The 57,671-nt window shown below is 71.1% G+C and carries 47 protein-coding genes and 2 pseudogenes (1 of these 49 running past the window's edge); 13 read left to right on the plus strand and 36 right to left on the minus strand.

Translation table 11 applies throughout. The features are described from left to right. Together MMA15_RS01515 and MMA15_RS01520 are read right to left on the minus strand one after the other, a co-directional pair. Nucleotides 1–796 carry the 5' portion of an SLC13 family permease gene (locus tag MMA15_RS01515; protein WP_241057129.1) on the minus strand. 659 nt of this gene lie to the left of the window's left edge, so the window shows 796 of its 1,455 coding nt (coding positions 1–796); its start codon is at nt 794–796; its stop codon lies beyond the left edge, outside the window. 221 nt (nt 797–1,017) lie between these two features. Next, complete coding sequence (locus MMA15_RS01520; protein WP_241057130.1) at nt 1,018–1,782, minus strand: IclR family transcriptional regulator; 765 nt, start codon at nt 1,780–1,782, stop codon at nt 1,018–1,020. 97 nt (nt 1,783–1,879) lie between these two features. On the opposite strand from MMA15_RS01520, the gene MMA15_RS01525 reads away from it, so the two are divergent. The 4 genes from MMA15_RS01525 to MMA15_RS01540 all read left to right on the plus strand — a co-directional run bounded on the left by MMA15_RS01525 (nt 1,880) and on the right by MMA15_RS01540 (nt 8,265). Beyond that, nucleotides 1,880–3,052, plus strand: a complete 1,173-nt coding sequence (locus tag MMA15_RS01525; RefSeq protein WP_241057131.1) for a pyridoxal-phosphate-dependent aminotransferase family protein — start codon at nt 1,880–1,882, stop codon at nt 3,050–3,052. A gap of 121 nt (nt 3,053–3,173) precedes the next feature. Next, nucleotides 3,174–6,206: an FAD-binding and (Fe-S)-binding domain-containing protein gene (locus MMA15_RS01530; protein ID WP_241057132.1), complete on the plus strand. Its 3,033-nt coding sequence runs from the start codon at nt 3,174–3,176 to the stop codon at nt 6,204–6,206. After that, nucleotides 6,203–7,369 carry a CaiB/BaiF CoA transferase family protein gene (locus MMA15_RS01535; protein ID WP_241057133.1) on the plus strand — a complete coding sequence of 389 codons (1,167 nt, stop codon included), beginning with the start codon at nt 6,203–6,205 and terminating at the stop codon, nt 7,367–7,369. Before MMA15_RS01530 ends, MMA15_RS01535 begins: the two co-directional genes overlap by 4 nt. Beyond that, a complete protein-coding gene (locus MMA15_RS01540; RefSeq protein WP_241057134.1) occupies nt 7,366–8,265 on the plus strand; it encodes an enoyl-CoA hydratase-related protein in 900 nt (299 codons plus the stop codon). The genes MMA15_RS01535 and MMA15_RS01540 overlap by 4 nt, the downstream gene beginning before the upstream one ends. Nucleotides 8,266–8,328: 63 nt before the next feature. Here MMA15_RS01540 and MMA15_RS01545 read toward each other — a convergent pair whose 3' ends face one another. After that, nucleotides 8,329–9,753 carry an RsmB/NOP family class I SAM-dependent RNA methyltransferase gene (locus MMA15_RS01545; protein ID WP_241057135.1) on the minus strand — a complete coding sequence of 475 codons (1,425 nt, stop codon included), beginning with the start codon at nt 9,751–9,753 and terminating at the stop codon, nt 8,329–8,331. 171 nt (nt 9,754–9,924) lie between these two features. Further along, nucleotides 9,925–10,886 (minus strand): annotated as a pseudogene (gene fmt, locus MMA15_RS01550) (methionyl-tRNA formyltransferase). Between the two features lie 268 nt (nt 10,887–11,154). Here fmt and MMA15_RS01555 point away from each other — a divergent pair. Then, nucleotides 11,155–11,796 (plus strand): hypothetical protein, encoded by a 642-nt coding sequence (locus MMA15_RS01555; protein ID WP_241057136.1) that lies wholly within the window; start codon nt 11,155–11,157, stop codon nt 11,794–11,796. A 68-nt stretch (nt 11,797–11,864) separates the two neighbouring features. Further along, nucleotides 11,865–11,996, plus strand: a complete 132-nt coding sequence (locus MMA15_RS27730; protein ID WP_277399986.1) for a hypothetical protein — start codon at nt 11,865–11,867, stop codon at nt 11,994–11,996. A 2-nt stretch (nt 11,997–11,998) separates the two neighbouring features. Here MMA15_RS27730 and MMA15_RS01560 read toward each other — a convergent pair whose 3' ends face one another. Further along, the gene (locus MMA15_RS01560) at nt 11,999–14,275 is read right to left on the minus strand and encodes a primosomal protein N' (RefSeq protein ID WP_241057137.1); all 2,277 of its coding nucleotides are present in this window, start codon (nt 14,273–14,275) and stop codon (nt 11,999–12,001) included. A 211-nt stretch (nt 14,276–14,486) separates the two neighbouring features. On the opposite strand from MMA15_RS01560, the gene MMA15_RS01565 reads away from it, so the two are divergent. The 4 genes from MMA15_RS01565 to MMA15_RS01580 are packed head-to-tail and all read left to right on the plus strand — an operon-like array spanning nt 14,487 to nt 19,792. Continuing rightward, nucleotides 14,487–15,806 (plus strand): helix-turn-helix domain-containing protein, encoded by a 1,320-nt coding sequence (locus tag MMA15_RS01565; RefSeq protein WP_308290489.1) that lies wholly within the window; start codon nt 14,487–14,489, stop codon nt 15,804–15,806. Nucleotides 15,807–15,817: 11 nt separating this feature from the next. Further along, a complete protein-coding gene (locus tag MMA15_RS01570; protein ID WP_241057139.1) occupies nt 15,818–16,591 on the plus strand; it encodes a TIR domain-containing protein in 774 nt (257 codons plus the stop codon). Further along, on the plus strand, nt 16,588–18,540 hold the full coding sequence (locus MMA15_RS01575; RefSeq protein WP_241057140.1) for a hypothetical protein: 1,953 nt from the start codon (nt 16,588–16,590) through the stop codon (nt 18,538–18,540). The genes MMA15_RS01570 and MMA15_RS01575 overlap by 4 nt, the downstream gene beginning before the upstream one ends. Before the next feature lie 40 nt (nt 18,541–18,580). Continuing rightward, nucleotides 18,581–19,792, plus strand: coding sequence for a hypothetical protein (locus tag MMA15_RS01580; protein WP_241057141.1), 1,212 nt, complete (start codon nt 18,581–18,583; stop codon nt 19,790–19,792). 107 nt (nt 19,793–19,899) lie between these two features. Here MMA15_RS01580 and metK read toward each other — a convergent pair whose 3' ends face one another. From metK to pyrR, 13 genes are all read right to left on the minus strand, one after another. Further along, nucleotides 19,900–21,111, minus strand: a complete 1,212-nt coding sequence (gene metK, locus MMA15_RS01585; RefSeq protein WP_241057142.1) for a methionine adenosyltransferase — start codon at nt 21,109–21,111, stop codon at nt 19,900–19,902. 334 nt (nt 21,112–21,445) lie between these two features. Then, nucleotides 21,446–22,669 (minus strand): bifunctional phosphopantothenoylcysteine decarboxylase/phosphopantothenate--cysteine ligase CoaBC, encoded by a 1,224-nt coding sequence (gene coaBC / locus MMA15_RS01590; protein ID WP_241057143.1) that lies wholly within the window; start codon nt 22,667–22,669, stop codon nt 21,446–21,448. A gap of 127 nt (nt 22,670–22,796) precedes the next feature. After that, complete coding sequence (rpoZ, locus tag MMA15_RS01595) at nt 22,797–23,072, minus strand: DNA-directed RNA polymerase subunit omega (protein WP_028431631.1); 276 nt, start codon at nt 23,070–23,072, stop codon at nt 22,797–22,799. Nucleotides 23,073–23,118: 46 nt separating this feature from the next. Further along, nucleotides 23,119–23,715 carry a guanylate kinase gene (gene gmk / locus MMA15_RS01600; protein ID WP_241057144.1) on the minus strand — a complete coding sequence of 199 codons (597 nt, stop codon included), beginning with the start codon at nt 23,713–23,715 and terminating at the stop codon, nt 23,119–23,121. Between the two features lie 81 nt (nt 23,716–23,796). Beyond that, nucleotides 23,797–24,120 (minus strand): integration host factor, actinobacterial type, encoded by a 324-nt coding sequence (gene mihF / locus MMA15_RS01605; protein WP_028431629.1) that lies wholly within the window; start codon nt 24,118–24,120, stop codon nt 23,797–23,799. 505 nt (nt 24,121–24,625) lie between these two features. Next, complete coding sequence (gene pyrF / locus MMA15_RS01610) at nt 24,626–25,552, minus strand: orotidine-5'-phosphate decarboxylase (protein ID WP_241057145.1); 927 nt, start codon at nt 25,550–25,552, stop codon at nt 24,626–24,628. Further along, nucleotides 25,549–26,676 (minus strand): quinone-dependent dihydroorotate dehydrogenase, encoded by a 1,128-nt coding sequence (locus tag MMA15_RS01615; RefSeq protein ID WP_241057146.1) that lies wholly within the window; start codon nt 26,674–26,676, stop codon nt 25,549–25,551. The genes pyrF and MMA15_RS01615 overlap by 4 nt, the downstream gene beginning before the upstream one ends. 170 nt (nt 26,677–26,846) lie before the next feature. Continuing rightward, a complete protein-coding gene (gene carB / locus MMA15_RS01620) occupies nt 26,847–30,176 on the minus strand; it encodes a carbamoyl-phosphate synthase large subunit (RefSeq protein WP_241057147.1) in 3,330 nt (1,109 codons plus the stop codon). Continuing rightward, on the minus strand, nt 30,169–31,425 hold the full coding sequence (carA, locus tag MMA15_RS01625) for a glutamine-hydrolyzing carbamoyl-phosphate synthase small subunit (protein ID WP_241057148.1): 1,257 nt from the start codon (nt 31,423–31,425) through the stop codon (nt 30,169–30,171). The genes carB and carA overlap by 8 nt, the downstream gene beginning before the upstream one ends. After that, a complete protein-coding gene (locus MMA15_RS01630) occupies nt 31,425–32,060 on the minus strand; it encodes a PH-like domain-containing protein (RefSeq protein ID WP_372498161.1) in 636 nt (211 codons plus the stop codon). The genes carA and MMA15_RS01630 overlap by 1 nt, the downstream gene beginning before the upstream one ends. Continuing rightward, nucleotides 32,057–33,364, minus strand: a complete 1,308-nt coding sequence (locus MMA15_RS01635; protein ID WP_241057149.1) for a dihydroorotase — start codon at nt 33,362–33,364, stop codon at nt 32,057–32,059. The genes MMA15_RS01630 and MMA15_RS01635 overlap by 4 nt, the downstream gene beginning before the upstream one ends. 2 nt (nt 33,365–33,366) lie before the next feature. Further along, entirely contained in the window at nt 33,367–34,383 is a 1,017-nt protein-coding gene (locus MMA15_RS01640; protein WP_241057150.1) for an aspartate carbamoyltransferase catalytic subunit, read from the minus strand. A gap of 282 nt (nt 34,384–34,665) precedes the next feature. Further along, on the minus strand, nt 34,666–35,295 hold the full coding sequence (gene pyrR, locus MMA15_RS01645) for a bifunctional pyr operon transcriptional regulator/uracil phosphoribosyltransferase PyrR (RefSeq protein WP_277399987.1): 630 nt from the start codon (nt 35,293–35,295) through the stop codon (nt 34,666–34,668). 249 nt (nt 35,296–35,544) lie between these two features. On the opposite strand from pyrR, the gene bldD reads away from it, so the two are divergent. Beyond that, nucleotides 35,545–36,045, plus strand: coding sequence for a transcriptional regulator BldD (gene bldD / locus MMA15_RS01650; protein ID WP_028431622.1), 501 nt, complete (start codon nt 35,545–35,547; stop codon nt 36,043–36,045). A 415-nt stretch (nt 36,046–36,460) separates the two neighbouring features. On the opposite strand, the gene nusB is transcribed toward bldD, so the two are convergent. From nusB to rpsD, 14 genes are all read right to left on the minus strand, one after another. Continuing rightward, nucleotides 36,461–36,886 carry a transcription antitermination factor NusB gene (gene nusB, locus MMA15_RS01655; protein ID WP_241057151.1) on the minus strand — a complete coding sequence of 142 codons (426 nt, stop codon included), beginning with the start codon at nt 36,884–36,886 and terminating at the stop codon, nt 36,461–36,463. Nucleotides 36,887–36,888: 2 nt separating this feature from the next. Then, complete coding sequence (gene efp, locus MMA15_RS01660) at nt 36,889–37,455, minus strand: elongation factor P (RefSeq protein WP_241057152.1); 567 nt, start codon at nt 37,453–37,455, stop codon at nt 36,889–36,891. A gap of 72 nt (nt 37,456–37,527) precedes the next feature. Further along, nucleotides 37,528–38,655 (minus strand): aminopeptidase P family protein, encoded by a 1,128-nt coding sequence (locus MMA15_RS01665; protein WP_241057153.1) that lies wholly within the window; start codon nt 38,653–38,655, stop codon nt 37,528–37,530. A 162-nt stretch (nt 38,656–38,817) separates the two neighbouring features. Next, on the minus strand, nt 38,818–39,900 hold the full coding sequence (locus MMA15_RS01670; RefSeq protein WP_241057154.1) for an AAA family ATPase: 1,083 nt from the start codon (nt 39,898–39,900) through the stop codon (nt 38,818–38,820). 405 nt (nt 39,901–40,305) lie between these two features. Further along, nucleotides 40,306–41,412, minus strand: coding sequence for a 3-dehydroquinate synthase (aroB, locus tag MMA15_RS01675; protein WP_241057155.1), 1,107 nt, complete (start codon nt 41,410–41,412; stop codon nt 40,306–40,308). Beyond that, the gene (locus MMA15_RS01680; protein WP_241057156.1) at nt 41,409–41,924 is read right to left on the minus strand and encodes a shikimate kinase; all 516 of its coding nucleotides are present in this window, start codon (nt 41,922–41,924) and stop codon (nt 41,409–41,411) included. The genes aroB and MMA15_RS01680 overlap by 4 nt, the downstream gene beginning before the upstream one ends. After that, nucleotides 41,921–43,105, minus strand: a complete 1,185-nt coding sequence (gene aroC, locus MMA15_RS01685) for a chorismate synthase (RefSeq protein WP_241057157.1) — start codon at nt 43,103–43,105, stop codon at nt 41,921–41,923. The genes MMA15_RS01680 and aroC overlap by 4 nt, the downstream gene beginning before the upstream one ends. A gap of 256 nt (nt 43,106–43,361) precedes the next feature. After that, the gene (locus tag MMA15_RS01690) at nt 43,362–44,231 is read right to left on the minus strand and encodes a shikimate dehydrogenase (RefSeq protein ID WP_241057158.1); all 870 of its coding nucleotides are present in this window, start codon (nt 44,229–44,231) and stop codon (nt 43,362–43,364) included. Next, entirely contained in the window at nt 44,231–45,742 is a 1,512-nt protein-coding gene (gene mltG, locus MMA15_RS01695; RefSeq protein ID WP_308290490.1) for an endolytic transglycosylase MltG, read from the minus strand. The genes MMA15_RS01690 and mltG overlap by 1 nt, the downstream gene beginning before the upstream one ends. Nucleotides 45,743–46,032: 290 nt before the next feature. Then, entirely contained in the window at nt 46,033–46,497 is a 465-nt protein-coding gene (gene ruvX / locus MMA15_RS01700) for a Holliday junction resolvase RuvX (RefSeq protein WP_241057160.1), read from the minus strand. Beyond that, nucleotides 46,497–49,169 (minus strand): alanine--tRNA ligase, encoded by a 2,673-nt coding sequence (gene alaS, locus MMA15_RS01705; RefSeq protein WP_241057161.1) that lies wholly within the window; start codon nt 49,167–49,169, stop codon nt 46,497–46,499. The genes ruvX and alaS overlap by 1 nt, the downstream gene beginning before the upstream one ends. After that, complete coding sequence (locus tag MMA15_RS01710) at nt 49,169–49,534, minus strand: DUF6167 family protein (protein ID WP_241057162.1); 366 nt, start codon at nt 49,532–49,534, stop codon at nt 49,169–49,171. The genes alaS and MMA15_RS01710 overlap by 1 nt, the downstream gene beginning before the upstream one ends. 7 nt (nt 49,535–49,541) lie before the next feature. Further along, nucleotides 49,542–49,988, minus strand: a complete 447-nt coding sequence (locus MMA15_RS01715; protein ID WP_241057163.1) for a DUF948 domain-containing protein — start codon at nt 49,986–49,988, stop codon at nt 49,542–49,544. Nucleotides 49,989–50,587: 599 nt separating this feature from the next. Next, entirely contained in the window at nt 50,588–51,199 is a 612-nt protein-coding gene (gene rpsD, locus MMA15_RS01720; RefSeq protein WP_443732543.1) for a 30S ribosomal protein S4, read from the minus strand. A 185-nt stretch (nt 51,200–51,384) separates the two neighbouring features. On the opposite strand from rpsD, the gene MMA15_RS01725 reads away from it, so the two are divergent. Next, nucleotides 51,385–52,104, plus strand: a complete 720-nt coding sequence (locus MMA15_RS01725; RefSeq protein ID WP_372498310.1) for a DUF2470 domain-containing protein — start codon at nt 51,385–51,387, stop codon at nt 52,102–52,104. 76 nt (nt 52,105–52,180) lie between these two features. Here MMA15_RS01725 and MMA15_RS01730 read toward each other — a convergent pair whose 3' ends face one another. The 4 genes and pseudogenes from MMA15_RS01730 to MMA15_RS01745 form a co-directional block, all read right to left on the minus strand. Next, nucleotides 52,181–53,617, minus strand: a complete 1,437-nt coding sequence (locus tag MMA15_RS01730) for a replication-associated recombination protein A (RefSeq protein ID WP_241057166.1) — start codon at nt 53,615–53,617, stop codon at nt 52,181–52,183. Nucleotides 53,618–53,722: 105 nt separating this feature from the next. Further along, entirely contained in the window at nt 53,723–54,358 is a 636-nt protein-coding gene (locus MMA15_RS01735; RefSeq protein WP_241057167.1) for a vitamin K epoxide reductase family protein, read from the minus strand. A gap of 69 nt (nt 54,359–54,427) precedes the next feature. After that, nucleotides 54,428–55,690, minus strand: coding sequence for a histidine--tRNA ligase (gene hisS / locus MMA15_RS01740; RefSeq protein ID WP_241057168.1), 1,263 nt, complete (start codon nt 55,688–55,690; stop codon nt 54,428–54,430). Between the two features lie 11 nt (nt 55,691–55,701). Next, nucleotides 55,702–56,472 (minus strand): annotated as a pseudogene (locus MMA15_RS01745) (MBL fold metallo-hydrolase). 227 nt (nt 56,473–56,699) lie between these two features. Here MMA15_RS01745 and MMA15_RS01750 point away from each other — a divergent pair. After that, nucleotides 56,700–57,551, plus strand: coding sequence for a peptidylprolyl isomerase (locus tag MMA15_RS01750; protein ID WP_241057169.1), 852 nt, complete (start codon nt 56,700–56,702; stop codon nt 57,549–57,551). Nucleotides 57,552–57,671 lie beyond the last annotated feature (120 nt).

Below are 57,671 nucleotides of genomic sequence, written 5' to 3' on the forward strand. Positions count from 1 at the left end.
AGGGAGCGGTCGCGGGTGCGGAGGTTCCGCCGCCCTTGGCCGCCGTCGCCGCCCTCCCCGCCGTACCGCCGTCCGTTTCCGGCGCCCCCTCGCCGCCCGTCCCGGCGGGTGCGCCCGCCGTCACCAGCGAGCCGCCACCGCCGTTCCCGGATTCCGCGGTCTCCTCGGGCGAACCGTCCTCAGCGCGGCGCCCGATCAGGCTGCGCCCGCCGAACAGGAAGAAGACGACGAGGCTGAGGAGCACATTGAAGAGGAACGAGCTGAGGAACAGCAGAGTGGGATTTCCGTCGAGATCGTTGCGGGATACGACGCCGTTCGTGATGCTGCCGAAGATGCTGATGGGTGAGAATCCGCCTGCGCTGGCGCCGTTGATGATGAGCAGGCCCATCAGCACCGGATTGATCCGGTAGCGCACGCAGAATCCCATGCCGATCGGGGCGATGATTCCCACGGCAGCGGGCACGACCGCGCCGGACGCCGTCAGCACCGCCGTGACCAGGAACATCACCCAGGGGATGAGCGCGATCCTGCCGCCCACCGCCTGGGTCGCGGAATGGACGAGCCAGTTCACCGTTCCGTTGTTCTTGGCGATGGCGAAGAGGAATGTGACACCGACGAGCACGACGAACAGATCGCCTGGGAAGCCGCCGAATATGTCGTCCGCGGACTGGCCCACGAATCCGCTTCCGATGACAAAAGCGGCCACGATGGCGAGCGCGCCCATGTGCACCGACGTGAATGTGGCGATGGCGAATACCAGCACCAACCCGATGATGGCTATGACGTGATCTGACACGAGGCTTCCTCGCCTTCGGTCGAACGGTCACTGAAAGGCGTGCCGGCACATGCCCGAACGGATATCAGAAGCCTTACGTGGCCTGTGACTCCGCCCTTGCGAGCGCTGCTGGGGATCACCCGCAAAACGCCAAAACTATTCCGCGATATGGAATCCGGTTTTCGCCTTGGGCGAGTATGGGAGGGGGGTCGGGGCCCGTCAAGGGTTTGCGTGAGGATCCGTCAACCTGCGCCGCCCTCCTCGTGCGCGCGTCCCAGAGCTGCGCCGATCCGCTTCGCCGCCTCGTTGACGAGCGCGCCGTAGACCGGCTGCGCGTCCTCCGTCATACGGCTCGTGGGCACGTTGACGCTGATGCTCGCGACGGGCAGTCCGGCCTCGCCGACGACGGCCGCCGCCACCGCGGAGACATCCGGGCGCCACTCGCCGCTGTTGACGGCCCAGCCGCGCTCCCGGGTACGGGCCAGCTCGGCACGCAGCGCCACCGGGTCCGTGATCGTCGTGCCGGTGTACTGCCGCAGCCCGCGGGCGATGTAGCGCTCGACGGCCTCCGGGGGATCGGCCGCCAGCACGGCCTTGCCGTTGGAGGACGCGTGCAGCGAGAGGTTCTGGCCCAGCGGCAGGATGATTCGTACCGGCTGCGACGTCTCCAGACGCTCCACCAGCACCACGTTGCCGCCCTCGCGGACGGCCAGGTGCACCGTCTCGTCGGTGCGGCGGCGCAGCTCCTCCATTACCGGCAACGCGATGTCGCGCAGGCCCAGTTCACCGGTGGCGTGCCTCCCGACGTGCAGCGCCTTGGTGGTGACGACCCAGCGGGTGGGGGTCGTGCCCGTGGGCCGGATCCAGCCCGCCTCCTTCAGCGTCATCAGCGTCCGCTGCACCGAGGACTTGGGCAGCTCCATCGCCCGCGCCAGGTCGGCCACGCCGATCGGCTGCCGTACGGCCAGCTCTTCGAGGGCCCGTAGAGCGTTGAGGACGTTCTGCATCCATTGACTCGTTCCGTCGGGGAACCTTAGGCTCCAGCGTGCCGCCTGACGATACAGCGTGCCGTAATACGGCACAACCCCTTGTGAGGAGCCGGCCATGACGCCGCGTACCGGTCGACACTTCCTTCAGATCCCCGGCCCGACCAACGTCCCCGACCAGGTACTTCGCGCGATCTCGGCGCCCGTCATCGACCATCGCGGCCCGGAGTTCCGTCAGTTGACGCTGCGTCTGCTGGAGGCGCTGGGGCCGGTCTTCGGCACCTCCGGGCCCGTCGTGATCTATCCGGCCTCCGGGACGGGCGCCTGGGAGGCCGCCCTGGTCAACACCCTCAGCCCCGGCGACCGCGTACTCAGCTTCGAGACCGGGCACTTCTCCACGCTCTGGCGGAGCATGGCGGACTCGCTGGGCGTAGAGACCGCCACTGACTTCGTCCCCGGCGACTGGCGCCACGGCGCTGACCCCGAGGCGCTCGCCGAACGGCTCGCCGCCGACACACAGCACGCGATCAAGGCCGTCTGCGTGGTGCACAACGAGACGTCGACCGGCGTCACCAGCCGCGTCCCGGAGATCCGCCGCGCCATGGACGAGGCGGGCCATCCGGCGCTGCTGCTCGTCGACACCGTCTCCTCGCTCGGCTCCATCGACTACCGGCACGACGAGTGGGGCGTCGACGTCACCGTGGCCGGATCGCAGAAGGGCCTGATGCTGCCGCCGGGTCTGAGCTTCAACGCCGTCAGCGACAAGGCTCTCGCCGCACGCCGCAAGGCGCGGCTGCCGAAGGTCTTCTGGGACTGGGAGCCGGTCATCGAGGCCAACCGGCAGGGCTCGTTCCCGTACACCCCGGCGACGAACCTGCTCTACGGGCTGGAGGAAGCGCTGCGCCTGCTGCGCGAGGAGGGCCTGCCGAACGTCTTCGCGCGGCACGCACGGCATGCCGCCGCCACCCGCGCCGCCGTGCGCGGCTGGGGGCTGGAGGTGCTCAGCCTGGACGAACGTGAGCACTCCGGAGCGCTCACGGCCGTGGTGATGCCGGAGGGACACGACGCGGACAAGCTGCGCGAGATCATCCTGGAGCGGTTCGACATGTCACTCGGAGCGGGACTCGGGCGGCTGGCGGGCCGGGTGTTCCGCATCGGGCATCTGGGCCGGCTCAACGACCTGACCCTTGCGGGGACGCTCGCCGGGGTGCAGATGGGACTCGAACTCGCAGGTGTGCCGGTCGACTCGGGCGGTCTCGGTGCCGCTCTGGACCGGCTGCGGGCCGAGTGATCCGCAGGGGGCGCGGCGCCTGCGCAGGCTCCTTCGCCCCGGTCCAGCCCCTCGGCCCTGCCTCTTTCGGCCCTGGCGCGGCTGCCTCAACTTCCCCCCGAGTACCTGGAGTTCGCACCACATGACAGCGATCAGCGGCGACGCCCCGTCCGCAGCCGCCGACGGCACGGCCCGCGGGGTCGAGGCCCGGCTGCGCGCCGAAGTCGAAGGCAAGGTCCTCTTCGACGACTACACCCGGCACCTCTTCTCCCGCGACGCGAGCATGTACGCGATCAAGCCGCTGGGTGTCGTCTTCCCCCGGCACGCCGGCGACGTACAGGCCGCGGTACGCGCCGCCGCCGAGGCCGGTGTCCCGGTGGTCCCCCGTGGCGCCGGTACGTCCCTCGCGGGCCAGACCATAGGGCCGGGCCTCGTGCTCGACATGTCCCGCCACATGAACCGCATCGTCGAGATCGACACGGACCGGCGTACGGCACTGGTCGAGCCGGGCGTCGTGCAGGACCAGCTCAACCGTGCCGCCGCACCGCACGGCCTGATGTTCGGCCCCGACACCTCCACCAGCAACCGCGCCACAGTCGGCGGGATGATCGGCAACAATTCCGCGGGCAGCGGCTCCATCCGCTACGGCATGACCATCGACCACGTCCGCGAACTCGACGTCGTACTCTCCGACGCCACGCCCGCCCGCTTCGCCCCCGTCGACGAGGCGGTGCGCGAGCAGCGCGCGGCCCTGCCGACGCTGGAGGGCCGCCTGTACCGCGAGCTCCCGCACATCGTCCGGGAGAACGCCGCCGCGATCGCCGCGGGAATGCCCCGGTTCTGGCGCCGGGCCTGCGGCTACCGGCTGGACAGACTGGCCGGCGAGGACGCCGGGTTCGACCTCGCGAAGTTCGTCGTCGGCTCCGAGGGCACGCTCGTACTCGCCACCCGGGCACTCGTCGACCTGGTGCCCAAGCCCGCCCGTACGGTCATCGCCGTCGGTCACTTCACCTCCGTCGCGGGGGCGATCGCCGCCACCGAGGACGCGCTGGCCTGCGATCCGGCGGCCGTGGAGATGATGGACCGTACGATCCTCGACCTGTCACGGCAGAAGATCGAGTACGCGTCGCTGGGCAGCATCCTCGAAGGCGACCCGGAGGCCCTGCTCTTCGTCAGCTTCACCGGCGACGACGAGCGGGAACTGGTCGGCAGGCTTGAGCGGCTCACCGCCCTGTGGCAGCGCCACGGCCACGGCTACCACACCCTTCAGGCCGTCACCCCGCAGCAGCAGGGCTCGCTGCTGAAGGTGCGCAAGTCCAGCCTCGGGCTGCTGATGGCCGCCAGCGAGGGCACCCGCCGCCCGCTGGCCTTCATCGAGGACACCGCCGTCGACCCGGCCCGGCTGGGCGAGTACACGAGGCGGTTCAAGCAGGTCCTTGACCGCCACGGCCTCAACGCGGGCTTCTACGGCCACTGTTCGGTGGGCTGCCTGCACATCCGCCCCTTCGTCGACACCGCCGACCCGTCGCAGGTCGCGACCATGCGGTCCGTCGCGGAGGAGATCAAGGACCTGGTGAGGGAGTACGGCGGCGTCAACTCCAGCGAGCACGGCGACGGGCTGGCCCGCAGCGAGTTCAACCGAGAGATCTTCGGCGACGAGCTGTACGAGGCGATGCGGCGCGTGAAGGGCCTCTTCGACCCGGACGACCGGCTCAACCCCGGCAAGATCGTCGACGCTCCCTCGATGACGGACAACCTCCGCGACCCCGCGCTGCCGCCCGCCGGTCCGCTCCGTACCCGCCTGGACTTCGAGGTCGTCGGCGGCATGCGCGGCGCCGCCGACCGCTGCATGAACATCGGGCTGTGCCGCAAGGACGGCTCCGGCACTATGTGCCCCTCGTACATGGCGACACTCAAGGAGGAGGACTCCACCCGCGGCCGGGCCAACGCCCTGGTCAAGGCCCTCTCCGACCCCGATCCCCACCGGGCGCTGGGCGACGGACGCCTCCACGAGGTCCTCGACCTGTGCCTGATGTGCAAGGCGTGCAAGAGCGAGTGCCCCCTCGGCGTCGACATGGCCACGCTCAAGGCCGAGACGCTCGCCCACCACCACGACGAGCACGGAGTCCCGCGCAGATCACGGCTGTTCGCCTCGATCCGCGTCCTGAACAGGCTGGGGTCCGCCACGGCTCCGCTGTCCAACCTCCCGGGGCGCCTGCCGCTGCTGCGGCGGCTGCTGGACCGCCTGCTGGGCATCACCCCGTTCCGGCCGCTGCCTGTGTACGTACGGGGGGACCTGGTGAGCTGGTTCCGGCGGCGGGGGCGGAAGCAGCCGCCGGGGGCGGCCCCTGGGACGCGGTCCCCCGGGCCCCGGTCTGCGGCGGCCCCGCAGGGCACCGTCACCTTCCTCGCCGACTCCTTCACCACCTACACCGAGCCGGGAATCGGCCGCGCCGCCGTCGAACTGCTCGAACTGGCAGGCTGGCAGGTCGCGTTGGAGAGCCGCGGCTGCTGCGGCCGGTCCGCCTTCTCCAAGGGCCTGCTCGACAAGGCGAAGGACCAGGCACGCGGGCTGGCCCGGCTGCTCGCCGAGACCACACCGCCCGGCTCCCCCGTCGTCGGCTGCGAGCCCTCCTGCCTGATGACGCTGCGCGACGAGCACCGGTCGCTGCTCCCGGACGATCCGGCCGTGGCGGACGTCTCCGGCCGTGTACGGCAGGTCGAGGAACTGCTCGCCGAAGCACTCGACGACGGGCGCCTACGGCTCGACCCGGACGCCTGGCCCGCCGGGAGACGCATCCTGTACCACGGCCACTGCCATCAGAAGGCCGAGGTCGGCACCGCGGCGACCGTGGCGCTGCTGAAGCGGATCCCCGGCGCGGAAGTCGTCGAACTGGACGCGGGCTGCTGCGGGATGGCCGGTTCCTTCGGCTTCGAGTCCGAGCACTACGAGACGTCCATGACCGTCGGCAACGACCGCCTCTTCCCGGCGATCGGCGCCGAGGGCGAGCAGACCGTCGTCGCGGCGAGCGGTGTCTCCTGCCGGCAGCAGATCTTCCACGGCACCCGCCGCAGCGCCTGGCACCCCGTGGAGCTGGTGCGCGCCGCGCTGCCCGGTGAAGGCGTGGGCGCCGAAGACCCCGCGGCCGTCCCCGAAGGAGGCGCCTCCCGGTGACCGTCCAGCCCTCCCCCTGCGCCCTCGACGGCGTACGCGTCATCGACCTGACCCAGGTGATGGCCGGGCCGTACTGCACGATGCTCCTCGCCGACCTCGGCGCGGACGTGATCAAGGTCGAACCGCCGGGAACCGGCGACCAGGTCCGAAGCTCCTGGGACTCGCCGCAACCCGGCCACGACAGCCCCTCCTTCCACGCCCTGAACCGCAACAAGCGCTCCGTCACGCTCGATCTGCGTTCCGAGGAGGGCAGTCGCGGCTTCCGCTCGCTCGTCGCCGACGCCGACATCGTGGTCGAGAACTTCCGCCCCGGGGTGGCCGACCGGCTCGGCGTCGGCTACGAGGCGGTGCGCGAGATGCGGCCCGGCATCGTCTACGCCTCGATCTCCGGCTTCGGCCAGTACGGCCCGTACGCCGGGCGTCCCGGCTACGACCTCATCGCCCAGAGCATGGCCGGTGCCCTCTCCGTCACCGGCGAGGACGGCGGGCCGCCCGTCAAGTGCGGCCTGCCCGTGGGTGATCTGGGTGCCGGGATGCTGTGCGCGGTCGGCATCCTCGGCGCGTATGTCCACCGCACCCGCACCGGTGAGGGCCAGTACCTGGAGACTTCGCTGTACGAGGCGGTGCTGGCGATGTCCGTATGGGAGTCGACGGAGTTCTTCTCCACCGGGAAGGCACCGCGGCCGCTCGGCTCGGCGCACCGGATGTCCGCGCCGTACCAGGCGGTGCGTACCGCGGACGGTCACGTCACGATCGCCGCCAACAACCAGCGCCTGTGGGAGCGGCTGTGTACCGCGCTGGGGCTTCGACACCTCGCGGACGACGAGCGGTTCGCCGACAACACGGCCCGCATGGCCCACCGCGAGGAGCTGATCGCCCTGCTGGAGGGGCGGCTGGCGGCGGAGCGCACCGACGACGTCGTCGCCGCGCTGCTCGACGCCGGTGTCCCCGCCGGGCCGATCCTCGACTACGCGTCGATACTCGGCGGCGACCGCGATCCGCACGCCCAGGCCCGCGGCATGGTCGAGGAGTACGACCATCCCGTCGCCGGACGGAAGCAGGTCCTCGGCTTCCCCGTGAAGCTCGGGCGCACTCCGGCACGGCTGCGCCGTCATCCTCCGCTCCTCGGCGAGCACAACGACGAACTCCTGGGGGACGCATGAGCGTCGACGAGCACGCCCGTGTCGAAGGACGCACCGAGGACCCGCCGTCGGTGACTTGGAGCGAGGAGAAGGTGCCCGGCACCGGAGGGTCGGCGGCCCGTGTCGTCCTCTCCAACCCCGGCCGCCGCAACGCCCTCACCCTCGACATGTACGACCGGCTGCACCAGGCGTGCGAGGAGATCGACGCGTCGCCGGACGTCAGGGTGACGGTGCTGCGGGGCGCCGGGGGACGCGCGTTCGCGGCGGGCACCGACATCCGGGAGTTCCGTGACTTCACCGGTGCCGACGGCATCGCATACGAGCGGCGCGTGGGCCGGGCCGTCGAGCGCCTGGCGGCGCTGCGCATGCCGGTGATCGCGGCCGTCGAAGGACCTGCGGTGGGCGGCGGGTTCGCGCTGGCCGCCTGCTGCGACATCGTGGTGTGCACGCCGGACTCCGTCTTCGGCGCACCGGTGGCCCGTACGCTCGGCAACTGTCTCGCACCGGCGGTCGTGGCCCGTATGTACGCGTGCCTGGGCCGGGCCCGTACGCTGCGCGCACTGCTGACGGCCGAACTGGTCGGCGCGCGGGAGGCGTTGGAGGCGGGCTTCGTGTCGGCGATCGCGGGCGCGGACGGCGCCGGGGGCGGTGCTTCGGCGGACGGTGATTCGGCGGACGGTGATTCGGCGGACCCCGGCGGCGAACTCGACCGGCACATCGCACGGCTCGTCGCCCGCATCGCGGGCTGTGCGCCGCTGACCCTCGCCGCGCTGAAGGAGGCCGACCGCCGCGTACTGGCCGCCTCGGCGCCCGGCTCGGCGGAGGACCTCTACGAACTGTGCTACGGCAGCCGGGACTTCCGCGAAGGAGTCTCCGCCTTCCTCGCCAAGCGCCCGCCCCGATGGCAGGGCCGCTGACGCCGGTTCACGGCTTCGCAGACCGGGCCGTCGAGTCGTCGCGTACGGCTCAGCGGGTGCCAGTCAGTGCGTACGGCGCAGCAGCGCCAGATACATCGCGTCCGTGCCGTGCAGATGCGGCCAGAGCTGTACGTCGGGACCGTCGCCGAGGGCGGGCATGCCGGGCAGCAGCGGCCGGGCGTCGACGAGTCGGGCTCCCGTCTCCTTGACGAGGTCGTCGACGATGGCGCGGGTCTCGGCGGGATGCGGTGAGCAGGTCGCGTAGCCGACGACGCCGCCGGTGCGCACCGCGTTCAGCGCCTGCCGCAGCAGATCCCGCTGGAGTGGCGCGAATCCCGGCACGTCCTCGGGGCGGCGCCGCCAGCGTGCCTCGGGTCGGCGCCGCAACGCACCGAGCCCCGTACAGGGCACGTCCACGAGGACCCGGTCGAAGACGCCGGGGCGCCAGGCGGGCCGGGTGGCGTCCGCCGCGACCACCGCGTACGGGCCGGGGTTGCCCTCGACGGCGCCGCGCACGAGCCCCGCACGGTGCGGCTGCTTCTCCGCGGCGAGCAGCACGGCGCCGCGCCGGGCGGCGAGGGCCGCGAGCAGTGCGGCCTTTCCGCCGGGCCCGGCGCAGGCGTCCAGCCAGCGTTCGTCGCGGGGCGGCTCCTCGCCGTCCACGGGTTCCAGCGGGGCGTCGGCCAGTGCGAGCGCGACGAGTTGGCTGCCCTCGTCCTGCACTCCCGCACGCCCCTCCCGCACGGCCTCCACCTCGCCCGGGTCGCCGCCCTCGGCGAGCCGCACGGCGTAGGGGGACCAGCGTCCGGGAACGGCGTCGCCGTTCAGCAGCTCCTCGGTGGTGGCGCGCCCGGGGCGGGCGACGAGAGTGACCTCGGGCCGCTCGTTGTCCGCCGCGAGCAGCTCCTCCATGCCGGCGCTGCCGCCGCCGAGCGCGTCCCACAGCGCGGAGACGATCCACCGCGGATGGGCGTGCCGGATGCCCAGGTTCTCCTCGGGGTCGTCGTCGTAGGGCGGTGCGACCTTCTCCAGCCAGCCGTCCAGGTCCTCTGCGGCGATCTTGCGAAGGACTGCGTTGACGAACTTGGCGCGCCCGTCGCCCAGTACGACCCGGGCGAGTTCGACGGTGGCGCTCACTCCGGCATGGCTGGGGATGCGGGTCCCCAGGAGCTGGTGGGCGCCGAGGGAGAGCACGTCCAGCACGGGCGGGTCGACGTCGCGCAGCGGACGGTCCACGCACTCGGCGATGATCGCGTCGTAGGTGCCCTGGCGGCGCAGCGTCCCGTAGACGAGTTCGGTGGCGAGCGCCGCGTCCCTGGCGTCGAACCGCCCCTCCTCGCGCGCCTTCCGCAGCATCGGGGGCAGTACGAGGTTGGCGTACGCGTCGCGCTCGTCGACGGCGCGCAGCGCCTCGAAGGCGAGGATGCGTACGGGGTCCTTGCGGGGGCGGCGATAGGGCTTGGCCGGGCGGCGCTGCCGATTGCTCACGGGAAAAGTGCTCCGGGCTGCTGCGATGACGAAATGCGGCGGGGGGTGAGGCGATGCACCCTGCACCGGGCGGCGACCGCCGGGCGCCCTGCCAGCGTACGCCCGCGGGCGGGCCCCGGCGGATGCGGGCGGCCGGGCCGCAGCGCAGGTGCCGCTTCCGCCCGGCGCCCGCTACCCGTCCGTCTTCGGCTCCCCCAGCTTCTCGCCCTCTTCGACCCGCACGCCGCGCGCCCAGTCCGGGGCGCTCATCGGCTTCTTGCCCTGCGGCTGCACCCACAGCAGCTCGACGGGATGCGAACCGGTGCCCGCCCACACGGAGTTCTTGGTCGCGAGCAGCTCGCCGGGACCCAGCCGTACGTCCTCGGGCACCGGGTGCTGCGGACGCTGGGTCAGCGAACGGATCTTCAGCCGCTCCCCCCGGAAGAGGGTCCACGCCCCCGGCGCCGGAGTGCAGCCCCGTACGAGACGGTCCACCCTGAGCGCCGGTGCCGCCCAGTCGACGCGGGCGTCCTCGACCTCCAGTTTCGGCGCGAGCGAGACGCCCTCCTCGGACTGCGGTACGGCGTGCAGCGTGCCGTCCTCGATGCCGTCCATGGTGGCGGCGAGCAGTCCGGCACCCGCGAAGGCGAGACGCGTCAGGAGGTCGCCGCTGGTGTCGGTCTCACGCACCTTCTCCGTGACGACTCCGTAGACCGGGCCCGAGTCCAGGCCCTCCTCGATGAGGAAGGTGCTGGCGCCGGTGATCTCGTCACCGGCGAGCAGCGCATGCTGCACGGGCGCCGCCCCGCGCCAGGCGGGAAGCAGGGAGAAGTGCAGATTGACCCAGCCGCGTGCGGGCACGTCCAGGGCGACGCGCGGCAGCAGCGCACCGTAGGCGACGACGGGACAGCAGTCCGGGCCGATCTTCCGTAGCCGGTCGAGGAATTCCTCGTCCCGGGGCCGGGGGGCTTGAGCACTTCGATGCCCGCCTCCTCCGCACGCTGCGCCACGGGGCTGGGGACCAGGCGGCGCCCGCGCCCGGCACGTGCGTCGGGCCGTGTCACCACGGCCGCCACCTCGTGCCGCTCCGAGGCGATCAGTGCGTCGAGGGCGGGCACGGCCACCTCGGGAGTGCCGGCGAAGACGAGCCTCATCGGTGGTGAACACCTCTCACTGAACGTGCTGTCCACGGAGCGCACCCCGCGGTCGCTTACGACGACGCGCAAGTCTACGGGCCTCACATTCCGTCATATTGCGCCGCCTGAGGGGGCGTACGGACTGCCGCGCACCCCTGCCGTCCCAACCACGTCATCTACGGGCGTGACCCGGGCCGCAGTTGCCGCGTTGGTCAAGTCATATTGACCCGAAACGAGCCGTTTCCGCGGCTCCTGTTCCCTGCAAGACGGTTCGAGAGGCTTGTTCATGGCCGACCACGCAACCCACGACGCACAGGCGAGGGCCAGCCTGCACCTGCTGGTACGGGACATCGAGCGGGTCCGCCGGCAGGTGGACGCGCTGCGCACCCTCACCGCCCAACTCGGCAATGTCTACCGCCCGCGACGGTCCGCACCGTCCGCGGGTTTCGTCGTCTACGGACGGGCTCCCGCCCCGACGGTGCGCCTCGCGCAGGAGCTGCGGGATAGCGTGGAGACGCTGGTGACCGCCGCGGTGGACTTCGACAGGTCGCTGGGATTCTCCTGGGACGCGGTGGGGTCCGCGCTCGGCGTCACCAAGCAGGCGGTGCACCGCCGTTACGGATCGCGCCGCAACAACTCGCGTGAACTGACCGACGGCAGCGGGCAGTCGGGCGAGACACCGGCCTCCCCGGCCGCGCTTCCCACGCCGGCCGGGCGGACGCCGGGCCCGTCGTCCGGCGCTCCGGGTTCCGCGTCGCCGGACGGCGGCGCTCAACTTCCCGCGCCCGCCGCCTCGTCGCCCAACTCGGCGCCCAGGACCGCCGGTTCGCCCGGGGGCGCGCTGCCCGCTGCGCGGCCGGTGCCCGGTCAGCCGGGCCGCGACCGCGGCCACAGGCCGGGGGCCCTGCCCGGCCCCCGCAACGGCTGACTCCTCCACGGCCGTTGCTCCACCGCCCGGTGTGCGCTGTCCGCGCCGCCGGGCGGTGCCATGTCCAAGTGACCCGCGCCGACGTCCACTTGCGTGCGCCCATGCCCGACTGTGCCGCGGCGCAGCGGACTTCGGACGCGCTGCGTAAGAGATCCGTACGAGCGGGCACCCGCCGCGAACCGGCATCGACGGGAGCCTGACGTCAGCCGATGTCCGGGGGATCCACCCGGATCTGCACCGGCGCCTCCCGCCGCGTGAGCCGTGCGACGTGCGCCGTCTTCAGCGCCGACGCCAGCGCCGCTCCCGAGCCCTGCGGCACCCGCACCAGCGCACGCACCCACTGCTCCCCCACCGGCGGATCGCCCGTGCGGCGCGGCCGTCCGGGCTCCATCACGGGAAGCGGCACCGGGCCCAACACCTCGGCGTCGTCGGGCAGTCGGGCCTGCGCGAGCAGCCCGGCCACGGCCTCTTCCGATCCGCTGACGGCCGCCATCCTCGCCACCGGCGGGAAGCCCAGCTCCGCACGGTCCGCCAGCTCCCGTACCGCGAAGCCTGCCGGGTCCCAGCGCACCAGCGCCTGTACGGGCCGCAGCGTGGGCTCGGCGACGATCAGCACCGTGCCCCCCGCGTCCGTCGGCACCTCGGCTTCCCCGGGCGCGGAACCATCGCCGCTGCGCTCGCCGTGAGCGGCTCCGTCGCCACCTTCGGCCTCGGGCTCCGGCTCCGGTCCGGGCTCCGGCTCGGGGGCCGACCCGCCCAGTTCCGCGCCCCCCGCAGGCCGTACCAGCGCCGCCGCCGAGAGCCACCGCCGCAGCGCCTCCTCACCGGCGCGCAGATCGGGGCGCCCCAGCAGCGCCCAGCCGTCCAGCAGCAGCGCCGCCGCATAGCCGGGCCCCTCCGCCACGGGCTCCGCGCCCGGCGTGGAGACGACGATCGCCGGAGTGCCCGGCACGCTGTCCAGCACCTGCTCCCGTCCCGACGTACGCACCGGCACCGAAGGGAAGGCCCGCCCCAACTCCTCGGCCGTACGCCGCGCTCCGAAGACCCTGCCGCGCAGCCTGGTGCCGCCGCACTGCCCGCAGTGCCAGCCCGGAACGTCGCGGGCGCACCAGCCGCAGCGCAGCGTGCCGCCCTCCTCCAGCGCCTCCAGCGGCCCCGAGCAGTGCGGACACCTGGCAGGCGCACGGCACTGCTCACACGCCAGCCTCGGTACGTAGCCCCTACGCGGCACCTGCACCAGCACGGGCCCGTGCCGCAGGGCGTCCCGCGCCGTGGACCAGGCGAGGCTGGGCAGCCGCGCCGTGCGGGCCGCCGCGTCCCGTGCCTCGTCCAGTTCGCCGACCGTACGGATACGGGGCGCCGTCCTGCGCAGCGTCTCCCGCCCCGCCTCCAGCGGCCGCGCCCAGCCCGAGTCGACGAGCTGCGCGCCCTCGACGGTGCAGCCGTGCCCGCCGAGCAGGAAGCCCGCCCGCTCGGTGACGGCCCGCTGGAGCAGCACCTCCCGTGCGTGCGGCTGCGGGGCGTGGTCGTCGCTGAGGGCGGCGTCCCCGTCGTCCCACAGCACGGCCAGACCGAGATCGCGTACGGGCGCGAACATCGCCGCCCTCGTACCCACCACGGCACGCACCGAGCCGCGCTTCACCGCAAGCCAGCGTGCGTAGCGCTCCTCGGGGCCCGACTCGGCGGTCAGCAGCACATGGTGTCCCTCGCCCAGCAGCGAGGTGAGCGCGGCGTCTACGCGCTGCGCCGCGCGCCCGTCGGGCAGCACCGCCAGCGCCCCCCTTCCCGAGGCGAGCGCGGCGGCCAGCGCACGGGCCGACTCCTCCGGCCAGTGCGGTCCGGGCAGCGCAGTCCACACGGCACGCGGGGTGGCACCGCCGGCCAGGGCGTCCAGATAACCGGGCCCCTCCGGATAGCGCTCCCAGGTCCCCGGCTCGGGCGGCCCCGGCGCCGGACGGGGTTCCGGGGAGGGACGCTTCTCGGCACGAGCCATCCGCGGCGGCACCGCGAGCTGCACCACGTCCGCGAGCGAACCGGCGTACCGGTCGGCGACCGCTCTGCACAGCCTGATCAGCTCGGGCGTGAGAACCCGCTCCGGCGAGAGCACCTGCGCGATGGGCGCCAGCGCACCGGGATAGTCGCTCTGCGCGACCCGCTCCACGATGAAACCGTTGATCAGACGCCCGCCCTCGCGCCGCCCCTCCTTCTCCCCCGCCCCGAAGCGCACCCTCACCCGCACCCCGGGCTGGGCCTCCTCGTCCATCGCGGCGGGCACCGCATAGTCGAAGTAGCGGTCGAGGTGGACCAGCCCCTTGTCCACCAGCACCCGCGCCACGGGCAGCTCCCCGGCGAGCGCCGCCCCGCGCCACGTCCTCGGCTTCGCCTTCGGCGGCTTGCGCTTCCGTACGGTCTCCCGCAGCAGAGCAAGCTGCTCCGGCGCCTCCCCGGAGATCTCCCGCTGCCCGTCGTCGCTGCTCACAGCGTTCAGTCATAGCAGACGACGCCGACAGCGAGGCGCGCCGCCGGGCTGTCCGAATGCCGTCCGTCCCGTCTCGACAACGCCTGGCCCGTTGCTCTTGTCTTCGTACGGGAAACGGGAAACACCCCATTCGTCTTGTTCGCCCGGGACGCCTTCGACACGCTGGCTCATCGTGACGCCGGACCCTGGGCGGACGGTCACGGAGGAACACGTGCCTGAGCAACAACTCCCATTCGGACCGGCACTGCGTCGCATGCGCCTCGAAGCCGGGCTGTCGCTCGGCCAGTTGTCGCAGCACGTCCACTACAGCAAGGCACAACTCAGCAAGGTCGAACGCGGGTTGAAGACCCCGAGCGCCGAACTCGCCCGGTTGTGCGACGCCAGGCTCCGGGCGGGCGGGGAGCTGCTGTCGCTCTTACCGGAGCAGCCGCCGGCGAAACTGCCGGCCGCCGACGAGGAACGGGGGAAGGAGGAGGTGTGGCTGATGCATCTGTCAGCAGACGGGCCGAGCTGGTTCCAGCCGATGGGCCGACGGCAGGTGATGGCTGCTGGAGCTGCCGGGGCGGCAGCGGCCGTCGGGCTGGGCACGAGCGCGGCGGCGGCCGGCCCCGCCACGGAGACCGGAGGCGCGACCCTGCTGGAGACCGCACGTTCGCTCTTCGACCAGTACCGCCGCCTAGGCCAGACCTCCAGCCCGGAGGTCGTGCTGCCCGCTCTCATCGCCCAGACGCACTCGCTGCGTGAACTGTCCGCGCGCACGGGCCCGCGCAGCCGCGACGCCCTGCTGCGTCTCGCCTCCCGCTACGCCGAGTACGTGGGCTGGCTCGTACAGGAGACGGGCAACGACGCGGCAGCGCTGTGGTGGACGGACCGCGCCGTCGGCCTTGCCGCGGAGGGAGGGGACACGGATCTGGCGGCGTATGCGCTGGTGCGGCGCGGTCTCATCACTCTCTACCGGCAAGATGGCCGCCAGACGGTGTCGTTGGCCCAGCAGGCGCAGGGCTCGGCACTGCCGCCGCGGATACGTGGCCTCGCCTGGCAGCGTGAGGCTCAGGGCCACGCCCTCGCCGGGGATTACGACGCGTGCATGCGCTGCCTGGACCGCGCCCGCGAGCTGCTCCGCCACGAGGAGCCGCAGGCAGCGGCCCCCGTACTGGGGACCACGACGCTTGCGGACCCCGTATCCACGGTGACGGGGTGGTGCATGCACGACCTCGGCCGCCCGCACAAGGCAGCACGGATCCTCGAAGAGCAGATCAGCCGAATTCCGCCGCACGCGCTGCGGGCGCGAACGCGATACGGCGTTCGGCACGCCCTCGCGCAGGCGATGGCCGGGGAGATCGACCACGCCTGCGATCTGGCCCGGGAACTGCTCGGAGCGGCGAGTGCCGTTCAGTCGGCGACGATTCACAGCGATCTCACCCGCCTGTGCCGGATCCTTGCCCGTCATCCCAACAGCCCCGCTGTGCGGGCCATTTCACCAGCGATCAACACGACCCTCTATGCCGGCGACTGGCGAACGTCCTTATGAAGGGAGACGACATGCCCGAGGTCTTCATCAACTACCGCACCAACGACGGAGATCAGGCAGCCGCAACGATCGCGCTGGAACTCAACCAGCGATTCGGCGACGGCACCGCATTCCGCGCCAGCGAGTCCATCAAGCCCAGCCAGTCCTATCCCGACTCCCTGCTGGCCGGATTACACGCGTGCGGCGCCCTGCTGGCACTCATCGGGCCCGGCTGGCTGGAAGCACCGGACAGGCAGCATCCCGGCCGAAGGGCACTCGAAAACGAGGACGACTGGGTGCGCAAAGAGATCCTCGGAGCATTCGCTCGCGGCTTGCCGGTCATCCCGGTGCTCCTCGGAAGGCACATGGAGCGGCTGGACGCGTCCGCCCTGCCACGCCCGCTGGCCCGGCTCGCCTACGCGCAGTCCCTTCGGTACGACCCTCAGCAGGCACCCACCGATCTGGCCCGGATCGGCGATGCGTTGACCGATCTCGTGCCCGGCCTCACCGAGAAGGAACGTGAATCGTCCCCGCTTGCCGACGGAGGCGTACACAACGATGCCGAGATCAATGGCGGAGAAGGTCCGTTCTTTCAGACTCGCGACGTCTCCGGCGGCATCACAACGACGCATATCGGCAACTCCACCGGCCCGATACACAGCGGGACAGGGGACCAGCACAACCACCATCAGTCCGGCGGCGACGGCGCGACATTCATCTCCGGGGACAATCACGGCGGTGTCAACCACGGTGGCGTGAATCAGGACTTCGGCGGCTCCGGACGGCGCAAGCGGGATCAGTCGTGAAGGCCAGTACGTACGTCGGCGAATCGGGCGGTCCGTTCCACTCCGGCACCGGTGACCAGCACAACCACTACTACCCGGATATCCGTGACGCGGTCCGCGAAAAACCGGAGCGCCCCCCGCGACTCGTCGCCGGTGACGCCGTTCGTCATCTGAAGCAGCGCTTCGTCGATCCCGGCGGTCTGAACGAGGGCAGGCGATTGCTGGAACGTAGCCACGTCGCGCTTCTTGCGGCCGACCCCGGGTGCGGGGCCCGAAGCGCGGCCAAGATCCTCCTGTGGGAGTTGCCTCATGGCCAGGAGCGCTTTGTTGAGCTGCTGGATCAGTCGGAAGAGGAAGGCGGCAGCAGCCAGGCTCTGAATCCCGAGCACGTCAAGGACGGAGCACCGCATCTACTCGACCTGACGCGCGCCAGAAGGGATCGATATCCGGTCCTCATGCAGGATCTCTCCTCGTTACGCGTGACTGTGCGTGAGAAGGCAGCACGACTTGCGGTCGTACTGTCTCCGGAACACAGGGACCTCCTCAGCGAGGAACTGGCCGATCTGGTCGTAGAGATCCAGCGTCCCAGGGAGAGCGATGTGCTCCGCCGCCACTTGCTGGTAGACGGCGGCATTCGTCCCGACAGTGAGGACCTGGCGGTCGGCGAACTGTCCGCCTTCCTCGCAAGTTCCTCAATGGGCGAGATCTCCGAACTGGCACGTCACGTATGCAGCGCGCGTAGCACTTCCAAGGGCACCCACTTCAAGAGCTGGCTGGACACGGCTCTTTCGGCGATGCGGCCGAAGGACGCCGATGTGGACAAACTGATAGCCGACCAGACGGGCCCTGAACGAGCCCTTCTCCTTTCCGTGGCTTTCCTGGAAGGCGCGTCGTCCCAGGCGATCTATGGAGCCGCCAACAGGCTGCTGAAGCTCACGAATCACCCTGTGGAACACGCACCGCCACTGCAACATCAGCCGCTCGCCGCCCGGTTGAAACGGATCCAGGCATCGGCGGAAGGGGATTGGGGACGAGTACGGTTCGACACGACCACGTTCGCCGATGCCGTGCGTTCCTACTTCTGGGACAACTTTCCGCAGTTGCGCGATGAGTTGACCTCCTGGGTCCGCGGAGCCGCCCTGTTTCCTCACGTCGAACGCGAAGACATTCTGGGACTGGTACAGCGATACGCCCACCTGTGCCTTCGTACGGGCCTCCCGGAGCAGTTGACCGCCCTGGCAGAGCAGTGGACCAAGGAATCGGCGACGCAAGCGCAGTTGTCGATGGCCGCACGGGCCCTCGGTGAGGGCGTGATACATCCCCGCCACGGTAGTCACTTCAGGCGCGAGATCTACAAGTGGTCCCGGGACGGGAGTCTGCCCCGTGGCCGCGCGAGCGTGCTCATCGGCGTCTGTTCCGAGGCTCTTTCCGTCGACTTCCCTCAACAGGCCCTGGTCCGGCTCCATCACGTCTCCCACAGCGCCGATCCGCAGGTCCGGAAGATCGCACGCGAAGCCCTCACACGCATCACCGACTCCGACGATCACCTCTACGGGCACCTGCTGGACCGTCTACTCGACCGTGTACGCGCCGACTTCGAAGGGAAGGGCAGTCAGGACATCGGCACCTTCCTGGACGTAGCCGACCCGGGCCGGCTGCTCGAACACGCCGTCGGACAAGCGCGGTTGACCGAACTCTGGGCCGCAGCGCTCAGCAGTCGGGGCGGGGCGGAGTTGAGGCCGACTCTCCACTCCTGGCTGGACCACGCCGCGTCGCGTGCAGGCCCCGTGAGCCCCATCGTCTCCGTGCTGGCCCAAGCCTGCGCGCGTGACGGCTCCACGCTCGGAGCGGTTCATGACGCCGCCTACGGCTGGGCCGGCACCGACGGCGCCCGCCTGCGCGTGGCCGATGCTCTCTGGAGCCAGGCCACCGCCGGACTCGTTATCCACTCGTCCAACTACACGTGCTGACTCACGCACGTACCGACTCATGCCTCAGGAGGTTCCGGACATGAGCTCCGGACGCAAGACGGTCGTTGTCTTCGTCAGTGTGATCGGCGAACTGCTTCTGGTCATCGTCGGTTTGGTGACCCATTGGCCCCTGTGGCTGTGGCCGGTCCTGGGTCTGCTGATCATCGTCACCTCGGTCCTGCTCATCCGGGCGACCGCGCCGCCGCCCGACCCGCTGGACCGGGAGTTCAGCCTCGAACCCGACCTACCGATACCGCCCCCGGAACGGCGTGAACAGGTAGTCGCGGACGTCTCGTTGCCGACTTCGGTACCGGACTACGACTTCCACTTCTCCGCCACGGTGCGCTGGTGTCCCCTGGACGCCCCCGCCGGAGCTCCCGCAGTCAGCCTTGCAGGCCTGGCCGTGCGTGCCGTACTCGAGCGAGCACGCAATGTGACCGCCGCGCATCCGCCGCACCGGGCCTCGCTCACGCAGCACGAGCTGTCCGGTGAGTTGGGCACGATGCGCGAGGACTCCTCGGGCCGAGTGCTCGCCATGGCGGAGAGCATCAGCCTGAGACTCTCGGATGCCGACGCGACGCGGCTGGAGCGGCTGGCCACCGTACGCAAGGAAGAAGAAGTCTGGACGCACGAGCGCAAGTACGAGTGCGACAGGCGCGAGTACCTGGGCAAGGACGTCCTCAAGGACACTGGAAGCGCCGTCGTGTGGTGGCTCGCGAAACACGACGATCAGGTCCGGCAGGCGGTCGACGAGATCGGACCGCTGGCCCAGCTCTCCTCGGCCGCCAACGACCGGGACGTGCCCGCGCGCTACCGGCACATGGTCCCCTACCCGGATCCGGAGTCCCAGGCGGGCCCGAGCGCCTACGGCGTCCAATACGAGAACATCGCGGGCAACGGCGCAGGGGCCCCAGGGAGCGCACATGGGCTCTTCGCCAACGCGGAGAACGGCTTCGGCCACGCCGACGGCACAGAGGCGCCTTCAGAGTCGCCCACGACGGGCGACCGCTTCGACGCCCTGCTGGAATCCATGGGCGTACCCGCGGAGCATGCCGACGCCGGAGCTCTGCGCCACATCTTCGCCGATGCGGCCACGACGATCGGCCGAGGGGCGGCAGTCGATGACCTTCGTGAGCGCTTCGCTACGGCTGTCGACGGCGACGACGGAGACAAGGCCGAAGGGGCCGCCGCAGAGGGCCACGGCGACAGCACGGACGGCGACCCTCCGCCAGACGCCCCAGCCCCCGCCTGACCCGCACACGACGAGGCCCGGCCACCCCCTGAGGGGCGGCCGGGCCCATGAGTCCGTGCGCGGTCGTGCCGGTGCGGCGCTTCTCGCGCCGTAGGCAGGTTCGCCGGTTACAGCCCGGCGGCCTTGCGCAGCGCGTCGACGCGGTCCGTGCGCTCCCAGGTGAAGTCCGGCAGCTCACGGCCGAAGTGGCCGTACGCCGCGGTCTGGGCGTAGATCGGGCGCAGCAGGTCGAGGTCGCGGATGATCGCGGCCGGGCGGAGGTCGAAGACCTCGCCGATGGCCTGCTCGATCTTCTCGACGTCGATGGCGGCCGTGCCGAAGGTCTCGACGAAGACGCCCACCGGCTCGGCCTTGCCGATCGCGTAGGCGACCTGGACCTCGCAGCGGGTGGCCAGCTCCGCGGCCACGACGTTCTTGGCGACCCAGCGCATCGCGTACGCCGCCGAGCGGTCGACCTTGGACGGGTCCTTGCCGGAGAAGGCGCCGCCGCCGTGACGGGCCATGCCGCCGTAGGTGTCGACGATGATCTTCCGGCCGGTCAGGCCGGCGTCGCCCATCGGGCCGCCGATCTCGAAGCGGCCGGTGGGGTTGACCAGCAGCCGGTAGCCGCTGGTGTCGAGCTTCACGCCGTCCTCCTCGACGAGGCGCTTCAGCTCGGGCTCCACGACGTACTCGCGGATGTCCGGGGCGAGCAGCGAGTCGAGGTCAATGTCCGCGGCGTGCTGCGAGGAGACGACGACGGTGTCGAGACGGACGGCCTTGTCGCCCTCGTACTCGATGGTGACCTGCGTCTTGCCGTCGGGGCGCAGGTAGGGGATCGTGCCGTTCTTCCGCACGTCGGACAGGCGCTCGGAGAGGCGGTGCGCGAGCTGCACCGGGAGCGGCATGTACTCGGCGGTCTCGTCACAGGCGTAGCCGAACATCAGGCCCTGGTCGCCCGCGCCCTGCTTGTCGAGTTCGTCCTCGTCGCCCTCGACACGGTTCTCGTACGCGGTGTCGACGCCCTGCGCGATGTCAGGGGACTGCGCGCCGATCGACTCCGAGACGCCGCAGGAGGCTCCGTCGAAGCCCTTCTTCGAGGAGTCGTAGCCGATCTCCAGGATCTTGTTGCGCACCAGTGAGGAGATGGGTGCGTAGGCCTTGGTGGTCACTTCACCGGCGACGTGGACGAGGCCGGTGGTGATCAGTGTCTCGACGGCGACCCGCGAGTGCGGGTCCTCCTTGAGCAGCGCGTCGAGGATCGTGTCGCTGATCTGGTCAGCAATCTTGTCAGGGTGACCCTCGGTCACAGATTCCGAGGTGAACAGACGGCGGGACACATCGCTCCCTGGGGTTGCAGCGGCTGCTGGCTATCAATGGGCGGACCGTCGGGGGCTGTGTTCGAGCACTTGCTCAAGCAGTCACTCGAGCAGGAGCCCCAAGCACGGTCCGCCGCCAGTTTATCCATCTACGGCCGCATCCAATCACGTCGTCTCGAAGTTCGACACCAGCGTGACCTGCGTAACCCCGCTCCGGGAGGGTCCCGGGGCGCCCTTGACGGCTTCGCGGGACAGCGGCCGTCTCGTGACATACCACACAAGCCGGGCCGCCCGGAACCGTTCGTTCCGGGCGGTTGCCGAAGAGCTTTCCCGGCCGGGGAGAACGCGGCCCCCGTCAGGGGAAACGCAGCACGACCAGGTCCCAAACCGTGTCCGAGAGCGCCTCTTTGGGGCCGTGCGGCACCGGGGTCTCGCTGCCGTCCGCGCCGAGCACCACCGCCTCGTTCTCCTCCGCGCCGAAAGTCTTCGTCTCCCCCACCTCGTTCACGACGAGGAGGTCGCACCGTTTGCGGGCGAGCTTGGTGCGGCCGTTGGCGAGTACGTCGTCGGTCTCGGCGGCGAAGCCGACGACGATCTGGCCCGCGCGGGGGCGATCCGTGGAGAGTTCGGCGAGGATGTCCGGATTACGCACGAGAGCAAGCGGTTCCGGTTCGGCACCGGATTTTTTCTTGATCTTCGCAGGGGCGTAGACGGCGGGACGGAAGTCGGCGACGGCCGCGGCCATCACGACGGCGTCGGCGTCCGCGGCGGCCTTGAGCACCGCCTCGCGAAGCTGTACGGCCGACTCCACGGGTACGACGTCCACACCCGCGGGGTCGGGCAGCGCGCTGTTCGCGGCGACCAGGGTGACGCGGGCGCCGCGTGCCGCCGCCGTACAGGCAAGCGCGTAACCCTGTTTCCCGGAGGAGCGGTTGCCCAAGTACCGGACGGGGTCGAGCGGTTCACGCGTGCCGCCCGCGCTGACCACCACATGCCGCCCGGCGAGGTCGGCCGGGACCTCGGCGTTCGTTCGCGCCAGCACACGCTTGCACAGCTCGAAGAGGCCCTCGGGGTCGGGAAAGCGGCCCTTGCCGGTGTCGGTGCCGGTGAGGCGGCCGACGGCGGGCTCGACGACGAGGCAGCCGCGGCGGCGCAGCGTGGCCACGTTCTCCTGAGTGGCGGGGTGCTCCCACATCTCGGTGTGCATCGCGGGGGCGAAGACCACCGGACATCGCGCGGTGAGAAGGGTGTTGGTGAGGAGGTCGTCGGCCAGGCCGTGCGCGGCCTTGGCGAGTACGTCCGCGGTAGCGGGCGCGACGACGACGAGGTCGGCGGACTGCCCGATCCGCACATGCGGGACCTCGTGGACCGAGTCCCACACGTCGGTGGCCACCGGCTGCCCGGAGAGAGCCGCGAAGGTGGCGGCGCCGACGAAGTGCAGCGCGGAGTCCGTGGGCACCACCCGGGTCTCATGACCGCTCTCGGTCAGGCGGCGCAGCAGCTCGCACGCCTTGTAGGCGGCGATGCCGCCGGTGACTCCCAGTACGACCCTGGGCCGCTCGTGCTGGCGCTGCTCCATCGCTCGCCTCTCCCCACGCCACGCCCGCCGGTGCGGGCCGCCGGCCTGCTCTGCCTCTCCGCGTACCCACACATGACACACCACGGGCCCGGCAGCCGCGCTGCCGGGCCCGTGAAAGCCTTGCCGCCTACTGCGTGACCGGCACGTCGACGGCCTCGGAGGTCAGCAGCCCCGCGTTGATCTCGCGGAGAGCGATCGAGAGCGGCTTCTCGTGGACGTGGGTGTCGACCAGCGGGCCCACGTACTCGAGGAGGCCCTCACCGAGCTGCGAGTAGTACGCGTTGATCTGGCGCGCGCGCTTGGCGGCGTAGATCACCAGGCTGTACTTCGAGTCGGTGGCTTCGAGCAGCTCATCAATCGGCGGGTTGATGATGCCCTCGGGCGTGGAGATGGAAGAGGACACGCTCTGCCTTCCGGAGGGTTTGTGAAGGTCGGAAAAGATCGAAGAATCAAGCGATCCGCATCAAGGCTAGCAGCTCGGCGCTGACGTCCTCGACCGAGGTATTGACAAGGGTGGTGTCGAACTCCTCCTCCGCGGCCAGCTCCGTGCGGGCCACCGCGAGGCGGCGGTCGATCACTTCGGGAGCTTCCGTACCGCGCCCGGTGAGGCGGCGCACCAGCTCCTGCCAGCTCGGCGGTGCGAGGAAGACGAGCCGTGCGGAGGGCATCGCCTGCTTCACCAGCCGCGCCCCCTGGAGGTCGATCTCCAGCAGTACGGGCTCGCCGCGCTCCAGATGCTCCAGTACGGCGCCGCGCGGTGTCCCGTAGCGGTTGCCCGCGAACTCGGCCCACTCCAGCAGCTCGCCGTTGGCGACCAGCTTGTCGAACTCCTCGTCGTCCACGAAGAAGTACTGCACTCCGTGCACTTCGCCGGGACGCGGCCTGCGCGTCGTGGCGGACACCGACAGCCAGACCTCGGGATGGACCTTGCGCAGATGCGCGATGACCGTGCTCTTGCCGACGCCCGAAGGGCCGGAGAGCACGGTCAGCCGCGGCGTGCCGGCGGGAGGTTCGGGGGTGGCCCCCCGGGGGGCTGCTGTACTCATGCAGCGATTATCCCGGTTCTCGGCAGTGCCTTGCCACCACGGCACCGCAGGCCGGAGGCCCACGGTGCCGTGTGGTACGGGTCAGGCGGACGCGCCGCCGAACTCCCGCTCCAGGGCGGCGATCTGGTTGGACCCGAGGCCGCGCACACGGCGGCTTTCGGAGATCCCCAGACGCTCCATGATCTGCTTGGCGCGGACCTTGCCGACGCCGGGCAGGCTTTCCAGGAGAGCGCTGACCTTCATCTTGCCGATGACGTCGTTCTCCTGGCCCTGTTTGATCACATCGTGCAGGGTCGCGCCGGAGTGCTTCAGCCGGTTCTTGACCTCGGCGCGCTCCCGGCGAGCCGCGGCGGCCTTTTCGAGCGCGGCTGCGCGCTGTTCAGGGGTAAGGGGCGGAAGAGCCACGCCTACGTCACCTCAGTTAGAACTGTCGGAAATGGATTCGGTGAGGAACCTCGTGGCCCCGCAAGGCGCGGAGCCGTGCGAGCAACGCGCCTGTTCACGCTGCTCCCGACGGAGACTAGCGGGCGACAGCGCCTGAGTCAGCGAGAACTGCGGAAAAGTCCAGGTCAGACTCAAGTCGATCGGTACATACGGGGGCAAAACGGCACCAGTTTTTTGGTCAACTGCGCGTTTTTTCACCGGCGTCGGGGTTTCAACGCCGTATCGCCGCAGGTACGGAGGCGGTACGAGGCCCTGCGAGAAGCGCAGTCGTGTCCAGTCGCCGGGGGCGTGGAACGGGCGTGCGGCGGGCCAGATCCGGCCTCTGCACGAAGGCGCTTTCACCGGGTGTTCGTCGCGTAACGGACAGTTCGCGACGCGGCTGCTCGTGGCTCTCCATGCCGCTCCTTCCCGACGGCCCGCCCGATACGCAACGGGCCCTCCGGGAGGGGCCATTACATAAGGGGGCTCATCGATCTGCGGGGTGGCGCGCGACGGCGCCCGCGAGCTGTTCCGCCTCCCGGGCCGCGGCGTCGCGCAGCGCCCGCGCCGACGGTCCGTGTTGCAGCACTCCCCTGCTGATGCTGGGCAGAACGTTGCCCGCCGCCTCGCCGAACACCCGTGGAAGATCTGCGGCCGTGGCGCCCTGGGCGCCGATCCCCGGCGCGAGCAGCGGGCCGTTGATGTCGAGGCCGACGGGCGGGGCGCCCCGGCCTTCACCGTGTGCATTGCCCTGTGCGCTTTCCTCACTCCCCCCGAGAGCGGCACCGAGGGTGGCGCCCACGACCGCGCCGAAGGAGCCCAACGGCCGCTCTCCCCGGTTCTCCTCGGCGAGATGCGCCAGCACGGTCGCGGCGACGCTGCGGCCGTCCTCCCGTACCGCGTGCTGCACTTCGGCACCTTCCGGGTTGGAGGTCAGAGCGAGGACGAAGAGGCCGCAGCCCTCGGCGCGCGCACGGTCCAACGCGGGGCGCAGCGACCCGAATCCCAGATACGGGCTGACCGTCAGCGCATCCGAGAAGAGAGGAGAGGAAGGGTCGAGGAAGGCATCGGCGTAGGCGGCCATGGTCGAGCCGATGTCGCCGCGCTTGGCGTCCATGACCACCAGCGCCCCGGCGGCGCGTGCTTCGGCGACGGCACGCTCCAGTACGGCGACGCCGCGCGAGCCGAACCGTTCGAAGAACGCGGACTGCGGCTTGAACGCGGCGACTCGGTCCGCCAGGGCCTCCACCACGGTGCGGGCGAACCGTTCGAGTCCGGCCACGTCGTCGCCCAGTCCCCAGGCGGCCAGCAGCGACGAGTGCGGGTCGATGCCGACGCACAGCGGGCCACGGGTGTCCATGGCCCGTCGCAGCCGTGCGCCGAAGGGTTCCGTGCCGGGGTTCGCGGTGCTCATGCCGCCTCTGCCTCTCCGTGTGCCGCACCGACGGCGTCGGCGAGGGTCTCGTAGGGGCTGGCCGCGAGTCGTGCCGCCAGCCCCCGGTGAATTCGGCGGGCCCAGCCGGGGCCCTCGTAGACGAAAGCGCTGTAGCCCTGTACGAGGGTGGCGCCCGCGAGGATGCGCTGCCATGCGTCGTCGGCGGTGGTGATCCCGCCGACGCCGACGAGGGTGATCCGGCCGCCCACCCTCGCGTAGAGGCGCCGCAGCACCTCCAGCGACCGCTCGCGCAGCGGGGCTCCGGAGAGGCCGCCGGTCTCCGAGGTGAGGGAGGGTCCGGCGGTCAGGCCGAGTCCTTCGCGGGCGACGGTGGTGTTGGTGGCGATGACGCCGTCCAGGCCGAGTTCGACGGCGAGGTCGGCGACGGCGTCCACGTCCTCGTCGGCGAGGTCGGGTGCGATCTTCACCAGCAGCGGTACGCGGCGCTCGGTGACCGTCTCGTCCGCTGCCTCGCGCACGGCGCGCAGCAGCGGCCGCAGCGCCTCGGTGGCCTGGAAGGCGCGCAGCCCGGGGGTGTTGGGCGAGGAGACGTTGACGACGAGGTAGTCGGCGTACGGGGCGAGGCGCCGGGTGGAGGTCACGTAGTCGGCTACGGCCTCCTCCTCGGGGACGGCCTTGGTCTTGCCGATGTTGACGCCGACCACGGGTCCGTCAGCCCTGCCGCTCCGGCGGGCGGCGCGGGCCGCGAGCCGGGAGGCGACGGCGGCGGAACCGTCGTTGTTGAACCCCATGCGGTTGATCAGCGCCCGGTCCGGCACGAGCCGGAAGAGGCGCTTCGGCGGATTGCCGGGCTGCGGCTGCCCGGTGACGGTGCCGGTCTCGATGTGGGAGAAGCCGAGGAGCGCCAGGCCGTCGATGCCGTCCGCGTTCTTGTCGAAGCCCGCGGCAAGACCGAACGGCCCCGGCATGCGCAGTCCCAGGGCGTCGACCGTCAACTCCTCGTGGCGCGGGGCGAATCGGGCGGCGACCAGCGTCCGCGCCAGGGGCAGTCGCGCGGCCGCGCGGATCAGGGCGAAGGCCAGCCGGTGGGCCTTCTCCGGGTCCATCCGCGCGAGGACGGTCTTGAAGAGCAGGGGATACATGCGGGGCGTGCCTTCATGTGCGTACGTACGGGAAGTCGGCGGAACTCGGGCTGAGTCGGGCAGTCGGCGGTACGGGCGGTGCGGCGGTACGGGCGGTGCGGCGGTACGGGCGGTACGTGGGCGCGGGCCGGGGCGGCGGGGCAGGGCCCGCTCACCCCGGCCCGGTCCGCTCACCCCGACCCACGGGCGGCGGTGAGGTGGTCGGCGTGGTCCTGAAGGGAACGCACCCCGACCTCGCCGCGCGCCATCGCCTCGATCCCCTGGACCGCGGCGGCGAGCGCCTGGACGGTGGTGAGGCACGGCACCGAACGCGTCACGGCGGCGGTACGGATGTCGTAGCCGTCGAGGCGACCGCCGGTGCCCCAGGGGGTGTTGACGATGAGGTCGATGTGCCCGTCGTGGATGAGCTGGACGACGGTGGGCTCGCCGGAGGGTCCCGGGCCCTGGCTGTGCTTGCGTACGACGGTGGCGTTGATGCCGTTGCGCTTGAGGACCTCGGCGGTGCCGGAGGTGGCCAGCAACTCGAAGCCCATGGCGGCCAGTTCGCGTGCCGGGAAGATCAGCGAGCGCTTGTCGCGGTTGGCGACGGAGACGAACGCCCGGCCCTTCGTCGGCAGCGCACCGTACGCGGCGGCCTGCGACTTGGCGTAGGAGGTGCCGAACACCGCGTCGATGCCCATGACTTCACCGGTGGAACGCATCTCCGGGCCGAGCACGGTGTCCACGCCGTGCCCCTGCACGTCACGGAAGCGGTTCCACGGAAGCACTGCCTCCTTCACGGAGATCGGAGCGTCCAGCGGCAGATCGCCGCCGTCGCCGGCGGCAGGGAGCATGCCCTCGGCGCGCAGCTCCCCGACGGTGGCGCCCAGCGAGATGCGGGCGGCGGCCTTCGCCAGGGGCACGGCCGTCGCCTTGGAGGTGAACGGGACGGTGCGGGAGGCACGCGGGTTGGCCTCCAGCACGTAGAGGATGTCCCCGGACATGGCGAACTGGATGTTGATCAGCCCGCGCACCCCGACTCCCCTTGCGATGGCCTCGGTCGAGGCGCGCAGCCGCTTGATGTCGTGACCGCCGAGGGTGATGGGCGGCAGCGCGCAGGCGGAGTCGCCGGAGTGGATGCCCGCCTCCTCGATGTGCTCCATCACGCCGCCGAGATACAGCTCCCGGCCGTCGTAGAGGGCGTCGACGTCGATCTCGATGGCGTCGTCGAGGAAGCGGTCGATGAGCACCGGGTGTTCGGAGATCAGGCCCGCGTGGCGCTCCAGATAGGCGGCCAGTGACTCCTCGTCGTAGACGATCTCCATGCCGCGTCCGCCCAGTACGTACGAAGGGCGCACCATCACCGGGTAGTTGATGCCGGCGGCGATGTCCTTGGCCTGCTCGAAGGAGTAGGCCGTGCCGTACTTGGGCGCCGGGAGCCCGGCCTCCTCCAGTACTCGTCCGAAGGCGCCGCGCTCCTCGGCGAGGTTGATCGCCTCGGGCGGAGTGCCCACGATCGGCACGCCCGCCTCCTTCAGCGCCTGCGCCAGCCCGAGCGGGGTCTGGCCGCCGAGCTGTACGACGACGCCCGCGACGGGGCCCGCGGCCTGTTCGGCGTGGACGATCTCCAGTACGTCCTCAAGGGTGAGCGGCTCGAAGTAGAGCCGGTCGGAGGTGTCGTAGTCGGTGGAGACGGTCTCCGGGTTGCAGTTGACCATCACGGTCTCGTACCCGCCCTCAGGAGTCGGCGCAGCGCGCAGGGCGAAGGAGGCGTGGACGCAGGAGTAGTCGAACTCGATGCCCTGGCCGATGCGGTTGGGCCCGGAGCCGAGGATGATCACGGCGGGCTTTTCGCGCGCTGCGACCTCGCTCTCCTCGTCGTAGGAGGAGTAGAAGTAGGGCGTACGGGCGGCGAATTCGGCCGCGCAGGTGTCGACTGTCTTGTATACGGGGCGGATTCCCAGCGCGTGCCGCACCTCTCGTACGACGTCCTCGCGCAGCGAGCGTACGGCCGCGATCTGCGCGTCGGAGAAGCCGTACCGTTTCGCCGTGGCCAGCAGCTCGGGGCTCAACTCCCTTGCGGCGGCCAGCTCTTCGGCCACTTCGTGGATGAGGAAGAGCTGGTCGGTGAACCAGGGGTCGATCTTCGTGGCGTCGAAGACCTCCTCCTGGGTGGCCCCGGCGCGGATCGCCGCCATGACGGTGTTGATCCGCCCGTCGGTGGGGCGTGCGGCCTGCTTCAGCAGTGCGGCCTTCTCCCCGGGCGGGCCGGTGAAGTCGAACTGGCTGCCCTTCTTCTCCAGCGACCGCAGCGCCTTGTTGAGCGCCTCGGGGAAGTTGCGGCCGATGGCCATGGCCTCCCCGACGGACTTCATGGTGGTGGTGAGGGTGTCGTCCGCGGCCGGGAACTTCTCGAACGCGAAACGGGGCGCCTTGACCACCACGTAGTCCAGCGTCGGCTCGAAGGAGGCGGGGGTCTCCTCGGTGATGTCGTTGGGGATCTCGTCGAGGGTGTAGCCCACGGCGAGCTTCGCGGCGATCTTGGCGATGGGGAAGCCGGTGGCCTTGGAGGCGAGCGCCGAGGAGCGCGAGACCCGGGGGTTCATCTCGATCACGACGACCCGTCCGTCGGCGGGGTCGACGGCGAACTGGATGTTGCAGCCGCCGGTGTCGACTCCGACCTCGCGGATCACGGCGATGCCGATGTCCCGCAGGATCTGGTACTCGCGGTCGGTCAGCGTCATCGCGGGGGCCACGGTGATCGAGTCCCCGGTGTGCACGCCCATCGGGTCGAAGTTCTCGATGGAGCAGACGACCACGACGTTGTCGTGCTTGTCGCGCATCAGCTCCAGCTCGTACTCCTTCCACCCGAGGATCGACTCCTCCAGCAGCACCTCGCTCGTGGGCGACAGGGCCAGGCCCTGCCCGGCGATGCGCCGCAACTCCTCCTCGTCGTGCGCGAAACCGGAGCCCGCGCCGCCCATCGTGAACGAGGGCCGTACGACCACGGGGTAGCCGCCGAGCCCTTCGACGCCGGCGAGGACCTCGTCCATGGAGTGGCAGATGACCGAGCGGGCGGAGGAGCCGTGGCCGATGCGTTCGCGCACCGCCTCGACGACCTCCTTGAACTTGTCGCGGTCCTCGCCCTTGTTGATGGCCTCCACGTTGGCGCCGATCAGTTCGACGCCGTACTCGGCGAGAGTGCCGGACTCGTGCAGGGAGATCGCCGTGTTGAGTGCCGTCTGGCCGCCGAGCGTCGGCAGCAGGGCGTCCGGCCGCTCCTTGGCGATGATCTTCTCCACGAACTCCGGGGTGATCGGCTCGACATATGTGGCGTCGGCGATCTCCGGGTCCGTCATGATCGTCGCCGGGTTGGAGTTGACGAGGATCACCCGCAGGCCCTCGGCCTTGAGCACCCGGCATGCCTGGGTGCCGGAGTAGTCGAACTCGGCCGCCTGGCCGATGACGATCGGACCGGAGCCGATCACCAGAACGGACTCGATGTCGGTGCGCTTAGGCACGCCGGTCCTCCAAGTGCGCGTTCGTGCTGTGCTGTTGCCTGTGCTGCCGCTGGTCTTCCATGAGCGCCGTGAAGCGGTCGAAGAGATAGGCGGCGTCGTGCGGCCCGGCCGCCGCCTCCGGGTGGTACTGGACACTGAAGGCCGGCCGGTCCAGCAGCCGCAGACCCTCCACGACACCGTCGTTGAGGCACACGTGGGAGACCTCGGCGCGGCCGTACGGGGTGTCCGTGACGGTGTCCAGCGGCGCGTCGACGGCGAACCCGTGGTTGTGCGCGGTGACTTCGACCTTTCCGGTCGCGCGGTCCTGCACGGGCTGGTTGACGCCGCGATGGCCGTACTTGAGCTTGAACGTGCCGAAGCCCAGCGCCCGTCCGAGGATCTGGTTGCCGAAGCAGATGCCGAACAGCGGCGTACCGCGCTCCAGCACCGCCCGCATCAGCTCCACGGGATGCCCCGCGGCGGCCGGGTCGCCGGGACCGTTGGAGAAGAACACCCCGTCCGGGCCGTGCTGCCCGACCGCGTAGACGTCCTCGGCGGTGGCGTCCGCGGGCAGCACATGGACCTCTATGCCGCGCTCGGCCATGCGGTGCGGCGTCATGCCCTTGATGCCGAGGTCCACGGCGGCGACGGTGAAGCGCCTGGCGCCGTGCGCGGGCACCACGTACGGCTCGCGCGTGGCCACCTCGCCGCACAGGTCGGCGCCCTTCATCGCCGGAGCCGAACGCACCCGCTGAAGCAGGGCCGCCGCATCCGCGGAGGCGGCCTCCCCGGAGAAGATCCCGGCACGCATCGCACCGCGCTCGCGCAGATGCCGGGTGAGCGCCCGGGTGTCGACGCCGCTGATGCCGACGACGCCCTGCGCCGCCAGCTCCTCGTCGAGGGTGCGTACGGAGCGCCAGTTGGAGGGCCTGCGTGCCGGGTCGCGTACGACGTATCCGGCGACCCAGATACGGCCGGACTCCGGGTCCTCGTCGTTGACGCCGGTGTTGCCGATGTGCGGGGCGGTCATCACGACGACCTGACGGTGGTAGGAGGGGTCGGTGAGCGTCTCCTGATAGCCGGTCATCCCGGTGTTGAAGACGGCTTCCCCGAACGTCTCCCCCACCGCCCCGTAGGCACGTCCCCGGAAGCTGCGTCCGTCCTCCAGCACGAGTACGGCGGAACCGACGGAGCCGGTGGAGCCGGCGGAGCCGGCGGTGGTCACGGCTCCGGCCGGACTCACGGCGCCCGGCCGGTCGTTGCTCGTCATCATGTGTCCCTCTCAGGGGTGGCTGCGGGGTGGTTCGATACGGCGACGCCGCTGTCGCCCGATGTCATCGCCTCGATCCGCGCGACCCACGACGGGTGTTCGGCGGCGCGGTCGAGGCGGAAGCCGGAGTCGAGGGTGCGGTCGCCGAGCCGCCAGGTGATCACCAGCAGGCCGCCCTCGGTGAGGACCTTGCCCGCGATGCCCTTGTCCAGGCGTGCGCCGCGCAACTGCCCGGCCGGGATGAGGAAGTCCCGCGCCCCGGGCCGTACGACGTGGACTCCATGCCCGGTGAGGGTGATCTCCGCGCGGCTTCGGGTGCCGAGGCCGTGGGCGACGATCCGGTCCAGCCACTGGCCCGCCGAGGTGGAGCCGTGGTACCGGCCGGCCGCGTGCAGCCGGGCCTCGCCGGTCTCCTCCGGCGAGGGGAGCGGCGGGGGTTCGGGCAGGTCGCCCTGGAGGGTGCCGCGCCACTTCCAGCCCTGCCGCATCAGCCAGTACAGCAGCGCCACGAAGATCAGCAGTCCGACGACCCAGCCGATGCGGGCCGCCCAGTCGGTGACCTCCTGGGACCGGGGCTCCCGTGCCAGGTCCGCGGCCGGGCCCTGTGCCAGGACAGCGAGAGATTGTGCGATCACGCCAGTTTCCCGTCGACGAGTGTGGGCCGTCCCCGCAGCCATGTGTGGGTGACGCGTCCCGGCAGCTCCCTGCCCTCGTAGGGGGTGTTGCGGCTGCGGGAGGCGAAGCCCGCGGGGTCCACCGTCCCACGGTAGTCCGGGTCCACGAGCAGCAGATTCGCGGGCTCACCTGCGGCGACGGGGCGGCCCTGGCCGTCGAGGCGGCCGATCGCGGCAGGACGGTGCGACATCCGCTCGGCGATGCCCGCCCAGTCCAGAAGCCCGGTGTCGACCATCGTGTGCTGGAGCACCGGCAGCGCCGTCTCCAGGCCGAGCATCCCCATGGCCGCGGCACCCCACTCGCAGTCCTTGTCCTCGTGCGGGTGCGGGGCGTGGTCGGTCGCTACGCAGTCGATCGTGCCGTCCGCGAGGGCCTCCCGCAGGGCCAGTACGTCGGCCTCGGTGCGCAGCGGAGGGTTCACCTTGTACACGGGGTCGTAGGAGCGTACGAGTTCGTCGGTGAGCAGCAGATGGTGCGGGGTGACCTCCGCGGTGACGTTCCAGCCCTTCGACTTGGCCCAGCGGACCAGTTCGACGGAACCGGCCGTCGACAGATGGCAGATGTGCAGCCGGGAGCCGACGTGTGCGGCGAGCAGCACGTCGCGGGCGATGATCGACTCCTCGGCGACGGCGGGCCAGCCGCCGAGGCCGAGTGCGGCGGAGACGGTGCCCTCGTTCATCTGGGCGCCCTCGGTCAGCCTGGGCTCCTGCGCGTGCTGGGCGACGACGCCGTCGAAGGCCTTCACGTACTCCAGCGCGCGCCGCATGATCACGGCGTCGTCGACGCACTTGCCGTCGTCGGAGAAGACCCGCACCGCCGCGGCGGAGTCGTGCATCGCGCCGAGTTCTGCGAGCTTCTTGCCCTCCAGCCCGACGGTGACGGCGCCAACGGGCTGGACGTCGCAGTAGCCGGACTCGCGGCCCAGCCGCCACACCTGCTCCACGACGCCCGCGGTGTCGGCGACCGGGAAGGTGTTGGCCATGGCGTGCACGGCGGTGAACCCGCCCCTGGCGGCGGCCCTGGTCCCGGTGAGCACGGTCTCGGAGTCCTCACGTCCGGGCTCCCGGAGGTGGGTGTGGAGATCGACGAGGCCGGGCAGCAGGATCCGGCCGCCTGCGTCGACCACCTCGGCGCCGGTGCCGTCGAGACCGCCGCCGACCTCGCGGATCTTCTCCCCGTCGATCAGTACGTCGACGGGCTCCCCGCCCAGTACGCGGGCCCCGCGCAGCAGCGTCCTGCCGTTGGTGCTGTTCGTGCCTGCCATGTTCAGTCGTTCTCCTCGGTGCGGGCGGCTTCGGTGGAGGCTTCGGGGACCGTCTCGCTGTGCGCGGACGGCGAGCCGGAGACGGCCGGTTCGGCGCCGCCGAGCAGCAGATAGAGCACGGCCATGCGGATGCTGACGCCGTTGGTGACCTGCTCGACGGCCGTGCAGCGGGGCGAGTCGGCGACCTCGGCGGTGATCTCCATGCCGCGGTTCATGGGCCCGGGGTGCATCACGACGGCGTGCTCGGGCATCCGCGCCATGCGCTGCCCGTCGAGCCCGTAGCGGCGTGCGTACTCGCGCTCGGTCGGGAAGAACGCCGCGTTCATCCGCTCCCGCTGTACGCGCAGCATCATCACCGCGTCGGACTTGGCGATGACGGGGTCGAGTTCGTAGCTGACCTCGCACGGCCAGCCGCCCACGCCGACGGGCACCAGCGTGGGCGGTGCCACGAGCGTCACCTCGGCGCCGAGCGTGCTGAGCAGATGGACGTTGGAACGGGCGACGCGGCTGTGCAGCACGTCCCCGACGATCGTGATCCGCCGCCCCGAGAGGTCGCCCTCGCCGCCCGCGAGGCGCCGCCGCATGGTGAACGCGTCCAGGAGGGCCTGCGTGGGGTGTTCGTGGGTGCCGTCGCCGGCGTTGACGACGGAGCCGTTGATCCACCCCGAGGTCGCCAGCCGGTGCGGCGCCCCGGACCCGTGGTGGCGGATGACGACGGCGTCGGCGCCCATGGCCTCCAGGGTGAGCGCGGTGTCCTTCAGCGACTCCCCTTTCGAGACGGACGAGCCCTTGGCGGAGAAGTTGATGACGTCCGCGGAGAGGCGCTTGGCCGCGGCCTCGAAGGAGATCCGGGTGCGCGTCGAGTCCTCGAAGAAGAGATTGACGACGGTGCGGCCGCGCAGGGTCGGCAGCTTCTTGATCGGCCGGTCCGCTACGCGGGCCATCTCCTCGGCGGTGTCGAGTACGAGTACGGCGTCGTCGCGTGTGAGATCGGCGGCCGAGATGAGGTGACGCTTCATCGTTGCCTTCCGTGGGTCGGTCGTCCGTGAGCGTGGCGAACTGGGCTGGGCGGAGCGGGACTTGGCGGTATTCGGCGGCACTTGGCGGTATTCGGGCGCGGGGCGGCGGCGTGGGCGGGCGGCCTGATCCGCGGGCGGATCGTGCGTGCCCGTGCCGACGCGTCGCACGGCGGGGCTCGGGGTTCTCGGGCGGATGTCGGGGGCCGCGTGCGCGCGGGGCGCCTGGTCGTGCGGCCGTTCGGGCGTGCGGGAAACCGGGCGATCCGGATTCCCTCGTACGGGCTAGCGCTCGTGCTGAGCGGCCTGCTCCCCGCCGGTGTGCTGCCGGTCGTCCGGGGAGACGGCGCCGAGCAGCACCCCGTCGCGCCCGTCCTCCTCGGTGAGCTGGACCCTGACCTGCTCGCGCAGGGAGGTGGGGAGGTTCTTGCCGACGTAGTCGGCGCGGATGGGCAGTTCGCGATGTCCGCGGTCGACGAGCACGGCGAGCTGCACGGCACGGGGCCGCCCGATGTCGCCGAGGGCGTCGAGGGCGGCGCGGATGGTGCGCCCGGAGAAGAGGACGTCGTCGACGAGCACGACCAGGCGCCCGTCGACCCCGTCGGCGGGGATGTCGGTGTGCGCCAGCGTGCGGGCGGGGCCGAGCCTGAGGTCGTCGCGGTACATCGTGATGTCGAGCGACCCGTGCGGGACGGGCCTGCCGGTGATGTCCGCGAGCTTGGCCGCCAGGCGGCGGGCCAGGAAGACGCCGCGGGTGGGGATGCCGAGAAGCACCACGTCGTCGGCGCCCTTGGCGCGTTCGACGACTTCGTGTGCGATGCGGGTGAGGACGCGGGCGATGTCCGGCGCCTCGAGTACGGGCCGGCCGGTGACCGCGCCCCTGCTGCCGTCTTCGGCAGGCATGCCTGTGTCCATACGAAAAGGACCTCCTTCCCCGCCTCACGGGACGGGCCTTAAAGGACGTCTGAACTGTCAGCGCAACGGTACCAGGGGGCCGAAGCGCGCCATCATGCGGCCGGATCTACTCGGAGAAGCGTTCGGACGCAAGCCGGAAGTTCAAATTCCGCTCTACCTCGCAAAGCTGATCCCCGTTCGGCTTGACGCCAGACATTACGCTGCGTAACCTCACAGTGAGTTACCACTTTCTCGTCCGCGGGGAGCGATATGTCCAGCGAATACGCCAAGCAGCTCGGAGCGAAGCTCCGTGCCATCCGCACCCAGCAGGGCCTCTCCCTCCACGGTGTCGAGGAGAAGTCCCAAGGCCGCTGGAAGGCGGTCGTGGTCGGTTCGTACGAGCGCGGGGACCGCGCCGTCACCGTTCAGCGCCTCGCTGAGCTGGCCGACTTCTACGGCGTTCCGGTGCAGGAGCTGCTGCCGGGCACCACGCCCGGCGGTGCCGCCGAGCCGCCGCCGAAGCTCGTGCTCGACCTGGAGCGTCTGGCCCATGTGCCGGCGGAGAAGGCGGGCCCCCTCCAGCGCTACGCGGCCACCATCCAGTCTCAGCGCGGCGACTACAACGGCAAGGTCCTCTCCATCCGTCAGGACGACCTGCGCACTCTCGCCGTCATCTACGACCAGTCCCCCTCGGTGCTGACGGAGCAGCTCATCAGCTGGGGCGTCCTCGACGCGGACGCCCGCCGTGCCGTCGCGCACGAGGACGCATGACCTACTGAGGTCCGCTCCAGCCGCACAGACCGCCGCCGGTGGTGTGCCCCTTTCCTGGGCACACCACCGGCGGCGGTTTCGTTCATGTCCGCGATCCCCGTGCGTCCGCACCTCTCGCGCTGCCGAAGTGACCGAGGGGAACCGGGTAGCCCGGCGAGGACCGTGAGCATTCAGCGACGCACAGTCACCAAATGCCTTGCCGCAGGCGCCCGTTCACACGATCGGGCGAACGCCCCCGTATGGATTCGTACAGCGGGTAGGGCGAAGGAATTCCGCGAAGACCTACGGCCCGGCGGCCCTTCCCCTGCCGGGCCCGTGCAGTGGGCCCGCGCAAGGTCGCTTTTCAGCTTTCGGCTTCGGTCTCCGGCCTTCCGTTCCGGCCTTCCGTTCCGACCTTCGGCTTCGGCCTCGGATTTCAGCGGCGAAGCGTCGGCTTCAGGTCCTTCAGCCTGCCGAGCAGTCCGTTGATGAACGGCGGCGACTCGTCCGTGGAGAACTCCCGCGCGATGTCCAGCGCCTCGTCGATGACCACTGCTTCGGGCACCTCCTCCGACCAGATCAGCTCGTAGGCCGCCAGCCGCAGGATGCAGCGGTCCACCACCGGCATGCGGTCCAGCGTCCAGCCGACCGAGTACGTGGAGATCAACTCGTCGATGCGCTCGGCGTTCTCGGAGTAGCCCTCGATGAGCTGCATCGTGTACTCGCTGACGGGCGGCTGCCGCTCGTCAGTCCCGGCGTGCCGGATCCAGTCCCGCATGACGGCCGTGGGCGTACTGTCCCGCTGGTCCGCCTCGAAGATGATCTGGAAGGCGCGTTTCCGGGCCTTGTTACGGGCTGCCACGGTTAGCCGTTCACCCGGCCGAGGTACTCGCCGGAACGCGTGTCGACCTTGATCTTCTCGCCGGTGGTGATGAAGAGCGGGACGCCGACCTCGTAACCCGTCTCCAGGCGGGCGGGCTTGGAGCCGCCGGTGGAGCGGTCGCCCTGAACACCGGGCTCGGTGTGCTCGATCGTCAGCTCGACCGCGGCGGGAAGCTCCACGAAGAGCGCCTCGCCCTGGTACATCGCGACCGTCGCCTCGAAGCCCTCCAGCAGATAGTTGGCCGTCTCGCCGACGATCTCCGGCGTGATGTGGATCTGGTCGTAGGTCTCCATGTCCATGAAGACGAAGTACTCGCCGTCCTTGTACGAGAACTGCATCCCGCGTCGGTCCACGGTGGCCGTATCGACCTTGGTGCCCGCGTTGAACGTCTTGTCGACGATCTTGCCGGACATGACGTTCTTCAGCTTCGTACGGACAAAGGCGGGGCCCTTGCCGGGCTTGACGTGCTGGAACTCGACGACGGACCAGAGCTGGCCGCCGTCGAGCTTGAGCACCATGCCGTTCTTGAGGTCGTTCGTGGATGCCACGGTTGCGGAATCTCCTGAGACTGCTGCTGCGGAGACCAGAGGGCCGCTCCGGCTCCGTCGCCCCGTCAGGAGCTAGAGAGCGAGCAGCTCTTTGGTCGTGATGGTGAGTAGCTCGGGTCCGCCGTCCGCCGCGGGGCGGACGACGAGAGTGTCATCGATCCGGACACCGCCCTGGCCCGGAAGGTGGACCCCGGGCTCGATGGTGACCGGCACACAAGCGTCCAGTTTACCCATGGCCCCAGGTGACAGCCGAGGGTCCTCACCGATTTCCAGTCCCACCCCGTGGCCCGTCGAGGAGCCCAGCGCCTCGGCATGTCCGGCGCCTCTGAGCACCTGCCGGGTGGCGCGGTCGACGTCGCTACAGGCCATGCCGGGTGTAAGGGCCTCCCGCCCGGCCCGCTGCGCGGCGAAGACCAGGTCGTACAGCTCCACCTGCCAGTCCTCGGGTGCCGTCCCGATCACGAAGGTACGGCCGATCTGGCAGCGGTAGCCGTGGTATTGGGCGCCCAGGCGCACGGAGAGGAAGTCGCCCTCCTCCACTCTCCGGTCGGTGGGGCGGTGCTGGGCGAGACCGGAGTTGCGGCCGGTGGCGACGCAGGTGGGGAAGGCGGAGCCCTCCGCGCCGTGGTCGATGAGCCTGCGTTCCAGCTCCAGCGCGAGATGCCGCTCGGTGCGGCCCACGAGGATCGACTCAAGCAGCTCGCCGAGCGCCTGGTCGGTGATCTCGGCCGCGGTCCTCAGAGCGGAGATCTCCTCCTCGTCCTTGATGACCCGCTGTGCCTCGACGGGAGCCGAGATGTCCGTCAGCCGCAAGGCCGAGGCGACGGAGGCCATGCCGCGATAGCGGGCCACCGTCACGTGGTGCTCCTCGACGGCGAGCAGCCGGGCGCCCGCGGTGGCGGCCAGATCGGCGGCGGCGACGGCGGTGTCGCCCTCCGGGTTGGAGAGCCGCCCGGTGCGCAGATCGTCGTCGCGAGCCGAGTCGTAGTGGTGCGGGCTGTCGGCGGAAGCCGGTCCGAGCAGTGTGTCGATGCCGCCGGGGCCCAGCAGCAGGGCGGCGCCGCACGCCGGACGGCCGGTCAGATAGCGGATGTTGGCGGGCCGCGTGACCAGTACGGCGTCGGGAGGAGCGTCCGTGGCCGCAGCCGCGGCGCAGCGCTCACGGAGCAGGGCGCGGCGAGCCACATGCACTTCGGACATGTCCCCGAGCCTACGGAGGGGCGAGGGCGGCGGCAGTCCGTGCGGGTCCGTGCGGGCTACAACCAGACTCGTGCCGTCGGGCCCCTACGGGGGTGTGCTCGCGTAGACGGTCGGCGGCTGCCGGACGCGCGCCTCCGCCGGAACGGCCGGGCTAGGCCTGGCTCACCAGCGCGGCGGGCTGGCGAGGCTGCGGGCCACCACGTCGTCGAGCATCCGTGCGGTGGTGGCCACATCCTGCCGTGAGTTGTCGATGATGGGCAGCCCGGAGCCGTACCAGCCCGCCATACGGCCGTGGATCTGGGCGACTTCCTCGTCGCTGAGGCGGCGGTTGCCGCTGCGGGCCGCGTTGCGTTCCAGCACGATCTCCAGTCCCGGCAGCAGCACCACGGGGATCATGCCGGGTCCGACGTGGCGCTTCCAGCCGCCGAGCCCGACGACGGGGCGGTCCGGGAAGACGGCGTCGTCGAGGATGCATGAGATGCCGTTGGCGAGGAAGTTGCGCGCGGCGAAGCCGCAGGTGCGGCGCGCCAGCCGGTACTGCGCCTCGGAGTGGTCGTTCCAGCCGCTCTGCGGGTCGGCGAAGCCGGAGCGCACCCACTCGCGTACGTCGTCGAGGCTGATGTGCGAGGTGGGCACGGCCCGTCGGTCGGCCCAGTAGCGGGCGACCGTGGTCTTCCCCGCTCCGGCCGGGCCGATCAGCAGCACGGCCACGGCGGCGCGGGTCGCGTCGAGCTGTGCCGGATCGGCGTCGGGCGTGGGGATCTCGACGGGGGCGCCTCGGGAGAGCTGGAGGTGCCCGGTGGATTCGGTGGGGTGGATGTCGCCGTCGCCGGTGTATCCCTGTGCAGGGCCGGAGTTGGGGCCGCCGGGATTGGGGCCCGGTCCGGTGCCGGGCGCCTGCGGGGGTGCCGTGGGTACGGGCGGCGGCGCCGACGGGTGCCGGGCCGGAGGCGCGGGCGGCTGTGCCGGTACGGGCGGCGGCGCGGGAGCCGGGGGCTGCGCACGCGGGCCGTTCGGCGGCGGGCCCCCGTGCTGCGGCTGCTGCGCGGGGACGCCCGGCCAGGCGGGCTGCGGCGACTGGTGCTGAGGCTGGTGCTGGGGCTGTTGGTGCTGCTGCGGCGGTTGTGGCTGCGCCTGGTGCTGCTGGTGCTGGTGTGACGGAGGCTGCGGTTGGGGCGGTTGGCCCGGTTGGCCCGGGGCCTGCGGGGCCTGCGGGGCCTGCGGGGCCTGCGGGGCCTGCGGCATCCGGCCTTGATGGCCGTGGTGCGGGGAACGCGTGCCGCCCTGCCCCTGGTCCGGTACGGAGCCTTGCCGGGAGCCTTGAGAAGGGACGGGCTGTTGCGCCCCGTACTGCTGCATCCGCTCCCCAACTCCGCTCGCGTCTGCCGACGCTGCCCCCGCAGCGCCATGATTGTGTGACAGTACCGGAAGGTACAGCCCTGGTCGTTCCTGTTGAACGGCGGAGACCGGCCGCGAGTGCCCGACGGCCCCGCCCCGTCTGCCCGTTCGCCTTCGCCCCGCTCGCCCCCTCCATGCGTCCCGGGGGTTCCCGTACGTACTCACACAGCGTCCGTACGTACTCACACAGAGCCCCGCCGGCCGCACGACGCCTGTCCGCATGCCGCACCGCGCGGCGCGCAACATCCGTCGCTACGCGGCGATCTCCGCATGGGCCGCCAGCAGCATCGCGGGGTCCGGCCCCTCCAGCACGGACGGCTTCGCCAGGCCGTCGAGGACGATGAAGCGCAGCAGATCGCCACGGGACTTCTTGTCGACGCGCATCGTCTCCAGCAGCTTCGGCCACTGATCGCCGCGGTAGGTGACCGGCAGGCCCACCGACTCCAGTACGGCTCGGTGCCGTTCGGCGGTGGCGTCGTCCAACCGGCCCGCGATACGGCCCAGTTCGGCAGCGAAGACCATGCCCACGGAGACGGCGGCGCCGTGCCGCCACTCGTAGCGCTCGTTCTTCTCGATCGCGTGGGCGAGCGTGTGCCCGTAGTTGAGGATCTCGCGCAGTCCGGACTCCTTCAGGTCCGCGGAGACGACCTCCGCCTTGACCTTGATGGAGCGTTCGATCAGCTCGGCGGTGTGCGGGCCGCCGGGGCCGCGGGCACCCTCCGGGTCGGCCTCGATCAGGTCCAGGATGACGGGGTCGGCGATGAAGCCCGCCTTGATGATCTCGGCGAGGCCGCCGACGTAGTCGTGCACGCCGAGGGACTCCAGCGCCGCCAGGTCGCACAGCACCCCGGCGGGCGGATGGAAGGCGCCCACCAGATTCTTGCCCTCGGCCGTGTTGATGCCGGTCTTGCCGCCGACGGCGGCGTCCACCATGCCCAGCACGGTCGTCGGCACGGCGATCCAGCGCACTCCGCGCAGCCAGGTCGCCGCCACGAAGCCGGCCACGTCCGTAGTCGCTCCACCGCCGACGCCCACGACGACATCGCTGCGCGTGAAGCCGCTCTGGCCGAGCGCCTTCCAGCAGTACGCCGCCACCTCCGCGGTCTTGGACTCCTCGGCGTTCGGGAGCTGTACGGCGATGGTCTCGTAGCCCTGCGCGGCCAGGTCCTCGCGGAGCACCTCGCCCGTCTCCGTCAGCGCCTCGGGGTGCAGCACGGCGACGCGCTTGGCGGACGGGCCGATCAACTCCGGCAGTTCGCCGAGGAGTCGGTGCCCGACGATCACGTCGTAGGGCTGCGTCCCGTCGGCGGCGTCGGGGCGGCCCACGGTGATACGGGTGGGCTGCGGCTGGCTGGTCATTTCTGCTTCAGCTCCAGGACGTCGAGGATCTCGCCGGCGACCTCGTCGGGCGTACGGTCGTCGGTGCTGACGACCGCCCTGGCCACCTCGGTGTAGAGGGGGCGGCGTGCGTCCATCAGCTCCCGCCACTGCTTGCGCGGGTTCATCATCAGAAGCGGCCTGGGAGCGTCGAGCCCCACCCGCTTCACGGCCTCCGCGACGTCCATATCGAGGAAGATCACGGGTGCGCCGGCCAGCAGCCGGCGGGTCTCGGGTGCGAGCACGGCTCCGCCGCCGAGGGCCAGCACGCCCTCGTGCTCGGCGAGCGCCGTGCGTACGGCCTCACGCTCCAGGTCACGGAAGTGCGGCTCGCCGTCGTCGAGGAAGATCTCCGAGATGGGCTTGCCCGCGGACTCGACGATGTCCTGGTCGGTGTCGCGGCAAGCGGTGCCCAGCCGCCGGGCGAGGATCTCGCCGACGGTCGTCTTGCCCGAGCCCATCGGGCCTACGAGGACTACTACCGGCCCGCTCACTTGATCTCCAGGCCGTCGAGGAAGCCCCTGACGTTGCGCCGGGTCTCGGTGACGCTGTCGCCGCCGAACTTCTCCGCCACCGCGTCCGCCAGTACGAGCGCGACCATCGCCTCGGCCACGATCCCGGCGGCCGGCACGGCGCACACATCCGAGCGCTGATGATGTGCGCGGGTCTCCTCCCCGGTGTGCACATCGACGGTGGCCAGGGCGCGCGGCACGGTCGCGATCGGCTTCATCGCGGCCCGTACGCGCAGGAGTTCACCGGTGGACAGGCCGCCCTCGGTGCCGCCGGAGCGCCCCGAGCTGCGGCGGATGCCCTCGTCCGTGGGCACGATCTCGTCGTGTGCCTTGGAGCCGGGAACCCTGGCCAGGTCGAAGCCGTCGCCCAGTTCCACCCCCTTGATGGCCTGGATGCCCATGAGGGCCCCGGCCAGGCGGGCGTCCAGGCGCCGGTCCCAGTGGACGTGCGAGCCGAGCCCGACCGGTACGCCGTGCGCGGCCACCTCCACCACGCCGCCGAGGGTGTCGCCGTCCTGGTGCGCCTGGTCGATCTCCGCGACCATCGCCTTGCTCGCGTCGGCGTCGAGGCAGCGCACCGGGTCGGCGTCCAGCCGCTCCACGTCTCCGGGCTCGGGGACGGTGCCGTAGGGGGCCTTGGCCGCGCCGAGTTCGACCACGTGGGAGACGATCTCGATTCCGGCGGTCTCCTTCAGATACGAGCGGGCGACCGTGCCGAGCGCCACCCGTGCCGCCGTCTCCCGCGCCGAGGCCCTCTCCAGTACGGGGCGTGCCTCGTCGAAGCCGTACTTCTGCATGCCCGCGAGATCGGCGTGACCGGGGCGGGGCCGGGTGAGGGGCGCGTTCCGCGCCAGGCCCGCCAGCACCTCCGGGTCGACCGGGTCGGCGGCCATCACCTGCTCCCACTTGGGCCACTCCGTGTTGCCCACCATGATCGCCACGGGGGAACCGAGGGTCAGCCCGTGCCGTACGCCCCCGATGAAGGTGACCTCGTCGCGCTCGAACTTCATCCGCGCCCCGCGCCCGTAACCGAGGCGGCGCCGCGCCAGGGCGTCGGCCACCATGTCCGTGGTGACCGGGACGCCGGCGGGCAGCCCCTCCAGCGTCGCCACCAGTGCGGGGCCGTGCGACTCCCCCGCGGTCAGCCAGCGCAACCTGCTCAACGGTGCTCCTCGATCTCGCGCCTCGGCGCCTGTGCGGTCCGTCCTCCGGGACCTGACGGTCTGCCCCCGATCTTCCCACGTGCGCGGGCAGGGGTACGCCGAGGTCCACCGACCGGACGGGCACCGTCTCCGGCCGGGCGCTGCTCCCGGTAGCGAGCTGTTCCCGGCAGGGCGCTGTCCCCGGTCGGACGCTGTTCCCGGTCGGACGCTGTCCCCGGTCGGGCCGGGCAGGAGCCGTCCCGGGGGCGGCGGCCGGTCAGCCCGTGCGCGCGTGCAGCGCCGCCTCGCCCGCGGCGCGCATCTCGGCGAGCGGCGCGGGCGCGTGCCCCGTCATCAACTCGACCTGGAGCACCGCCTGGTGTACGAGCAGGTCAAGGCCCGAGACGACGGCTCCGCCGCGTTCCGCCCAGGCCGATGCGAGCCGCGTCGGCCAGGGGTCGTAGAGGACGTCGAAGAGCGTGCCGGGCCGTTCCGGTACGCGGGCCGCGAGCGCGTCGGTGCTGCCCGCCGGGGTCGTCGCGATCACGAGCGGCGCCGAAAGCGCGTCCGCGGCGTCGTCCCAGGCGGTGGTCCGCACCTCCGCTCCCAGGCGCTCGCCCCAGCCGCGCATCTCGCGTGCCCGCTCCGTGCCCCGTACGTACGCGGTGACGGGGCCGTCGCAGATCTGGGCGAGCGCGGCCAGCGCGGAGGACGCGGTGGCGCCGGCGCCGAGGACGGCTGCGTGCTCGACGCGGGCGATGCCGCGTTCCCGCAGCGCGGCCACCATGCCGGGAATGTCGGTGTTGTCGCCGATGCGTCTTCTGCCCCTGAAGACAACGGTGTTGGCGGCCTCCACGGACTCGGCCGTGGCGCTGATCTCGTCGAGCAGCGGGATCACGGCACGCTTGAGCGGCATCGTCAGGGAGAGGCCGGCCCACTGCTCGTCGATGCCGCCGAGGAAGGAAGCCAGACCCGCCTCGTCCACCTCGTAACGCTCGTATGTCCAGTCGTGCAGGCCCAGTTGCTCGTACGCGGCACGGTGCAGCACGGGCGAGAGCGAGTGGGCCACGGGTGAGCCGAGGACGGCGGCTCGCCGTACGGCCGGGGACGCGGCGGGCGCCGGCCGTACGGGGTCGTGCGGGTGCATCAGCCGCCGTTCTCCTTGTTCTTGCGCTGTTCCTTGTTGAAGTCCTGGACGTTGCGGTCGTGTTCGGCCTTGCTGGCGGTGAAGCGCGTGTCGCCGGGCTTGACCGTGACGAAGTAGAGCCAGTTGCCCTTGGTGGGCTTCAGCGCCGCCTCGATGGCCTGGTGCCCGGGGTTGTCGATGGGGGCGGGCGGCAGCCCGGGGTTGAGATAGGTGTTGTACGGCGACTTGAACTTGGTGTCCTCGACCGAAGTGTCCAGCGACGAACGGCCCTTGGCGTAGTTGATGGTCGAGTCGAAGCCCAGCCGCATGTCCTTGTCCAGGCGGTTGTAGATGACCCGGGAGACCTTGCCGAACTCGTCGTCCTGCTGTGCCTCGGCCTGGATGAGGGAGGCGATGGTGAGGATCTCCTCGGGCGTCTTGCCCACCTTCCTCGCCTGGCCCGCCAGATCGACCTTGGTGTGCTCGGCCTTGGCGCGCCCGACCATGTCCCGCAGCACGTCCTCGGGGGCGCTGCCCTCGCCGACGCTGTAGCGCGAGGGGAAGAGGAAGCCCTCCGGGTTGCCCTTCGCGAAGCGTGGCAGGCCCAGTTGGGAGGGGCGTGCCTTCTTGGCGACCTTCTCCGTGGTGCCCTTCGGCTCGCCGAGCTTCTCGTCGACGAGCGCGTAGATCGCCTTCGCGCGCAGACCCTCGGAGATGATCAGCCCGTTCTGGCTTGCCGGGTCGAGCATCAGCTTCACCGCGGCGGCACCGGACATCTTCTTGCGCATGCTGTATGTGCCGGGCTGGATGCCGCTGGACTTCTTCTCCGCCTGGGACGCCTCGACGAACGCCCGCGCGCTCTTGACCACGCCGGCCTTCTGCAACTCGTCGCCCATGTCGGCGATCGAGGCGCCGTCCGGGATCTTCACCTGCACCTGGCCGGAGCCCTTGCCCGAATAGTCGGGCGCCGGTGCGAAGTAGGTCTGGTAGAAGCCGTATCCGTAGTAGGCGGCGGTGCCGAGCCCTCCCATGAGAACCACCGAGACGGCCAGGCAGGCGCAGCCGCGGCGGCGTTTGCCGTCGCCGTCGCGGTTGCGGCGGCCGGAGCGCTTGGGGTGGTCGTCGTCGTAGCCTTCATCATCGTCGTCGCTGTCGGCGAAGAACGCGTGCTCGCCCTGGTCGGGTCCCGGGTCCCAGCCGGTCTCCGGGTCGGCCTCGGGCCGCCCTGGGCCGCCGCCCGGACCGCCGGGGTGCGGCGGCAGATAGCCGTCGGGCCCGGCCTGGCCGCCCGGCTGCGCGTACTGCCCCGGGTACCCCTGGGCCTGCTGCTGGTGCTGCTGCGGATAGCCCTGCTGCGCGGCGTAATAGCCGGGCTGCTGGCCGGTGTTGTACGGATCCACGGCGGGCATGCCGCGCGGATCGGTGGCGCCCACGCCCTGCCCCGTGTCATACGGGCCGCCGCCTTCGTAGCCGCCCTGTCCGTAGTGACCCTGCTGCGGCTGCTGCCCGTAGTAGCCCTGCTGATGGGGCACTTGGTGCTGTCCCGTGCTGTACGGATCGGCGTACTGGCCGGCTTGGGGACCGCCGTCGCCCGGGTGAGCGGCGTCTCTTCCACCGTCCCACCCCTGGTCCCCGAAGAGAGGGTCATCGGGATGCCACGATGGGAGGCTCTGCCCCCGGCCATAGTCAGTCATCGATCCCCTAGATCCGCCGGACGGCAGCGCTCTGCCGTACACATACAGGCAGGACACCCACGGCACACTCGGGAGTGCCGCCCCCGTCCGGCGGTTGCGCGTGTCGCGGGAACGTTACCGTATCGCGATCAGACAACCACTTCGACGCATTCCCCCGGAGGGCTGCCTGACATCCGTTCAGTCTCCAGGGCGTTCTGAAGAATGACCACCGCAGCGGCCTGATCGATGCGGGCGCGGCCCTTCTTGGAATTCACGCCGGAGGCGCGCATGTCCTGTGCAGCCGTGACTGTACTCATACGTTCGTCGACGAGCCGAACCGGGACCGGTGTGATCTTCCTCGCCAGCTCCTCGGCGAACGAACGGACCTTGGCCGCCGCAGGTCCCTCTCCGCCGCTGAGGGAGCGCGGCAGGCTTACCACGACCTCGATCGGCTCGTACTCGGCGACGAGCGCCGCCAACCGCCGCCGCGCAGCGGGCAGATCACGCCCCGGCACCGTCTCCACCGGGGTGGCCAGCAGCCCGTCGGGGTCGCTGCTCGCGACCCCGATACGGGCGTCGCCGACGTCGACCGCGAGGCGGCGGCCACGGCGCATCAGGCGCTGCCGCTCTCTGCCACGAGCCGCTCGACGGTGGCGATGGCCTCGTCGACGGCGTCCGGGTTCTGGCCGCCGCCCTGGGCGAGGTCGGGCTTGCCGCCGCCGCCTCCGCCGAGGGCCTTGGCGGCACCGCGTACGAGGTCGCCGGCCTTCAAACCCCGTTCACGCGCGGCGTCGTTGGTGGCGATGACCGTCAGCGGACGGCCGCCCGTGACGGTGAAGAGCGCGACGACGGCGGGCCGTGAACCGGGGATGCGCTGGCGGACGTCCAGTACGAGGGTGCGCAGGTCCTCAGCGGCCGTGCCGTCCGGCACCCGGGCGGCGGCCAGGGCGACGCCCCGTACGTCGGTGGCGCCCTCGGCGATTCCGGCGGCGGCCTGGAGCACCTTCTCCGCGCGGAAGCGCTCGATCTCCTTCTCGGCGTCCTTCAGCCGGGTCACCATCGAGGAGATGCGCTCGGGCAGTTCCTCGGGACGCCCCTTGACGAGGTCGGTGAGCTGGGAGACGACCGTGTGCTCACGGGCGAGGAACTTGTAGGCGTCGACGCCGACCAGGGCCTCGACCCGGCGTACGCCGGAACCGATGGACGACTCCCCCAGCAGCTTTACGAGGCCGAGCTGGGCGGTGTTGTGCACATGGGTGCCGCCGCACAGCTCCTTGGAGAAGTCGCCGATGGTCACGACACGTACGCGCTCGCCGTACTTCTCGCCGAACTCGGCCAGCGCGCCCTGCTTCTTGGCGTCGTCGATGCCCATGTACTCGGCGGAGACGTCGAGTTCACGGGCCAGCACCTCGTTGATCTTCTGCTCGACGTCCGTGAGCACGGTGCCGGGCACGGCCGAGGGCGAGCCGAAGTCGAAGCGGAAGCGTCCCGGCGAGTTCTCCGAACCGGCCTGTGCGGCCGTCGGGCCCAGGGCGTCCCGCAGCGCCTGGTGCGTGAGGTGGGTGGCGCTGTGGGCGCGGGCGATGGAGCGGCGCCTGTCCACGTCGATCTGGGCGTGCGCGGGGGCTCCGACGGTCACCTCGCCGACCTGGACCACGCCCTTGTGCACGGAGACGCCGGCGACCGGCTGCTGTACGTCCCGTACCTCGACCACGGCGCCGCTCTCCAGCCGGATGCGGCCGGTGTCGGCGAGCTGGCCGCCGCCCTCGGCGTAGAACGGGGTGCGGTCGAGGACGACTTCGACCTCGTCGCCCTCGTGGGCCGCGGGTGAGGAGAGCCCGTCGACGAGCAGGCCGACGATGGTGGCCTCGCCCGTCGTGTGCTTGTAGCCCGTGAAGTCGGTGGCTCCGCTGCCGTCGGCGATCTCGCGGTAGGCGGAGAGGTCGGCGTGGCCCTGCTTCTTCGCCCTGGCGTCGGCCTTGGCGCGGTCGCGCTGCTCCTGCATCAGGCGCCGGAAGGCCGACTCGTCGACGGACAGGCCCTGTTCGGCGGCCATCTCCAGCGTGAGGTCGATGGGGAAGCCCCATGTGTCGTGCAGCAGGAAGGCCTTCTCGCCGGACAGCACGGTGCCTCCGGCGGCCTGTGTCTCGGTGACGGCCGAGTCCAGGATGTTCGTGCCGGAGCGCAGCGTCTTGAGGAAGGCGGCCTCCTCGGCGAGCGCGACCGTCTCGATGCGCTTGCGGTCGGTCTCCAGCTCCGGGTACTGCGGGGCCATGGCCTTGATGACGGCGTCCGTCAGCTCGGCGACCGTGGGGCCGGTGGCGCCGAGGATGCGCATGTTGCGGATGGCGCGGCGCATGATGCGGCGCAGCACATAGCCGCGGCCCTCGTTGCCGGGGGTGACGCCGTCGCCGATGAGCATCACGGCCGTACGGATGTGGTCGGCGACCACGCGCAGCGACACGTCGGTGCGCTCGGCGTCGCCGTAGCGCACGCCGGTCAGCTCGGTGGCCTTGTCGAGCACCATGCGCGAGGTGTCGATCTCGTACATGTTGCGTACGCCCTGGAGCACCATCGCCAGACGCTCGAAGCCGAGGCCGGTGTCGATGTTCTGGCTGGGCAGGTCGCCGATGATCGGGTAGTCCTTGCCCTCGCCGGGACCCCGCTCGTACTGCATGAACACCAGGTTCCACAGCTCTACGTAGCGCTCGTCGTTGACGGCGGGTCCGCCTTCGGGGCCGAACTCGGGGCCGCGGTCGTAACTGACCTCCGAGCAGGGGCCGCAGGGCCCGGGGACTCCCATGTCCCAGTAGTTCTCCGCCTTGCCCAGGCGCTGGATCCGCTCGGCGGGGACGCCGACGACGTCGCGCCAGATGCGCTCCGCCTCGTCGTCCTCCTCGTAGACGGTGATCCACAGCCGCTCCGGGTCGAGCCCGTAACCGCCCTTGTCCTGCGGAGTGGTGAGCAGCTCCCAGGCGTAGACGGCGGCGCCCTCCTTGAAGTAGTCGCCGAAGGAGAAGTTGCCGCACATCTGGAAGAAGGTGCCGTGCCGCGTGGTCTTGCCGACCTCTTCGATGTCCGGTGTGCGTACGCACTTCTGCACGCTGGTGGCACGGTCGTACGGGGGCTTGACCTCGCCGAGGAAGTACGGCTTGAAGGGGACCATGCCCGCCGGGACGAGCATCAGCGTCGGGTCGTCCGCGATCAGCGACGCCGACGGCACGACGGTGTGCCCCCGCTCCTCGAAGAAGCGCAGCCAGCGGCGGCGGATTTCAGCCGACTCCATCAGTGGTCCTCGTTTCGGTCGTGTGGTCGTTCGGTGCCCTGCCGGTGGTGTGCGGGGCCCAGTTGCGGTCTGGGGGCCTGGCCGGGAAGCCCGGGGGCCTCCACATGTCCGAGGGGTGGCCCGGGAGGCGGCCCGGGTGGTGCGTCGAGCCCGAGGGCGCTGTTCAACTCGCTTTCGCGCTGGGCCATTCCGGCCCGTACGTCCAGCGCGAAGTCCTTCAGGCGGTGGCCGCCCTCGACGGCCTTGCCCGCGGCACGGACGGCGAGGGCGTCGGGCGCGAGGGAGCGCAGCTTGCGCTGCACCTTGGTCGTGGCCCACACACCGGCTGCCGCTCCCGTGGTGAACCAGAAGGCACGGCGGAACATCTGCGGATCAGCCCTTTCCCCGCTCGCGCCCGCGTCCGCCGCGCCGCGCACCGGGCAGGGTGCGCCGTACGACGACGGGCGGCGGCGTGCCCCGGGCGGGAGCGGCGCCTCGCTTGCGGCCGAGCGCCCGGCGTACGCCGTAGCCGAAGGCCGCGACCTTCACCAGCGGGCCCCCGAAGGTGGTGGAGACGGTCGATGAGAGGGCGGAGGCGTTGGAGGCGACCTCCTGTACGTCCGTGGCGATCGCGTCCACGCGGTCGAGCTGCGTCTGGGCGGAGCGCACGGTCGCCGACGCCTCACCGAGCAGCGGCACCGCCCGTTCCGTCACGCCCGTCACCAGCTTGGTGGCCGCCTTGAGCGTCTGTGCGAGCCTCACCAGCACAACGGCGAGGAACGAGACCAGAATCGCCCAGAACACGGCCACGAGGAGACCGGCCACCTCTCCACCGGACACGCTGCACCGCTTCCCTCGGGTCGTTCGGGGTCTGCCGCCGCTCCGGGCTGCGCTCGCTCTCGGACCGCGTGCGGTACGGGACCGGTCACCGGGCAGCGGCGGCTCTGACCCCCGAGCCTATCGCGACCGCGTGCCCGGTTCGCACCGCATAAACGGCGGCACCGGAGCACCGGGAGGGGAGTGCGCTCCGCCGGTGGTGGGCGGACGCGCGGCAGGCCGTCTTCGGCGGGAACAGGCCCGCGTTCCGCCTGGGCCGGGCCGTGTTCGCCTGCCATGCGCCCGCGGCGGTCTATCGGGCGGGAGCGGGGCGACGGCCCGCGTACGGGCCCAAGTCCCCCAGGGGACGGACGGGTTGGCGGCGGCTTGGCGGGGCCGCCTCTCAACGTGCCGTGGTACGGGGTGAGTTGAACGCCGGAGGCGCGCCAGGGCAGGGCGTTGGCCCGGGCCGGGGGACGCGGCAGCCCGCCGTACCGGGCACCCGGACCCATGGCCGGGCACCGCATGAAGGCAGGCGGGCTGTGCCGTCGTACGTTCGCAGGGTCACGCGAGGGCGCTCGCGTGAACGGGCTCGCGGGGCACGCGCATGCGCGCCCGCGGGCTCAGCGTGCGTAGTACTCGATGACCATCTGCTCGTCGCAGACCACAGGGATCTCCTTGCGGTTCGGCGCGCGGTCGAGACGGAAGGCGAGGGCCTCCAGATTGACCTCCAGATAGCGCGGGGTCTCGCCGTCGGGGGCGTAGCCGCCCTCGCGTGCGACGAGGAAGGGGTGCTTGGTGCGGCTGCGCTCGCGGACCTGCACCACGTCGTCCGGCTTCAGGCGGTACGAAGGCTTGTCGACCTTGCGGTCGTTGACCGCGATGTGGCCGTGCACGACCATCTGGCGCGCCTGGTAGATCGTGCGGGCCAGACCGGAGCGCAGCACCAGGGCGTCGAGACGGCGCTCCAGCTCGATAACGAGCGCGTCGCTGGTCTTGCCGTCGCTCTTGCGGGCGCGGTCGTAGGCGCGGACCATCTGGCGCTCGCTGATGTCGTACTGGGCGCGCAGCCGCTGCTTCTCCAGCAGCCGGACCTTGTAGTCGCTGTTCTGCTTCCGGCCACGGCCGTGCTCGCCCGGCGGGTAGGGCCGGTGCTCGAAGTACTTCACGGCCTTCGGGGTCAGCGCGATGCCGAGGGCACGCGACTTCTTGACCTTGGGACGCGACTGGTTCACTGAACGGACCTCCATGTAAGTTAGGTGAGGCTTACCTTAGCGGAGGAGGACGTATGTTTCGACCTGGGATTCCCCGCTCCGGCAGCGGTACCGGGCGGGGACAGCCGCGTCCCGTGGAAGACGTCCGGGCACCCACTGCCGCGGAACGTGTACGAACCCTCGTGGAATCCAGCGTATCGGCCGTGCTGGACATTCCGGAGGCCCGCCCGTCCGAACCCGCACCTCCCGGTCACGGCACCCCCGAGGCACGTGCCGTGACCGGCGACGGAGACGTGATCCTCCTGGTCCCGGCCGCCTCTCCGGCCGCCCAACTCGCCGTCCGCGCAAGCGGCGACGAGGTCTCCGCGGTGATGGAGATCACCGACGTGGCGCCGGTGGCGGTCCCGCACCGGGTACGGGGGCGGGCGTGGGTCGCGGGCTGGCTGACGTCCGTCGGCCCGGAGGAACGGCCCGCTCTGGCGCGGCTGATCGCCGAGCGGAACCCCGCCGGTCCCGCGCCCGACACCGCATGGCTGCTGCTGCGGCTGGAGGTCGGCGAGGCGTACGTGGACGATCTGTGGGGCGCGGAGCCGGTCGAGCCCGACGACTTCGCGGCGGCCTCGCCCGACCCGCTCGCCGCCCACGAGGCCGAACTGCTCCAGCACTTGGCCGCCTCGCACGACGACGAGATGCGCACGCTGTGCGGCCTGCTGGGCGAGCCCGGACCGGCGTGCGCGGCGGCGGGCGCGGACGCGGTGCCGCTCTCCGTCGACCGGTACGGGATGCGGGTGCGCTTCTGCGGAATCCAGGGGCGGCCGGCGGGGGCGTGCTTCGACGCCCGCTTCGAATTCCCCGATCCCGTCGAGGACGTGGTGCAGCTACGGCGGGCGATGCGGCTGCTCTTCGAGGCGGCGGCGGAGCAGTAGGGGCCCGACGGGCCGGGCGGGCTTACGCGGGGGCCCACGGGGGCTCGCTCGCCTCGCTCCCCCGTGCCGCGGGCCCCTACTCCCCCTGCTTACGCGGGTGTCGGGACTCCGGGGACTCGCCGGTCTCCGGGGTCTCCCCCGGCTCCCGGGACTTCTGCGGCGGCCCGCCGCCGCGCAGCCGCTCACGGACGCGCTCCGCCACGTCCGCGTACCGGGCCTCGGCGCCGTAGCGCGTCGGCTCGTAGTAGCGCTTGCCGTGGATCGCGTCCGGGGCGTACTGCTGGGCGGCGATCCCTCCCGGAAGGTCGTGCGGGTACTGGTAGCCCTTGCCGTGCCCGAGCTTCGCGGAGCCCTGATAGTGGCTGTCCCGTAGATGCGGCGGCACGGGGCCCGCGAGCCCCTTGCGTACGTCGGCAAGGGCCGCGTCGATCGCCACGCAGGCGGCGTTCGACTTCGGGGCCAGGGCGAGGGCGACGACCGCATGGCCCAGGGTGATGCGGGCCTCGGGGAAACCGATCATGGCGACCGCCTGCGCCGCGGCCACCGCAGTGTGAAGGGCCGTCGGATCGGCCAGGCCGATGTCCTCGCTCGCGGAGATCATCAGCCGCCGGGCGATGAAACGGGGGTCCTCCCCCGCCTCGACCATGCGCGCCAGATAGTGCAGCGCCGCGTCGACGTCGGAACCGCGGATGGACTTGATCAGCGCGCTGGCCACGTCGTAGTGCTGGTCGCCGTCGCGGTCGTACGTCACCGCCGCACGGTCGACCGCCTCCTCCAGCGTGGCCAGCGTGACCGAGGAGTCGCCCTTGGCGAGCGCCGCGCCGGCCCCGGCCTCCAGCGCGGTCAGGGCGCGACGGGCGTCGCCGCCCGCGATGCGCAGCAGATGGTCCTCGGCCTCCGGCGGCAGCGTCACCGAGCCGCCGAGGCCGCGCTCCTCCTCCACCGCACGGCGCACCAGGGAGCGCACGTCGTCGTCGGTGAGCGCCTCCAGGGTCAGCAGCAGCGAGCGGGAGAGCAGCGGTGAGATCACCGAGAAATACGGATTCTCCGTCGTCGCGGCGATCAGCGTGACCCAGCGGTTCTCCACGGCGGGCAGCAGGGAGTCCTGCTGGGCCTTGCTGAAGCGGTGGATCTCGTCGAGGAAGAGGACGGTGTCCTTGCTGTACGCGCCGGAGGAGCGCCGCGCGCTCTCGATGACGGCCCGTACCTCCTTGACGCCCGCGGTGATCGCCGACAGCTCCACGAAGCGCTTGTCCGTGGCCTGGCTGACGACATACGCGAGGGTCGTCTTGCCGGTCCCCGGCGGACCCCACAGCAGCACCGAGGAAGGCCCGGCCGGACCGCCTCCGGCCTCGCCGACGAGCCTGCGCAGCGGCGAGCCCGGGCGCAGCAGATGCTGCTGGCCCACGACATCGTCGAGGGTGCGCGGGCGCATCCGGACGGCAAGGGGGCTGGCGGAGGGGTCCTGTGCCTGACGTTCCTCTGCGGCCGCGGTGAACAGGTCGGGTTCCACGCCAGGAACCCTAAATCAAGGGTCCGACAACGCCGCCGGGACGGCCATGCGGGCCCGGAGTGCGGGCCCGGTGCGCAATCGCGGCGGGCCCGTCCGGCTGCCGGTTCAGCCCGTCCAGAACTCCCACCAGCGCATCAGCACCAGCAAGCCGATGACGCCGATGTGCAGGACCGGCAGCACCCATGGGAACTCGTCGAAGAAGCCGCGCACCGGTGCGGGCGAGGGCAGAAAGCCGTGCCGTACGTTGTGCGCCGTCACGTACCAGAACATGACGATGGTGGCGACCCACGCCAGGCTGCACCACAGGCACAGCGCGCCGATGTCGTACAGCGACTGGTACATCAGCCACATGCAGAAGCCGACGCCGAAGAGCGTGCCCGCGTTGAACGTCAGCCAGTACCAGCGCGGGAAGCGGGCCCCGGCCAGCAGGCTCATGCCGACGCAGATGACGACGGCGTACGCCACGAGGCCGATCAGCGGGTTGGGCACGCCGAAGGCCTCGGCCTGCTCGCTCTTCATGATGTTGCCGCAGGAGATGACCGGATTGAGGCTGCAAGCCGGTGTGAACTTGGGGTTCTCCGCCAGCTCGATCTTGTCGAGTGTGATCACCCAGGCGGCCAGCAGCCCGGAGGCCGCCGTGACAAGCAGCATCCAGGCGAAGGCACGTCCGGCGCCGACGACGCTCGTCGAAGGCTCGTCCGTGCCGGTGCGAGCGTCGTCGAGGGGTGCCGTCATGGTCATAAGCCCTTGATCCCGTCGTCGGTCCTGTCCGCCCCGTGCGCTGCTCATTGTGCACCAAGGCCCTTGGCGTCAGCGGAGTTTCGCACTCACCTCGGCCACCACCCCGTCGAGCGGCACCGCGGTCTGCTCGCCGCTTTCCAGGTCCTTGAGCTGTGCCACTCCCTGCGCCAGATCCCGCTCTCCGGCCAGCAGCGCGAAACGTGCGCCGGAACGGTCGGCGGATTTCATGGCGTTCTTCATGCCCTTGCCGCCGTAGGCGAAGTCGGCCGCGACGCCGTTGCGCCGCAGCTCGGTCACCACACGGAAGAGTGACCGGCGCGCTTCCTCTCCGATGGGTACGGCGAACACGTCCGTGGCGGAGGGCAGTTCGAGTCCGACTCCCTCCGCGCGCAGCGCCAGCACCGTACGGTCGACGCCCAGCGCCCAGCCCACGGACGGCAGCGCGGGGCCGCCGATCATCTCCGAAAGGCCGTCGTACCGGCCGCCGCCGCCGACCGCGGACTGCGAGCCGAGCCCGTCGTGGACGAACTCGAAGGTGGTGCGCGTGTAGTAGTCCAGGCCGCGCACCAGCCGTGGATCGTCCTCGTAGGAGACTCCGGCGCCCGTCAGCAGCTCGCGCACCTGCTCGTGGTACGACTTGCAGGCCTCGCAGAGGTGGTCGCGCATCATCGGGGCGTCCACGATCTGCCGCCGCACGCTCTCGCGCTTGTCGTCCAGCACGCGCAGCGGGTTGATCTCGACGCGGCGGCGGGTGTCCTCGTCGAGGTCGAGCCTGCGCAGGAACTCCTGGAGCGCCGCGCGGTAGACGGGCCGGCACTCCTTGTCGCCGAGGGAGTTGAGCAGTACGCGGAAGTCGCGCAGCCCGAGCGAGCGGTACGCGTCGTGCGCCAGGATCACCAACTCGGCGTCCAGGGACGGGTCTTCGGCACCGATCGCCTCGGCGCCGACCTGGGAGAAGTGACGGTAGCGGCCCTTCTGGGGGCGCTCGTAGCGGTAATAGGAGCCCGAATACCACAGCTTCACCGGGAGGTTGCCGCTCTTGTGGAGGTTCGCCTCCAGCGCGGCACGCAGCACGGAGGCGGTGCCCTCGGGGCGCAGCGCGAGTTCGTCGCCGCCCTTCGTCGTGAGGGTGTACATCTCCTTGGTGACGATGTCGGTGGACTCCCCGACACCGCGGGCGAAGAGTTCGACCTGCTCGAAGCCGGGCGTCTCGGTGTAGCCGTATCCGGCGCGGCGCAGCGGCGCGGAGAGGGCCTCACGCACCGCGAGGTAGTCCGCGGACTCCGGCGGGATGAGGTCGTAGGTGCCCTTGGGGGCCTTGAAGGTGGTCACGGAAGGTCTCGTCACATTCCTCGTCGCGGGGCGGCGCTCGTACCGCCGCCGCCGGGCCCGGCCGCCACCTGCCGCATGAAGGGGTTGGCGGCGCGCTCCTGGCCGATGGTCGTCTGGGGGCCGTGTCCCGAGAGCACCACGGTCTCGTCTTCTGGCCGATGGTCGTCTGGGGGCCGTGTCCCGAGAGCACCACGGTCTCGTCCTTCAGCGGCAGGCATACGCGCGCCAGCGACTGAAGGATCTCCTCGTGGTCACCGCCGGGAAGGTCGGTACGTCCGATGGAGCCGGCGAAGAGCAGGTCGCCCGAGAAGAACACCGGTGGCACATCGGCCTGTTCGGGCATCCTGAACGTCACCGACCCCTTGGTATGGCCAGGGGCGTGGGTGACGGTCAGCTCCAGGCCCGCGAGGCCGAGGGTGGCGCCGTCGGTCAGCTCCTCGACGTCGTCCGGCTCGCCCACGGTCAGCTCGCCCATCAGCGGCTGCCCGATGGTGCGGCCCAGCGCCTTCTCCGGGTCGCTCATCATGTAGCGGTCCTCGGGGTGGATCCAGGCGGGCACGCCGTGGGCGCCGCACACGGGGACGACCGAGGCGACATGGTCGATGTGGCCGTGCGTGAGCATCACGGCGACCGGCTTCAGCCGGTGCTTGGCGACGGCCTCGGCGACGCCTTCGGCGGCCTGGTGGCCAGGGTCGATGATCACGCACTCCTCGCGCGGCGGCGGGGGCGACCAGATAGCAGTTGGTCCCCCAGGCCCCGGCGGGGAACCCGGCAACGAGCACGATCGTCCTTCATTCGTCCGGAAGTCGGTCACGGCGGCCGGGACGCCTCGCCCCCTGGCCGCAGGCCCTCGGCGATCCGCGCGACCCGCCCCCGCCGATCAGGCTGGTCACAGCCTACCGGCGCCGGTCCGGACGCCGCGAACCCGTATAGGTTACGGGCGGACTCTGGTACGTACGCACGCATCCGCACGCACGGCACGGCCCGAAGGACCGAAGGAGAAGCCCCCGTGGTCAGCAGCGAACAGCGCAGAAGGCAGCTCGCCCGCGAGAAGTACCTGAGGCAGCAGGAGCGGCGTGCGGAACGGCGGCGCAAGGCACGGCTGCGCAACATCGGGCTCGCGGTCGCGGCGGTGCTGGTGATCGGGGCGGGCGGCGCCTACATCGCCTCCGGAGGGCTCGAAGGCGACGAGAAGGACTCCCGTGACAAGGCGGCGAACGCGGCGGACAAGGCCAGGCCCACGCCCGGCAGGACCGGCCCCGACCCCTGCGACAAGCCGGCCGCGGGCAAGCCCAACGGCAAGAAGTGGAAGAAGGAGCCGGCCCTGGACGTCGACGAGTCGGCGACGTACTCGATGAAGCTGGAGACGACGTGCGGCGACATCGCCGTCGACATGGACCCCTCCAAGACCCCGCACACGGTCAACTCGTTCCGCTTCCTCGCCGGTGAGAAGTTCTTCGACCACACCGAGTGCCACCGGCTCGTGGACGCCGGGATACACGTCCTTCAGTGCGGCGACCCGCAGGCCACCGGTAAGGGCGGGCCCGGCTACACGCTCCCCGACGAGAACCTGAAGGACCCGCGCATCAAGGGCGGCACGTACCCGGCGGGCACCGTCGCGATGGCGAACAGATACGACGCGAGGACGAAGGAGGGCCGGGACACCGGCGGCAGCCAGTTCTTCCTGGTGTTCGAGGACAGCGAGCTTCCGCCGGACTTCACCCCCTTCGGGAAGATCACCGAGGGAATGGACGTACTGAAGAAGATCGCCGACGCGGGTTCGAGGCTGGAGCAGCGGACACGCAACACCGCGCCCAACGCGACGGTGGTGATCGACCGGGCGTCCGTACGCAAATCCTGACCGGACGACTGTGTACTCACAGTGCTTCCCGCATGCACAATTTCGCTTCACCTGCATGCGGACAGCGCGGGCGCCGTTCGCCTATGTTGGCAGGGACGAGATCTGTGAACGATGCCGGGG

This window comes from Streptomyces marispadix, assembly GCF_022524345.1.
GTDB classification, from domain to species: domain Bacteria; phylum Actinomycetota; class Actinomycetes; order Streptomycetales; family Streptomycetaceae; genus Streptomyces; species Streptomyces marispadix.

Bases quoted from the DNA above. Each gene is read 5' to 3' on its own strand.
- MMA15_RS01520 (WP_241057130.1), bottom strand. From the start codon at position 1,782: ATGCAGAACGTCCTCAACGCTCTACGGGCCCTCGAAGAGCTGGCCGTA.
- MMA15_RS01525 (WP_241057131.1), top strand. From the start codon at position 1,880: ATGACGCCGCGTACCGGTCGACACTTCCTTCAGATCCCCGGCCCGACC.
- MMA15_RS01530 (WP_241057132.1), top strand. From the start codon at position 3,174: ATGACAGCGATCAGCGGCGACGCCCCGTCCGCAGCCGCCGACGGCACG.
- MMA15_RS01540 (WP_241057134.1), top strand. From the start codon at position 7,366: ATGAGCGTCGACGAGCACGCCCGTGTCGAAGGACGCACCGAGGACCCG.
- MMA15_RS01555 (WP_241057136.1), top strand. From the start codon at position 11,155: ATGGCCGACCACGCAACCCACGACGCACAGGCGAGGGCCAGCCTGCAC.
- MMA15_RS01570 (WP_241057139.1), top strand. From the start codon at position 15,818: ATGCCCGAGGTCTTCATCAACTACCGCACCAACGACGGAGATCAGGCA.
- MMA15_RS01580 (WP_241057141.1), top strand. From the start codon at position 18,581: ATGAGCTCCGGACGCAAGACGGTCGTTGTCTTCGTCAGTGTGATCGGC.
- coaBC (WP_241057143.1), bottom strand. From the start codon at position 22,669: ATGGAGCAGCGCCAGCACGAGCGGCCCAGGGTCGTACTGGGAGTCACC.
- gmk (WP_241057144.1), bottom strand. From the start codon at position 23,715: ATGAGTACAGCAGCCCCCCGGGGGGCCACCCCCGAACCTCCCGCCGGC.
- pyrF (WP_241057145.1), bottom strand. From the start codon at position 25,552: ATGAGCACCGCGAACCCCGGCACGGAACCCTTCGGCGCACGGCTGCGA.
- MMA15_RS01615 (WP_241057146.1), bottom strand. From the start codon at position 26,676: ATGTATCCCCTGCTCTTCAAGACCGTCCTCGCGCGGATGGACCCGGAG.
- carA (WP_241057148.1), bottom strand. From the start codon at position 31,425: ATGACGAGCAACGACCGGCCGGGCGCCGTGAGTCCGGCCGGAGCCGTG.
- MMA15_RS01635 (WP_241057149.1), bottom strand. From the start codon at position 33,364: ATGGCAGGCACGAACAGCACCAACGGCAGGACGCTGCTGCGCGGGGCC.
- MMA15_RS01640 (WP_241057150.1), bottom strand. From the start codon at position 34,383: ATGAAGCGTCACCTCATCTCGGCCGCCGATCTCACACGCGACGACGCC.
- pyrR (WP_277399987.1), bottom strand. From the start codon at position 35,295: ATGGACACAGGCATGCCTGCCGAAGACGGCAGCAGGGGCGCGGTCACC.
- bldD (WP_028431622.1), top strand. From the start codon at position 35,545: ATGTCCAGCGAATACGCCAAGCAGCTCGGAGCGAAGCTCCGTGCCATC.
- MMA15_RS01665 (WP_241057153.1), bottom strand. From the start codon at position 38,655: ATGTCCGAAGTGCATGTGGCTCGCCGCGCCCTGCTCCGTGAGCGCTGC.
- MMA15_RS01670 (WP_241057154.1), bottom strand. From the start codon at position 39,900: ATGCCGCAGGCCCCGCAGGCCCCGCAGGCCCCGCAGGCCCCGCAGGCC.
- aroB (WP_241057155.1), bottom strand. From the start codon at position 41,412: ATGACCAGCCAGCCGCAGCCCACCCGTATCACCGTGGGCCGCCCCGAC.
- MMA15_RS01690 (WP_241057158.1), bottom strand. From the start codon at position 44,231: ATGCACCCGCACGACCCCGTACGGCCGGCGCCCGCCGCGTCCCCGGCC.
- ruvX (WP_241057160.1), bottom strand. From the start codon at position 46,497: ATGCGCCGTGGCCGCCGCCTCGCGGTCGACGTCGGCGACGCCCGTATC.
- alaS (WP_241057161.1), bottom strand. From the start codon at position 49,169: ATGGAGTCGGCTGAAATCCGCCGCCGCTGGCTGCGCTTCTTCGAGGAG.
- MMA15_RS01710 (WP_241057162.1), bottom strand. From the start codon at position 49,534: ATGTTCCGCCGTGCCTTCTGGTTCACCACGGGAGCGGCAGCCGGTGTG.
- MMA15_RS01735 (WP_241057167.1), bottom strand. From the start codon at position 54,358: ATGACCATGACGGCACCCCTCGACGACGCTCGCACCGGCACGGACGAG.